The following is a 53974-nucleotide window of genomic DNA, read 5'->3' as shown; positions in this document are numbered from 1 at the left end:
GGAAAGTACTCGACCCGATGATGCGTCCCGCCCTGACGGCCTGCCTGACCCTGATCCTGACGGCGGCCCCCGCCCTCGCCTCGCCCTGCGGCGACCGGATCGAGGGCGTCTCCAAGCGGGTCCAGTCCGAGCTGACCCAGTCGATCTCCGCCTCGACCAGCGGCCAGGGTAACGCCGCCAAGCGCGGCGGCGAGGGTGTCACCGGGACGGAGGGCCAACGGGCGAACGAGTCGCCGCAGGCGCCGCCGGAGAAGTCGGCCCAGGCCGGCCAGGGCGCGGACGCCGCCCAGCAGGCGAAGGTCGCCCTGGAAGAGGCGCGCACGGCGGATCAGAAAGGCGACGCGCAGGCGTGCGAGGCGGCGCTCACCCGCGCCGAGCAGCAGCTGAAGAAGGCACCCTGAGGGCTGATACGCTTCCCGGTTATCCACTTCTGTCCCACCGTCTTTGCGAGCGGAGCGAAGCAACCCAGGGTCACGCCAAGCCTTCCGAGGTCGCGCTGCCCTGGGTCCCTTCGTTCATGATGACGGAGCGCGTCATACCCCAGCCTCCGTCAGGCCCGAGCCGGCCCGTCACGGTTGGCTCAGGGCCGGCCGCGAGGGCGATTCGATCCGCGTGACGTACGTCCGGGGAGAGCCCCGTCACCGGCCCAGCGCGCTGATCTCGATCACGAATTTCCGCCGCAGCGCCCGCGAGAAGTCGCCGTAGCCGGCGGCCGCCAGCAGGAAGGCGCCCGGGCCTCCGATGACGTGGGCGCGGTACCACTGCTCCAGGCTCGTGCGCGCCGGCGGCAGTGGGGTCGGGAGCAGGCCGTAGCCGGGCGCCCGGTAGGCCCCGGCCCCGACCACGTCGTTTTCGCCCGGCACCAGGATCGGCAGGCCGTTGACCGTCGCGCCGGTGTCGAGCAGTGACCGGTGCGCCTCCGCGAGGGTGTCGGCGTCGGTGCAGTTGTCGATCCCGTCGCCGGAGACGTCGACCACCACGCGCTCGGCCGGGACCGGCAGCGCCGGGAGCACGGCGGCGGTCACCGTGCGGAACATCTGGCCGAGGCAGGTGAACTCGCCCGCCTGACGCGGGGTGGCTCGGACCAGCGCGGCGGCGGCGGCCGCGTCGGCCCGGCCGGCGATCCGCCGCCAGCCGACCGCGAGGGTCGCCCGGTCGGCCCAGGTCACCATCGCGAACAGGATCCCGCCCGGGTTGCCGGTGATCGCGCCGAGGACCGACGGGTCCTCCAGGGCCTCGGCGATGCCCTCCATCTGCAGCCGGAAGCGCGCGTCGTCGACGGATTGCGACACGTCCACGGAGACGACCAGCGCGGTGGCGACGCTCTCGGGCGCGGCCTGAACGGGCTCGGGTGTGGCGGACGCGAGCCCGAGGAGCAGGAGGCCGGCGCCCCGCAGCACGCCGCGGCGGATCCGTCGCGAACCCGTCCGCATCATCGGCCTCGGCGCTCCCGGAAGGCGCGGCCCTGCGGCCGCCGCGCATCCGTTAGGCCACGTTTCGGCGTCGCGCGAAACCGGCCTTTCGGGGGGCCCGCCGCGCGGACCCACCCGTCGGACCGACGCGCCGCGGGGCAGGCCCGGATGCGCGTCGGCAGGGTGTGGTTCGGGCGCGAAGCCCGGCCCCGGTGAGGAAGGTTTGCTCCGGCGGCGGTGGCCCGCTCATCTCGGAGGTTGCTCGTCCTCCGGCCCCGTCCCTGGGCCGGCCGCGGGGTCGTCGAGGGCGGCCTCGGCCGCCCCGGAAGCTGCCTCAGGCCGCAGCGGCGGCGAGGGCGTGCGGGTTGCCGTTCAGGCCGGCGCAGAGATCGTCGATCTCGGCGAGGTCCAGCGCCTCGCCGGCCCGGCCGGCGATGGTGTCGATCAGATGATCCTGACGGGGGTCGAACGGATGACCCTGCATCCGGTAGAACTGGTAATAGCGCAGTGCCGCCAGGACGGTGTCACGCTCGCGGTCGGTTACGGTGAAGTGCTGCATGGGTAGTTGCTTCCCCTTGTGGCTTCAACGAACGCTCGGGTAGGCCGCGACGCCGATCCCGAGCTTGACTGTTGTAACCCGTGGGCAACTGCCCGACCAGTTCTTGACAGCTCGCGCCGATGTGATTCGCGTCATTTAAGATTTTGATCCTGGCCCGGTCCGGCGGATCACGGGCCGAGAAACCCCGCTCGCGCAACAGGTTGGCGAGCCCGACGGCGAACGCCGCGTGGTCGACCCCGTCCGCGGCCGGTCCCGAATCCCCGCCGCCGGCCGGTCGCCCCGCTAGAGGCCGAGCTCGTCGAGGTAGCACGGCAGCGCGACGCTCGCCGGCCCGTAGCGGGTCGCGTCGAAGGCGTCGGCGTTGTCGGACGGCTCCAGGTTGACCTCGCAGGTCGGGATACCGAGGGCGCGGGCCTGCCGCACGTAACCGGCCGCCGGGTAGACCGCCCCCGACGTGCCCACGGCCACGAACAGGTCGGCCTCGGAGAGCGCCGCCTCGATCGCGTCGCGGTGCATCGGCATCTCGCCGAACCAGACCACGTCCGGCCGCAGCCGGCCCGGAGTGCCGCAGGTGGGGCAGCTGTCCGCCCGGCTCAGGTCGGCGCGCCACGGGATGACCGCGCCGCAGGCGCAGCAGCGCGCCTTGAGCAACTCGCCGTGCATGTGGGTGACCGCGCGCGAGCCGGCCCGCTCGTGCAGGTCGTCGACGTTCTGGGTGCACAGGAACAGCCGCCCGCCCCGGTCGGCGCTCCGCGCCTCGGCCCGCGCCAGAGCGAAGTGCGCGGCGTTCGGCTGGGCCGCGACCACGCCGCGGCGGCGATGGTCGTAGAAGTCGAGCACCGTGTCGGGATCGGCCGCGTAGGCCTCCGGTGTGGCGAGCTTCATCGGGTCGAACCGCGCCCAGATCCCGCCGCGGTCGCGGAACGTGCCGAGCCCGCTCTCGGCCGAGACGCCGGCCCCGGTCAGCACGAAGATCGTCTTGGGATGGTCGCTCACGCGCGGCTCCTGTTCGCCCGAGAATGGCCGGATATGTCCGCTCGTTGGCGGTACGGTTTCTTTCCCTTCGAGTCTGCCGGTGAATGCTGCGGCTCGCTTCACCGAACGGGAGACTTGAAATGTCCGATGTTGCGCTGCTGGTCATCGATGTCCAGGAATCCTTTCGGCACAGGCCCTTCTGGAACGACGCCGATGTCCCGCCCTTCACCGCGCGCCTGCAGGCGCTCATCGACGGCGCCGCCGCGCGGCGGATCCCGGTCCTGCAGGTGTTCCACGTGGCCGAGAGCGGACCGTTCGCCATCGCCTCCGGCCAAGTCCGCACCCTCGAGCCGATCGTGATCGCGCCGACGGCCACGTTCCACAAGCGTCGGCACAGCGCCCTGGTCGATAGCGGCCTGTCGGGCTGGCTGACGCAGCACGGCATCCGCCGGCTGATCGTGTCGGGCATCCGGACCGAGCAGTGCTGCGAGACCACGGCCCGCCACGCCTCCGACAGCGGCTGGCAGGTCGACTACGTGACCGAGGCCACCCTGACCTTCGCCATGACCCACCCGGACGGCCGTCGCTTCGGCGCGGACGAGATCAAGGCCCGCACCGAGCTGGTGCTGACCGACCGGTTCGCCCGGATCGCCACCGTGGATCAGGCGCTGGCCGGCCCGGACCTGCCGGTCGCCGCGTGAGCGGGGCGGCGCGGCACATCCCGGTCCTGGTGGTCCTGCCGCCGCGCGCGCTGCTGCTCGACCTCGCCGGCCCGCTGGAGGTGCTGCGGATCGCCGGCACCGTCCAGGACCGGGTCGGCTTCGCGGTGGCGTACGCGGCGCCGCGGGCGCTCACCCGCTGCTCGATCGGGCTCGACCTGGGCGGTGCCGGACCGTTGCCGGAGACGGTGGCCGACGGGACGGTCGTGCTCCTGCCGGGCTCCGCCACGCAGGTGCTCGGCGACGGGCCGGCCGGAGCGGCCGACGCCGACGCGGAGGCCGAGATCGTCGCGTGGCTGCGCGGCGCGGTCCGGCCGGGCCACATCGTGGCGACCGTCTGCGAGGGCGCGCTGCTCGCGGCGCGGGCCGGGCTCCTCGACGGCTACGCCTGCACCACCCACCATGCCAGCTGCGACCGGCTGAGGGCGGCGGCCCCCGAGGCCCGAGTCCTGGACAACCGCCTGTTCGTGCAGGACCGCGACCGGTTCAGCAGCGCCGGCGTCACGGCCGGCATCGACCTGATGCTGCACCTCGTAGCGGAGTGGGCAGGCCCGGCGACGGCGGTCGCCGTCGCGCGGACGCTCGTCGTGTACATGCGGCGCGGGCCCGACGATCCCCAGCTCTCGCCCTGGCTCGAGGGGCGCAGCCATCTGCACCCGGCGGTCCACCGGGCCCAGGACGCGATCGCCGCCGACCCGGCCCGGGACTGGTCGCCGGCGCTGCTCGGCCGGGTCGCGGGCGCGAGCCCGCGCAACCTCGCGCGGCTGTTCCGGCTCCACGCCGGCATGACCGTGACGGACGCGGTCAACCGGTCCCGCGTCGCGCTGGCCCGGGATCTGATCGCGCAGAGCGACCTCGGCCTGGAGCGGGTCGCCGAGCGCGCCGGCTTCGGCTCCGCCCGGCACATGCGCCGCGTCTGGCGGCAGTTCCACGCAGCGGCGCCGTCGCGCCTGCGTGCCGGACCCGCGGACGGGGCGTCCGCGCCGGTCCGACCGAGGCACCCCGCTAGACACCTGTCCTTGCGAGCGGAGCGAAGCAATCCAGGGTAGCGCTCCGCTTTCCGGTGTCGCGCGCCCCTGGGTCACTTCGCTGCGCTCGTGATGACGGGAGAGCGACGACGGCCGAAGGCTTCGGCTGGAACCGCGTGCGTCAGGCCGTGCCGCTCGCGGCCCGCTGGACCCGAACAGCAGCCTGTGACGTCCTGCCGTGCCGAACCGGTCAGCCCGAATCGGCGCGGACCGTGCATCGGCCCGGCGCGCCCGCTGGCGCGGAGGAGTGAGCGGCATGCCCGAATTCGACCTTGCCATCCGGGGCGGCACGGTGGTCACGGCGAGCGACACGGTCCGGGCCGATATCGGCGTGCGCGGCGGCCGGATCGTCGCGGTGGCCGAGGGCATCGCCGACGCCGCCCGGGTGATCGACGCCTCCGGCCTGCTGGTCCTGCCCGGCGGCATCGACAGCCACGTCCACATCGCCCAGGATTCCGGCCCCGGCATCGTCATGGCCGACGACTTCGCCAGCGCCACCCGGGCGGCGGCGGCCGGCGGCACCACCTGCGTGATGCCCTTCGCGCTCCAGCCCCGGGGCGCCTCGCTGCGCGGCGCCGTCGACGCCTACCGGGCCAGCGCCGAGGGCCAGTGCCACGTCGACGTGGCGATCCACATGATTATCTCGGACCCGACCGAGGCGGTGCTCGGCCAGGAGCTGCCGGCCCTGGTGGCCGACGGCTACACCTCTTTCAAGGTCTTCATGACCTACGACGACCTCGTGCTGAACGACCGCCAGCTCCTCGACGTGTTCCACGTCGCGCGGCGGCAGGGCGCCCGGGTCATGGTCCACGCCGAGGGCTACGACGCGATCCGCTACCTGAGCGAGCGGCTGGAGCGAGCGGGCGAGACCCGGCCCTACGGCCACGCCCTGTCGCGCCCGGAGATCGTCGAGCGGGAGGCGGCCCACCGGGCGATCAGCCACGCGGAGCTGATCGACCTGCCGATCGTCATCGTCCACGTCTCGGGCCGCGAGGCCACCGAGCAGATCGCCTGGGCGCAGGCGCGGGGCCTGAAGATCCGGGCCGAGACCTGCCCGCAATACCTCACCCTCACGGCCGAGGACATGAAGGGTCTCGGCCAGGAGGATCTCATGGCGGGGGCGAAGTACGTCTGCTCGCCGCCGACGCGGGACGTCGAGAGCCAGGAGGCGGTGTGGTCGGGGATCCGCCGCGGGATATTCGACGTGGTCTCATCCGACCATTGCCCGTTCCGCTACGACGACCCGCAGGGCAAGCGGAACCCGCGGGGGAAGACCTCCTTCCGCTGGATCCCGAACGGCATTCCCGGCATCGAGACGCGGCTGCCGGTATTCTTCTCGGAGGGCGTCTCGAAGGGGCGGATCAGCCTCAACCAGTTCGCCGCGCTCACCGCCACGAACCACGCCAAGCTGTACGGGCTCTACCCGCGCAAGGGCTCGATCGCCCCGGGCTTCGACGCCGACCTGACCCTGTGGGACCCGAACCGGCGCGAGACCATCCGCCAGGCGAACCTGCACCACGGCTCCGACTACACGCCCTGGGAAGGCTTCGACGTAACCGGCTGGCCGGTCATGACCATCGCGGGCGGGCAGGTCATCGCCGAGGACGGCCGGGTCCTGTCCGAGCCGGGGCGCGGGCGGGTGCTCGACCGGGCCGTCGATCCGGCCGAGCGGCGGGGCACCTGAGGGCGACGCTGGCCCGCGGCTTGCCTGCAACCTCCGGGGAGAGCACCGCATGGATGTCGAACTGATCGGCCTGACCAAGCGCTACGGCGCGGCCATTGCGGTTGACGGCATCGACCTGAAGGTGCCGTCCGGCGCCTATTGCTGCCTGCTCGGCCCCTCCGGCTGCGGCAAGACCACGACGCTGCGGATGATCGGCGGCCACGAGCGCGCCAGCGCCGGCGACGTGGTGATCGGCCCGAAGGCGGTCGGCGATGCGGCCCCGGCCGCGCGCGGCACCGCCATGATGTTCCAGAGCTACGCGCTGTTCCCGCATCTCGACGCGCGCGACAACGTCGCCTTCAGCCTCAAGATGCGCGGCATCGGCAGGGCGGAGCGCCGCGCCAAGGCGATGGCGATGCTCGACCTCGTGCAGATGAGCCACCTCGCCGAGCGCCTGCCGGCCCAGCTCTCGGGCGGCCAGCAGCAGCGCGTGGCGCTCGCCCGCGCCCTGGTCACCGGCCCGAAGGTGCTGCTGCTCGACGAGCCGCTCTCGGCCCTCGACCCGTTCCTGCGGGTGCGGATGCGGGTGGAGCTGAAGCGGATCCAGACCGAGCTGGGGCTCACCTTCATCCACGTCACCCACAGCCAGGAGGAGGCGATGGCGCTCTCCGACCTCGTGGTCGTGATGAATGCCGGCCGGATCGAGCAGGCCGCCGACCCGCGCACCGTGTTCGAGCGTCCGGCCACCGCCTTCGTGGCCCGGTTCATCGGCGGCCACAACGTGATCCGGCTGCCGGAGGGTCTCGTCGCCGTGCGGGCCGACCGGATGCGGCTCGGCGCCGCGGCCGGCCCCGGCGCGCTGCCGGCCCGGGTGGTAGCGGTCGAGTACCAGGGCACCAGCGTCCATGTCGGCCTCGACGCCGACGGGCTGGAGCGCGCGCCCGAGAGCCCCGCCGCCCTCACGGCGATCCTCAGCGACGCGGCGTTCGCGGCCCGCCCGCTCCGCCTCGGCGACACGATCCCGGTCGGCTGGGACGTTTCCGCCGCCCACCGCCTCGACGCCTGACAGCCCCGGAGACGACCATGGACCTGCCACAGAAGCCGAGCCGGCGCACGCTCCTGAAGGGGGCCGCCGCGCTCGCCGCGACGCCGGTGACCGGCTTCCCGGCGGTCCACGCCGCCGAGCCCGTCACCCTGCGCTACCTCGGCACCGCGGTGAATCAGTCCGCCGACATCGCCCGGAAGGTGAAGGAGGATCTCGGCCTCACCATCGAGTACATCCCCGTGGTCACCGACGAGGTGACCAAGCGCGCGGTCACCCAGCCGAACTCCTTCGACCTGATCGACACCGAGTATTTCAGCCTCAAGAAGATCCTGCCCGCCGGCAACCTGCAGGGCATGGACGCCAAGCGGATCAAGCTTGCCGACAAGATCTCTTCCGTTTTCACGAAGGGGGAAGTGGCGGGCAAGAAGATCGGCGACCAGGGCACGGCGCCCAAGAAGGTCTTCTACCTGGAGGGCATCGACTCCAAAAAATTTGCCGGCGAACAGACCCAGTGGATCTCGCTGATCCCGACCGTCTACAACGCCGACACGCTGGGCATCCGGCCGGACCTGATCAAGGTGCCCGTCACGAGCTGGAAGGAACTCCTGAACCCGGCCTTCAAGGGCAAGGCCTCGATCCTCAACATCCCGTCGATCGGCATCATGGACGCCGCCATGGTGGTGGAGGCGACCGGCGACTACACCTACGGCGACAAGGGCAACATGACGAAGCCCGAGATCGACCGCACCATCAAGGTGCTGATCGAGGCCAAGCGCGCCGGCCAGTTCCGCGCCTTCTGGCAGGACTTCAACGAATCCGTGAACCTGATGGCCTCGGGCGAGACGGTGATCCAGTCGATGTGGTCGCCCGCCGTCACCAAGGTGCGGGCGCAGGGCGTGCCCTGCACCTACCAGCCGTTGAAGGAGGGCTACCGGGCCTGGGCCTCGGGCTTCGGCATCCCCAAGACCCTGAGCGGCAGGAAGCTCGACGCGGCCTACGACTTCATCAACTGGTTCCTGTCCGGCTGGGCCGGGGCCTACCTCAACCGGCAGGGCTACTACTCGGCCGTGCTGGAGACCGCCCAGGCGAACATGCAGCCCTACGAGTGGGCCTTCTGGATGGAGGGGAAGCCCGCCGAGAAGGACATCCTCGGCCCCGACGGCACCCTGATCGAGAAGGCCGGCGCCACCCGCGATGGCGGCTCCTTCGACGCGCGGATGGGCGCCGTCGCCTGCTGGAACGCCGTGATGGACGAGAACACCTACATGGTGCGCAAGTGGAACGAGTTCATCGCGGCGTGAGGGCGGTGGGCGCCGCCTCCCCACCCTCCTCCCTGTACGGGGCCTCGGAGACGCCCGCCCGGCGCATCGACGCGGTCGCCGGATGGAACGCGGGTCCCCTCTCCCGCCCGGGAGAGGGGGCGCTTCGCGCCTCGCGGGGTCCGCGAAGGGGACCGGCTGCGCCGGCGCGCGGCGGGCAAATCCGATGACCGATCTCGCCCTGCCCGCCGCCGCGACTGCCGAGCGGACCGCGGCGCCCGCCGTCGCGGCGCGCCCGCGCGGCCGCGCCCTCGCCTACCTCCAGGCCGCGCCGCTGGCCCTCGTCTTCCTGGTCTTCCTGGTGGTGCCGCTGGTGCTCACAGGGATCGTCTCCCTCTGGGAGTACAACGAGTACGAGATCATCCCGGCCCTGACCCTGCAGAACTACGCCGACGTGTTCGACGGCTGCCTGTCGGCCGACCTCTGCACGACGTTGCGCACCTACCTCTCCACGGTGAAGTTCGTCGCGCTGACGCTGGCGATCACCCTGCCGCTGGGCTTCGCCATCGCGTATTTCCTGGCCTTACACATCCGCTCCGGCACGGTGCGGATGGGCCTGTTCCTGCTCTGCACGATCCCGTTCTGGACCTCGAACGTGATCCGCATGATCTCGTGGATCCCGCTGCTCGGCCGCAACGGCCTCGTCAACGACACGCTCCGCACCCTCGGGCTGATCCGGCAGCCGATCGACGGCCTGCTCTACTCCGACTTCGCGGTGGTGCTGGCCTTCGTGCACCTCGACACGGTGTTCATGATCGTGCCGATCTTCAACAGCCTCGCGCGCATCGACCGGCGGCTGATCGAGGCGGCGCGCGACGGCGGCGCGTCCGGCGCGCAGATCCTGTGGAACGTGATCCTGCCGCTCGCCAAGCCCGGCATCGCCATCGGGACGATCTTCGTGACGACCCTGGTGATGGGCGACTTCGTCACCGTGGGCGTGATGGGCGGCCAGCAGATCGCCAGCGTCGGCAAGGTGATCCAGGTGCAGATGTCCTACCTGCAGTTCCCGGCCGCCGCCGCCAACGCCGTTGTGCTGCTCGCCGCCGTGCTGCTGATGATCCTCGGGCTCACCCGGATGATCGACCTCCGGCGGGAATTGTAGCGATGGACCAGCCCCGCGGCCGCGCCTTCTACCTGCTGGCGGCGGTCTTCGCCCTCTACGTCCTGTTCCTCTACGGGCCGACTCTGACGATCCTGGCGCTGAGCTTCCAGGGCCCGTCCGGCGGCCTGACCTTCCCGATGAACGGCGTCTCGACCCACTGGTTCGCCAAGCTGTGGGAAGGCGTCGGCGTGATCGACATCTGGGCAGCGCTGCGGCGCTCGCTGGCCCTCGGCCTCGTGGTCATGGCGCTCACCGTGGGAATCGCGTTCTACGCGGGCCTCGCCTTCCGGAAGGGGTTTCGCGGGGCCGGCCTCGTCTTCGCCCTGGCGGTCTCGAGCCTGATCGTGCCCTCGATCGTGGTCTCGCTGGGCATCGGCCTGGAGTTCCGGCTCCTCGACGACGCCGTGAAGGCGCTCGCCGCCGCCACCGGCTGGGGGTTCCTGCAGGACCACGGCACGCTGATGGGCCTCTACAGCTCGGCGCTGGGCGCGCACCTCACCTGGACGCTGCCCTTCGGCCTGCTGATCATGTTCGCGGTGTTCAACCGGTTCGACCCCGCCTACGAGGAGGCCGCCCGCGACCTGGGCGCCAGCGGCCCGCAGACGCTCCGGCACGTGGTGGTGCCGATCCTCGCGCCCGCGCTCGTCGGCGTCGCGCTGTTCGGCTTCACCCTGTCGTTCGACGAGCTCGCCCGCACCAGCCAGGCGATCGGCGGCCGCAACACCCTGCCGCTGGAGTTGCAGGGCCTGACCACCACGGTGACGACGCCGGAGATCTACGCCCTCGGCACGGTCACCACGGCCGTCTCGGCGCTGGTGATCGGGACCGCGCTCGGCCTGACCCTGTGGCTGCAGAAGCGCCGGGCGCGGCGGGCGCTGGCGGGCCTGTGATCGATGCCGGACGGCCGGGCCGCCGCGGGTCGGCGGCGCCGCCGCATTGCCAATCCGCCCCCGCCCGTGTATGCGCACGGCGCGCCCCCGAGACACCCTTGGAGGCAGGGGCGCGCCGGGAAGGATGTGGCCGTCCGCCAGGGGCGGCCTTTTCGTTTTCCGGCTCCAGCAATCGTAAAGGATCACGCCATGAGCGCTGTGAAGACGCTTGAGGCCGTGGCACGCGACCGGGTCGGCAAGGGGGCCGCCCGGGCCGTTCGTCGCCAGGGCCAAGTTCCCGCCGTCATCTACGGGGGTGGCCAGCCGCCGCAATCCATCGCGGTCGACCTCATCCGCACCCGCACCCTGATCTACGCCGGCGGCTTCAAGACCACGCTGTTCGAGATCAACGCCGGCGGCAAGAAGGTCCGCGCGATCCCGCGCGACTTCCAGCTCGACCCGGTGACCGGCGTGCCGCTGCACGTCGACTTCCTGCGCGTCGTCTCGGGCCAGACCGTCACGGTCGAGGTGCCAGTGCACTTCGTCAACGAGGACGCGGCCCCCGGCATCAAGAAGCTCGGCGGCACCCTCAACATCGTGGCCCACACGCTGAGCCTCGACGTCGCCCCCGACCAGATCCCGGACGCGATCGAGGTCGACCTGACCGGCCGCGCGATCGGCGACGTCATCCACGTCTCCGACATCAAGATCCCGGCCGGCACCTACACCGGCGAGCAGACCGACCCGGTGGCCAACATCGTGCCGCCGACCGTGCTGGGTGCCGAGGTGGAGGCCGAGGAGGCCGCCATCGCCGAGGCGCAGTCGGCCGAGGCCGCCGAGGAGAAGGCCGAGGAGTCCGCCGAGGACGAGAAGAAGGACGGCGAGGAGGCCTGAGCCTCAGCGCCACCCGTCACGCGACGCGAGAGCCCCGGCCCTGCCGAGGCTCTCTGCGTTTCGGCTTGATGTCAGGGATAGAGCCGCGCCCGGCTCCAGCCCGCGCCCGTCCGGGTGAAGCGGACCCGGTCGTGCAGGCGGAAATCGCCGTTCTGCCAGAACTCGACGCTCACCGGCGCGATCCGGAATCCGGTCCAGTGCTCCGGCCGGGGGATCGGCCCGTCGCCGTACCGCTCGGACAGCTCCGCCACCGCGTTCATCAGCGTGGCGCGGTCGGCCAGCGGGCGGGATTGCTGGCTGGCGATCGCCCCGAGCCGGCTCTCGCGGCGGCGGCTCTGGAAATACGCGTCGGCCTCCGCGGCCGTGACCGGCGTGATCGGCCCGCGGGCCCGCACCTGCCGGCGCAGGCTCTTCCAGTGCAGCACCAGGGCCGCCTGGGGGTTCTGCGCCAGCTCCTCCCCCTTGGTGGACTGCGTGTTGGTGTAGAAAACGAAGCCTCGGGCGTCGAAGCCCTTCAGCAGGACCATCCGCACATCCGGCAGCCCGTCCGATCCGGCGGTGGCGAGCGCCATCGCGTTCGCGTCCTCGGGCTCGGAGGCCTCGGCCTCCTTCATCCAGGCGGCGAACAGCCCGACGGGATCCTCGCTCAGCGTGAAGTCCGCGCTCTTCGGGTCATCGGTCCTTAACTGATCCACGCCAAGACTCCTGCCTGCCGCGTCCAGGGCCTGAGGGGGCACCGACATCGGCATGTTCGGTCGAGCGAATAGCCCGTCGTGAGTCAGGTGTAATGCGGGGATGCGCGTGTAAAGGGCCAAGCCGGCGTTCGCGCATCTGCGCGTCCGTGTCGGTGGTGTCGATGGCGGTGGCGATGGCCCTGTGCGGCTGCAGCCAGCCCCTGCTGGTCTTCCGGGGCGATCCGCCGGCGGCGCCACCGCGCGTCGTCGAGGAGCCGACCGTCACCGGCAGCATCGAGAAGCGGCCTGTGAGCTTCGGGGACGACCTCGCCGAGGAGGATTGGCGCCGGGCGCGGGCCGCCCTCGGCGTCGCGCTGGATCCGCAGGGCAACGGGCGGCCGGTCAAGTGGGACAACCCGGAGACCGGGCTTCACGGGTCGGTCAATCCGACCGGGCTCCCGTACGTCTCGGACGAGCTGATCTGCCGCAACTTCCTGGCATCGGTGATCGCGCCGACCCGCAGCCGCTTCGTCCGCGGCACCGGCTGCAAGCTCTCGGGCGGACCGTGGACGCTCAAGCGCGTCCGGGCCGCGAGCGGCCTCGGACGCTCCTGAACGACGAGGCCGTCGCGCGACGGCCTCCGCGGATCGCCTCAGGCAGATCGCCTCAGTAAGGGTAGCCGTAGTACGGCCGCACGCGCAGGCGCGGCTGCGCGGCCGGCGGCGCCGCGTAGCGGGCCGCAGCCTCCGGATCGTAGGTCCGGATGTAGGGGTCGAGGGCCGGGTCGCGATAATTGCCGTTGTTGACCCCGGCCGAGCGGTCGTTGCCGCTCAGCGCCGCGTAGGGGGAGAGGCCGCTCCCGCTGTCGCCGCCGCCACCGCCGCCACCGCCCCAGGCGAAGGCCGTTCCCGGAATGGCGGCGAGGAGCATCGCCGCGAGGGGCATCGTCAGCGTCTTGCGCGTCATGTCCTGTCTCCGCACCACGTCCTTGACTGGCGAACGGTCCAGCTGGAGGTGGGGTTCCCCTCGGCGAACCGCCACGGCCTCGCGACACTGTATCACGACCCGGCAACACGCGTTTATTTGATGGACTGCGTTTCGATTTTTTCGGTTCACCGTCCAGAAATCGTCCCGTGCGTTAAGCTTGAACCGGTAGACAACCACTCGGCCGTGCTTGATCGTGGCGCGGCGTAACAGCATTCGAGCCTGGCTCGACCGTATCGAGGGTCGAAGCCGGGCGCATCCCGGGTCTGGCCGCCGTGAGCGTCGATACGAAATCCGGCACGCGGGGCGTGGGGCCGACCGGCTGATGGAGCGGGTGATCGGAGGCACGGACCGGCCGTCGGCGACCGGTGGCCGGGCTCCCGCCCGGGCGGAGCCGTCGCCCTCCGGGACGCGCGCCCGCACCCGGACCATCGTCGTGCGGCTCGACCGCCGGTCCCTGCGCGGCTGGCACATCCGGCTCCTCGACCAGCTCGGGCAGCGGCCCGACCATCGGATCCGCGTCGCCTGGGTCGAGCACGCGGAGGGCCTGCCGCCGAACGCGGAGCTCCTGTTCCGCCTGGAGGCCGCCATCCACGGCCTGCCGCGGCCGGGCCTGGCGACCGCGGCGGAGCCGGTGGCCCTCGCCCCCTACGAGGCGAGCCCCGACGGCGCGGAGCCCGTCTGGAGCGCCGCCGACCTCGTCCTCGACCTCTCGGACAGCCCCGCGGATTCGGGCCCGGCGCCGGCCTGGCGGCTCGATTACGACGGGATGCCGGGCGAGGCCGGCCTCCTCGCCGCCCTGTTCGCCCACGGGGCGCCGGTGGCGGCCCTGCGCGGGCCGGACGGCGCGCCGGTGGCGGTCGGCCGCCTCGGCACGGAATCGCACACGGTGATGCTCACGGCCTTCGAGGGCTACCTCGCGCGGACCATCACGCTGATCCTCGCCGCCCTGGACGGCGCCGCCTCGACGGCGCTCCCTGACGGCGCCGGAGCACCCCTGCGGCCCGCGGCCGCCTACGACCTCGGCGGCCTGGGCGCACGCCGCCGGGCCGCCGGGGGGCTCGCTCGGCAGATCGCCCGCCGGCTCTACGCCCTCTGCTTCCACGGCCCGCACTGGCGGGTGGGCTGGCGGCGGATCGTCGGCCCCGACCTGATCGACCTGCGCCGGCATCCCGAAGGCGGCTGGCAGGTCCTTCCCGACGACGGGCGCCGCTTCTACGCCGACCCCTTCGCGATCGCCCGGGACGGCGCCGTGACCCTGTTCGTGGAGGAATTCGACTACCGCCGCGGCAAGGGCGTGATCGCCGCGGTGGATTTCGGGGCGAACGGCCCCCGCGGCCGCCCGGAGCCGGTGCTCGAGCTGGAGACCCACCTCTCCTACCCGTTCGTGTTCGAGGCGGACGGGCAGGTCTGGATGATCCCGGAATCCCACGCCTCCGGGACGATCGACCTCTACCGGGCCACCGACTTCCCGCGCGGCTGGGTGCACGAGGCGGTGCTCCTCGACGGGGTCGTGGCCGGGGACGCGACCCTGCTGCAGCACGGCGGCCGCTGGTGGATGTTCGCCACGGTCCGGGCCGGCGGCGGCAGCTACTCCGACACGCTCCATCTCTGGCACGCGCCGCATTTCCGCGGGCCCTGGACTCCCCACCGGCACAACCCGGTGCTGATCGACATCGGCTCCGCCCGGGCCGCGGGGCCGATCGTGGCGCGCGACGGCGGCCTGATCCGGCCCGTCCAGGATTGCCGGCAGGGCTACGGCGCGGCGCTCGGCCTCGCCCGGATCCTGCGCCTCGACGAGGACGCCTACGCCCAGCGGGTCGAGACGCGCCTCTGCCCGGGTGCGGCCTGGCCGGGCACGCGCCTGCACATGCTGAGCGCCGCCGGCGGCTTCGAGTTCATCGACGGATCGCACCGGGCGCGCCCCCGCCTGCTGGGCTGAGCGCGGCTCTCGGGCTGAGCGCGCCTCTCGGGCCGAGCCGGGGCCGAACCGCCCCGCGCGGGCCCGTCGGTGCCGAACGGCACCCGCTTACGGCTCGCATCCCGGCCCCGTGCGCGCTAAGCGGGAGCTTCAGCCGCGCCGATCCAGCAGAACCGCCGGGACGATCACCATGGCGAGCCCCGTCGAACATGCGAGCTTCCTGCCGCCGGTCCTGACCTTCCTCACGGCGGCCGTGATCGGCGTGCCGATCTTCCGGCTGATCGGGCAGAGCGCCGTGCTCGGTTACCTCGTGGCCGGCGTGCTGATCGGGCCCTCCGGCCTGTCGCTGATCGCCGAGCCCGACACGGCCGCGAGCGTCGCCGAGATCGGCGTGGTGCTCCTGCTCTTCATCGTCGGGCTAGAGCTGCACCTGTCGCAGCTCGTCTCGATGCGCCGCGACATCTTCGGCCTCGGCGCCGCGCAGCTCGTCGTCTGCGCGCTCGTGCTCGGCGGCGCCGGCCTCGTGGCTGGCCTCAGCTTCGGCGCCGCCGCGGTGATCGGCCTCGCGCTCGCCCTCTCGGCCACCGCGGTGGCCCTGCAGCTCCTGGAGGAGCGGGGCGATCTCGGCAGCGCCTACGGCGCGCGCGCCTTCGCGGTCCTGCTGTTCCAAGACCTGTCGGTGGTCGGCATCCTGGCGCTGATGCCGCTGCTGGCCTCGGCCGGCGAGGCGACCGACGTCTCCTGGCTCGGGGAGGCCGCGGTCTCCACCGGCAAGGCGCTCGCGGCGATCCTCGCGGTGGTGCTGGTCGGCCGCTACGGCCTGAACCCGTTCTTCCGGCTGCTCGCGGCGAGCGGCGCCCGGGAGGTGATGACCGCCGCGGCGCTCCTGGTGGTGCTCGGCACCGCGCTGCTCATGGAGCAGGTCGGCCTGTCGATGGCGATGGGCGCGTTCCTCGCCGGCATCCTGCTCGCCGAGTCGAACTTCCGCCACCAGCTGGAGGCCGACATCGAGCCGTTCCGCGGCATGCTGCTCGGCCTGTTCTTCATGAGCGTCGGCATGTCGATCGACGGCGCGCTCGTGCGCGAGGTCTGGCCGGCCCTGTTCGGCGCGACCCTGGCGGCGATCCTGGTCAAGGTCGCCATCGTGGCCGGCCTGTTCCGGCTGTTCGGCTCGGACACCCTCGGGGCCCTGCGGGGGGCCGCGGTCCTGGCGCCCGCGGGCGAGTTCGCCTTCGTGCTGCTGCCGCAGGCCCAGGATCTCGGCCTCACCGGCGTCACGGCGACGCGCTTCGCGGTGGCGCTCGCCGCGCTGACCATGCTGATCGGCCCCATCGCCGCCAAGGGTCTCGACAAGCTGATCGAGCGGCGCAACGCGCGCAGCACCTTCGCGCTGGAGGAGCCCTCCACCGAGCTGTCCGAGAGCGGCGACGCGCGGGTGCTGGTGATCGGCTTCGGCCGGTTCGGGCAGGTGCTGACGCACGTGCTGATGGCCGAGGGCATCCCGGTCACGGTGATCGACAAGGACGTGGAGCAGTTGCGCGCCGCCTCGCGCTTCGGCTTCCGCATCTACTACGGCGACGGCACGCGCCTCGACGTGCTCCGCGCCGCCGGGATCGGGCGGGTCGAGCTGGTCTGCATCTGCGTCGACGACCGGGAGGGCGCCCTCAAGATCGTCGACATCGTCCACGAGGAATTCTCGAGCGTGCGGACCTTCGTGCGGGCCTACGACCGCCTGCACGCGGTGGAGCTGATGAACCGGGACGTCGACTACCAGATCCGCGAGACCGCCGAATCCGCCCTCGCCTTCGGGCGGGCGGCTCTGGAGGGGCTCGGCCTGTCGCCGGAGGCCGCCACGGCCCGGACCGACGACGTGCGCAAGCGCGACATCGCGCGGCTGGTCCTGCAGCAGGCGGGCGCCCTGCCGGACGGGTCCAGCTGGATGCGCGGCGCCGCGGCCGGGCTGAAGCCCGAGCCGCTGACCGCCCCGGTCCGGCCGGCCCGGGCGCTCAGCACCGAGACCCGCGACCTCGTGGGCAGCGACCGGCGCGAGGCCGCCGAGCGGCTCTTGGAGAAGCCCGCCCTGGCCCCGCAGGAGACGGAAGCCGCCGAGGAGTCCGATCCGGAGGCCGAGCTCGAGGCGGAAGGCAGCGCCCGGGATGCGTGACGGGCGGGATGTCTGACATGTCCGACGGGCCGCCCCCGGCGGAGGCGGGCCGCTTCGTCACCGGCTCGATCCTCCGCCACGTCGTGGTGATGGCGGCCACCGGCTCGGTGGGGCTGATGGCGATCTTCGTCGTCGATCTCCTGTCGCTGCTCTACGTCTCGACGCTGGGCGACCCGAACCTCACGGCGGCGGTCGGCTTCGCCGGCATCGTCCAGTTCTTCGCCACGGCGGTGAATATCGGCCTGATGATCGCCGCCGGCGCCCTGGTCGGGAAGGCCGTCGGCGCGCGCGACCGCGCGGCGGCGCGGCGCCTCGCGACCTCGGCGCTGGTCCTCGGCAGCCTCGTGGCCGCCCTCATCGCGGGGCTGATCGCGCTGCTGGCCGGCCCGCTCCTGGCCCTGATCGGCGCGCAGGGCGAGGCGCTGCGGGTGGCCGTCCTGTTCCTCTACATCACCCTGCCGTCGAACCTTCTGCTCGCCGCCGGCATGCTGTTCACCGGGCTGCTGCGCGCGGTCGGCGAGGCGCGGCAGGCGATGTCGGTCACCCTGGCCGGCGCCGTGATCACCGCGCTCCTCGATCCGCTGCTGATCTTCGGGGCCGGCCTCGGCGTCACGGGCGCGGCGATCACGGTCTGCGCGGCGCGTGCGACCTTCGTGGCGGTGGGCGTCCGCGGCGTCGCCCGGCACGGTCTCCTCGGCCGGCCGCGCCTGCCCGACCTGCCGGCCGACGCGGCCGCCCTGGCGGGTGTCGCGGGCCCGGCCGTGCTCACGAACCTCGCCCCCTCGGTGGCGAGCGCCTTCCTGGCGCGTCTGTTCGCCGGCTATGGAGCGGACGCGGTCGCGGCCGCGTCGGTGATCGACCGGCTGACGCCGGTGGCCTTCGGCGGCCTGTTCGCGCTGTCGGGGGCGATCGGCCCGATCCTGGCGCAGAACTGGGGCGCGGGCCTGTTCGATCGGATGCGCGGCGTGCTCGGCGCGGCGATCCGCGTGACTCTGGCCTACTGCGCCGCGGTCTGGCTCCTCCTGGCGCTGGCCCGGGGATGGCTCGCCGGCCTGTTCGGCCTGCAGGGGGTGGCGGCCGAGCTGTTCGGCTTCTTCTGCCTCGTCGGCGGCGCGATCTGGTTCTTCAACGGGCTCCTGTTCCTCGGCAACGCCGCCTTCAACAATCTCGGCTTCCCGCTGCGCTCGACGCTGCTGAACTGGGGCCGGGCGACGCTCGGAACGATCCCGCCGGCCATGCTCGGCGCGTCGCTCTACGGCCCCCGCGGCGTGGTGGCCGGGATGGGGGTCGGCTCCCTGGTCTTCGGCGCGCTCGGCATCCTGCTCGCCCGACGCACGGTCGACCGGCTGGAGGGGGTCGGCCCGCGCCGGCCGGAGCCGGACGTCGCCGCCGAGGCGCCCCACCGGGCGGCGCCGCTGCCGCCGGGCCACGCTCATCCCGAGCCGTTGAGCTGACACGGCGGCGCGGAGGCACAAGTTCCGCGGGTGGGAACTGGTATTTCCCCGCGCAAAGGGTCACGATGCCCTGTCCCGGGCGGTCCCGGCCGGGACAGGATCGAGGCGTCATGTTCAACCCGCTCGAGATGTTCCAGGCCCAGGGCGAGGCCGGGCTTCAGGCCATGGGCCAGCCGTTCGGCCTGACGACCGAGCAGACGGCCCGCGCCTTCGAGGCGCTGATGCCGGCCCTGACGCTCGGCCTCCAGCGCAGCGTCGGCCTGGACCCGACCGGCTTCGCGCGGATGTTCGGTCTGGAGGCCGCCAAGCCGGCGCCGGCGCAGGGGTTCGAGGCCCTCGGCCAGATGTTCGGCTCGGCGCAGCTGATGCAGGCGGTGCTGCGGCAGGCCTCGGCAACGAGCGGCGTCGGCGCGCAGGTCCTGCGCCAGATGTTGCCGATGATGGCGGGCGCCGTGGTGGCGAGCATCGTCCACGTCATGCTGAACCAGCCGCAGGCCGAGCCGGCGCGACCGAGCGCGCCGCCGCCGCCCGTGCCGTTCCCGTTCGGCCCGGCCTGGGCCGAGATGGCCAGGGCGATGATGCCGGCGGTCGAGCCGCCGGCTCCGCCGAAGCCGGCCGCCAGACCCGCCGCCAAGCCGGCCGCCAATCCGCAGGCGAGCGCGGGCGAGGCCGGCTCCGACATGTTCCAGCAGATGCTGCGCACCGGGGCCGAGGTTCAGGGCAACAACATCCGGGCGATGCAGGAGCTGTTCGAGACCTTCTGGCCCACCTCCGGCACGCCGTCCGCGAGCGCCGTGCCTCCGGCGCCGTCGGGCAGCCCGGCCCGGCCGGATCCGGCGCCGGCCGACCCCGCGGCCGGCAAGGGCCGGCGCGGCCGCCAGCCCGGCGGGACCGGTTGACGCGGGGGCGGGGTCCGGGCGGGCGTTGACCCGACCGATCGGAGCGGCACCCTGCCGGCGAGGAGACCCGTGATGAGCGATTACCTGACCGCCTGGGACGACCGCGCCGAGAGCCTCGGCGGGAACGGCGTCGCCAAGCGCACGATCCCGGGCTCGGGCGCCAGCCTCGTGCGCGTGGTCGTCCCGGCCGGCGTCTCGGCGCTGGCGCACAGCCACGATCACGAGCAGTTCGTGCAGGTGCTCTCGGGCTCGGGGATCCTGGAGACCGAGCGGGGCCGCGAGCCGTTCTCGGCCGGCAGCGTGTTCCACTTCCCGGCCGGGGCGTGGCACGCGGCCGCGTTCGAGACCGAGACGGTCCTGATCGAGACGAACCTCGCCCCGCGGGCCTGACGGCGCCGCCGCAGCGCGACACGCCGTCAGGCCTCAGCCGCCCGCCGAGGCGTCGAACTGCGCCTCCAGACTGACGATGCGCGCCACCGTGTCGCGCGCGTAGCGGATCGCGCCCTCGGCGGTGAGCAGCTGCCCCTCTTGCGGATTGAAGACGATACCGTCCGACTGGGCCGCGCAGGCCGCGACAGCCATCCACGCCCCGACGCAAGCCGGGAGCGTGGCGAAGTAGAAGGCATAGACGCACGTCCACGGCCCGCCGAAGTCGATGTCGGTATAGGTGTCCGTCAGATCCGACAGCGGAATGATCTGGCACTCGAAGCCGGCCTCGCGGCGCCGCCAAGTCGCGGGCAGATGCCCTTGCGTGGCCGGCGGTATGCGCGCGGCGTCGAGTTTCAGATCGAACCCGTTTTCGTGGATGGCCGCCTGCCATTCCGCCACGCCAGGCATCGCGCCCGCGCAGAGCGCGTAGGCTTCCATGCTCATGGCAACCTCTCTCCGAGTAGGATCGCGGATATTGACAGTCCCTTGACCGAGTTTCCTCGTCTCAAGTGAACCTCTATGACGGGAAAACTGTCATCGACGCCGACATCTCTGCGCAGTTCGCGCGCGCGAGCCGGCGTCTACTGCGCCTTGCCGGTCTTGATATCCCAGATCGCTTGAACCGGGGCAGCGCTGGTCCTGCCGTCGCGCGATGAAGGCCAGGCCGAGCCGAAGCTCAGCGATGGAATAATCCAGGACATCCGGCAGATCACAGTACCGCATCGCGTCTCTGACCCTCGAAACGTTCATGATTTATTCCATGACTTTTTTCCTTTTATCGAGCCGTTGGTGGCAGAGAAGGAAAATATGCCGGCATCACTCTCGAGGTCGCCGCGGCAGGCTGCGACAAATTATTCTTGGCGCGCGAGCAAAATGCCTGTGCTTGGCCTGAGCCCTCGGCGCGTGTAGGAATCCCACCTTCAACGCCCGCCCGTGCACGCCGACGAAAGGCCGGGCATCGCCCCTACCAGAACAGAGGCAGACCATGAGCGCCGGTACCGCCGCCGACAAGCACTTCTCCAACAGCTTCTTCGCCGCCCCGCTGACGGAAGCCGACCCCGAGATCGCCGAGGCGGTGGCCAAGGAGCTCGGCCGCCAGCAGCACGAGATCGAGCTGATCGCCTCGGAGAACATCGTCTCCCGCGCCGTGCTGGAGGCTCAGGGCTCGGTGCTCACCAACAAGTACGCCGAGGGCTATCCGGGCCGGCGCTACTACGGCGGCTGCCAGTTCGTGGACATCGCCGAGGATCTCGCCATCGAGCGCGCCAAGCGCCTGTTCGACTGCGGCTTCGCCAACGTGCAGCCGAATTCCGGCTCCCAGGCCAACCAGGGTGTGTTCCTGGCGCTCATGCAGCCCGGCGATACCTTCCTGGGCCTCGACCTCGCCGCCGGCGGCCACCTGACGCACGGCGCCCCGCCGAACGTCTCGGGCAAGTGGTTCAAGCCGGTCTCCTACACGGTGCGCCGCGAGGACCAGCGGATCGACATGGAGCAGGTCGCCCAGCTCGCCCAGGAGCACAAGCCGAAGGTGATCATCGCCGGCGGCTCGGGCTACCCGCGCCACTGGGACTTCGCCAAGTTCCGCGAGATCGCCGACTCGGTCGGCGCCTACTTCATGGTCGACATGGCCCACTTCGCGGGCCTCGTGGCGGCCGGCGTCCACCCGTCGCCGTTCCCGCACGCCCACGTCGCCACCACGACGACCCACAAGACCCTCCGCGGCCCGCGCGGCGGCATGATCCTGACGAACGACGAGGCGCTCGCCAAGAAGTTCAACTCGGCGATCTTCCCCGGTCTCCAGGGCGGCCCGCTCATGCACGTCATCGCCGGCAAGGCGGTGGCCTTCGGCGAGGCGCTGAAGCCCGAGTTCAAGATCTACGCCCGCCAGGTGGTGGAGAACGCCCGGGCGCTCGCCGACACGCTGATCTCGGGCGGCTACGACATCACCTCGGGCGGTACCGACAACCACCTGATGCTGGTCGACCTCCAGCGGAAGGGCCTCACCGGCAAGGCCGCCGAGGCGGCCCTGTCGCGGGCGCACATCACCTGCAACAAGAACGGCGTCCCCTTCGACACGCAGAAGCCGACCATCACCTCGGGCATCCGGCTCGGCACCCCGGCCGGCACCTCGCGCGGCTTCGGCGTCGCCGAGTTCAAGCAGATCGGCGGCTTCATCGTCGAGGTGCTGGACGGGCTCGCCGCCAAGGGTGAGGCCGGCGACAGCGCGGTCGAGGCCGACGTCAAGACCCGCGTCCACGCGCTGACGGACCGGTTCCCGATCTACGGCTGAGGCAAGAGGGCCGCTTGAGGCGGGGCCGGTCTTCCGGGCCGGCCCGCGGTGGATTAGGAAACGGCCGCGGATCCGACCGGTCCGCGGCCGTTTTCATGCCCGAGTAGCGAGATCCATGCGCTGTCCCTACTGCGGCGGCTCCGAGACCCAGGTGAAGGACTCGCGGCCCTCCGAGGACGGCGCCGCGATCCGGCGCCGCCGGGTCTGCCCGGACTGCGCCGGCCGCTTCACCACCTTCGAGCGCGTGCAGCTCCGCGAAGTCGTGGTGCTCAAGCGCTCGGGCAAGCGCGTGCCGTTCGACCGCGACAAGCTCCAGCGCTCCATCGACGTGGCGCTGCGCAAGCGCGCCGTCGATCCGGAGCGGATCGAGCGGCTGGTCAGCGGCATCACCCGGCAGCTCGAGAGCGCCGGCGAGCCCGAGGTGACCTCCGAGGCGATCGGCGAGCTGGTGATGGCGGGGCTGAAGGGCCTCGACGACGTCGCCTACGTGCGCTTCGCCTCCGTCTACAAGAACTTCCGCGAGGCCCGGGACTTCGAGGAGCTGCTCGGCACGCTGAGCGACGGCACGCCGGTACCGGCGGCCGCGCCGGGTCCGGAGGGCGACCCGGAGCCCGAGGCGTCGGGGCGGCGCCGCGCCGGGCGTCTATGAGCGGCGACCCGAACTTCATGCGCCTCGCCCTGGCGCTGGGCCGACGCGGGCTCGGCACCACCTGGCCGAACCCGTCGGTCGGCGCCGTCGTGGTCGAGCCCGAAACCGGCCGCATCCTCGGGACGGCGGCCACGGCGCCGGGCGGGCGCCCGCACGGGGAGCCCGTGGCGCTCGCCGCCGCCGGCGAGGCCGCCCGCGGCGCGACCCTCTACGTCACCCTGGAGCCCTGCTCCCATCACGGCCGCACGCCGCCCTGCACCGACGCCATCCTGGCTGCCGGGATCGCCCGGGTGGTCAGCGCCCTGGAGGATCCCGACCCGCGGGTGGCCGGGCGCGGCCACGACCTCCTGCGGCGGGGCGGCGTCGCGGTCGAGACCGGGCTGATGCGGGAGGAGGCGGCGCGCGACCATGTCGGCCACGTCACCCGGGTGACCCGCGGCCGCCCGGCCCTGCACCTCAAGCTCGCCCGCACCCGCGACGGCTTCTGCGCTTCCGCCGGGCCGGAGCGCCTGCGGATCACCGGGCCGGTGGCGGACGGGGCGGTCCACCTGTGGCGGGCCCACGCCGACGCAATCCTGATCGGCATCGGCACCGCCCGGGCCGACGACCCGTCGCTGACCGTGCGGCTGCCGGGCCTCGGCACGCGCTCGCCCCTGCGGGTCGTGCTCGACACGCATCTGCGGCTCTCCCCGGCGAGCGTCCTCGCCCGCACCGCCCGCGACACGCCGACTTTGGTGCTCACGACCCGCTCGGCCCCGGCCCACGCGCGGCGGGCCCTGGAGGCCCTCGGCGTCGAAGTCGCCACCGTAGCGGCGGACGCGGCCGGCGGGATCGACCTCCCGGCGGCCCTGGCGCGTCTCGGCGAGCGCGGCCTGACCCGCCTGTGCAGCGAGGGCGGCCCCCGCCTTGCGGAGGCGCTGGCCCGGGCCGATCTGATCGATGCCTGCACGCTGGTCACCGGGCCGGCGGAGCTGGGCGCAGCGGGCGGCCTGCCGGCCCTGGGCCCGGCCCTGGCGGAAGCCCTGGCGGGCGACCGGTTCCGGGAGGCCGAGCGGCTGCAGCTCGGGCCCGACACGGCCGTGACCTACGAACGCAACAGGACGTAAGCGATGTTCACGGGCTTGGTCAGCGCCATCGGCACGGTCGTCTCGGTCTCGGTCTCGGGCGACGGTGACCTGCGCCGGATCGCGATCCGCGCCGCCTACGATCCGGCGACGATCGCGCTCGGTGCCTCGATCGCCTGCGCCGGACCGTGCCTCACCGCCGTGTCGGTGGAGCCCGCCGCGGGCGGCTGCGTCTTCGCGGTCGACGCCGCCGCCGAGACGCTGGCGCGCACCACCGTCGGCAGCTGGGTGGCGGGCACGCGGATCAACCTCGAACGCTCCCTGAAGATCGGCGACGAGCTCGGCGGCCATCTCGTCACCGGCCACGTCGACGGCCTCGCCGAGATCGTGGAGCGCGTGAGCGTGACGGCCGATGCCTGGGGCGCCAGCGAGCGCTTCACCCTGCGGGCCCCGGCCGCCGTGAAGAAGTTCATCGCCGAGAAGGGCTCGGTCTGCCTCGACGGCACCTCGCTCACCGTGAATGCGGTCGCGGACGACCTGTTCTCGGTGCTGCTAATCCCGCACACGCTCCAGGTCACCACCTGGGGCGAGCGGCGGCAGGGGGACCGGCTCAACCTCGAGGTCGACCTGATCGCCCGCTACGCCGCCCGGCTCGCCGAGGCGCGTGCCGGCTGAGCCGGCCCCCGTCATTGCGAGCGCGGCGAAGCAACCCAGCGACACGCCCCGTCTGGCAATCACGCGCTGCCCTAGGTTGCTTCGCTGCGCTCGCGAAGACGGCGCGTCAGCGCGGCGGGATCGAGTAGGTGCCGGTGGCGTGGCAGACGAGGTCGGGGTTGCCCGCGGCGGTGATCGACACCTCGCCGACGGCGAGGCGCCGGCCGAGCTTGAGCAGCCGGCATTCGGCCACAAGATCCCCGATGGCGGGCCTGCGCAGGAAGTTGAAGGTGAGGCTCGTCGTCACCGCGAGCGCCACCGGACCGATATTGGCCAGGATCGCCGCGTAGAGGGCGTAGTCGGCGAGCTCCATCATGGCCGGCCCCGACACGGTCGCGCCGGGACGCAGGAAGCGCTCGTGGGCTTCGAGCCGCATCCGCGCCGAGAGCGGTCCCACGGCCTCGAGGTGGTAGGCACGCCCGCCCGCCTGCATCTGCGGGAATTCGCGGTCGAGGAAGTCGCTGGTCTCGGCGAGGGTGAGGATCGTGGCGGTCATCGCCCCATGCAGCACGGCGGTACCGCCGAGGCAATCACGAGGCCTTCGGAATCGCCGTCCCCATCGGAAGGTCCCGGTCGATCGGCCGGTGCCGTCTTGGCGAGCGGCGCGAAGCGATCCAGTCGGCGCTACACACACGGAAGTCGCGCAACCCTGGGTCACTTCGCTGCGCCCGTGATGACGGAGGGCTGCCGCCATCGAGGGTTTCGGCCGGACGCCACATCAGGACGGGGAACCGGGGCGGGAGGCGCCCTCCCGCCGTCCCGCTCAGAAGAAGATCGGCCGCGCGCTGGCGGTGATCTCGCCGAGCACCGCGCCGGTGGCCGGCTCGACCTCCTTGAGCACCACGTCGTAGCCCCAGAGGTCGGCGAGGTGCTGAAGCACGCGCTTGGCGTCGTCCTTCTGCAGGGTGATCTTGTTGATCGCCTTGTGGTGCAGGATCAGGCGCCGGTCGCCCTCCAGATCCACGTCCACCACCTCGATGTCGGGATCGAGCCACGCCACGTCGTACTGCCGCGCGAAGGAGCGGCGCAGCTTGCGATAGCCGCGCTCGTCGTGGATCGCCTCCACCCGCAGCTCCGGCTCGTCGGGATCGTCGACCACGTGGAACAGGCGCAGGTCGCGCATCAGCTTGGGCGACAGGAACTGCTGGATGAAGCTCTCGTCCCGGTAATTCTCCCAGCAGTCGCGCAGGACCGCCATGGCGTCGCCGACCCCCGCGATGTCGGGGAACCACGCCCGATCCTCCTCGGTCGGCTGCTCGGCGATGCGGGCGATGTCCTGCATCATCGCGAAACCGATCGCGTAGGGATTGTGGCCGCCGTAGGAGCGGTCGTCGTAGTTCGGCTGCCGGATGACGTTGGTGTGCGACTGCAGGAACTCGAGATAGGCCGCCTCGGTGATCTGCCCGGATTCCGACAGGGCGTTCATGATCCGGTAGTGGCAGTAGGTGGCGCAGCCCTCGTTCATCACCTTGGTCTGGCGCTGCGGATAGAAGTACTGGGCCACCAGGCGGACGATGCGCAGGATCTCGCGCTGCCAGGGGCGCAGGCGGGGCGCGGCCTTCTCCAGGAAATACAGGATGTTCTCCTGCGGCAGTTCGAGCAGCGCCTTGCGCCGCTCGGCGGCCGCGTCCGGACGCGCCGTGCCGATCTTCTGCGGCAGGGTGCGCCAGAGATCGTTGTAGATCTGCTCGCCGTGCTCGATCCGCTCGCGCTCGCGCCGCTGCTCGGAGGCGAGGTCCGGCCGCTTCTTGCGCGGGTAGCGGTGGACGCCCTGGCTCATCAGCGCGTGGGCGGCGTCGAGCACCTGCTCCACCGCCTGGTGGCCGTAGCGCTCCTCGCAGCGGGCGATGAAGCCCTTGGCGAAGTCGAGGTAGTCGAGGATGCCCTCGGCGTCGGTCCACTGCCGGAACAGATAATTGTTCTTGAAGAAGTGGTTGTGGCCGAAGGCGGCGTGCGCGATGACCAGCGTCTGCATCGTCGCCGTGTTCTCCTCCATGACGTAGGAGATGCACGGGTCCGAGTTGATGACGATCTCGTAGGCGAGCCCCATCAGGCCGCGGCGGTAGCCGGCCTCGTGCTGGGCGAAGTGCTTGCCGAACGACCAGTGCTTGTAGAACAGCGGCATGCCGATCGACGCGTAGGCGTCGAGCATCTGCTCGGCCGTGATGATCTCGATCTGGTTCGGGTACCACGACAGTCCCAGCTGCGGCCCGGCCACCGCCTCGCAGGCGTCGTGGATCCGCCGGATCGTGTCGAAATCCCAGTCGTTGCCGGTGAACAGCGGCTTCTGGTTGCCCGCGATGATCTGGGGCGTGCGTGCCTTGACGAGCGTCATGCGGCCTCCCGATCGGTCGATGCGTGCGACGGCATCACGCCTCCGCCTCGGCGCGGCCTTCCTTGCGCCCGAACAGCTCGCGGAAGACCGGGTAGATCTCCCGGCGGTGGTTGACCTTGCGCATGGCGATCGGGCCGCCGGCCTTGGCGATGGCCTCGTAGGTCCGCCACAGGGTGGTGCGGTGCTCGACGAAGCCGGCGCGGGGACCATTCTCGTCGCCCACCTCCAGATAGGCGAAGTGCTGGCAGGCCGGCAGGATGTGCGACCGCAGCAGCTCCGTGGAGGTCGGCCCGTCGGAGGAGACGTTGTCGCCGTCCGAGGCCTGGGCCGCGTAGATGTTCCAGTCGTTCGGGTCGTAGCGCTCGGCGATGACGCGCTTCATCTCCACGAGCGCCGACGAGACCAGGGTGCCGCCGGTCTCGCGGGAGCCGAAGAAGGTCTCCTCGTCCACCTCGGTCGCCCGGTCGGTGTGGCGGATGAACACGATCTCGACGTGCCGGTAGCGGCGCGTCAGGAAGATGTGCAGCAGGATGTAGAACCGTTTGGCGAGGTCCTTCATGTGCTCGGTCATCGAGCCGGACACGTCCATCAGGCAGAACATCACCGCCTGCGCGATCGGCCGCGGATAGGGCTCGAACCGGCGGAATCGCAGGTCGATCGGGTCGACGTAGGGGATGCGCTTCGCGCGCTCGCGCAGCCGGAACAGCGCCTGCTCCAGGTCCGGCCGCTCCGGATGCCCCTCGGCGAGGGCGTCGAGCCGGGCCTCCAGGGCCGCGACCTCGTCGGGCTTCGGGCGCTTGAGGGCGATCCGCCGCGACATCGAGTTGCGCAGGGTGCGGGTGAGCGCGAGGTTCGCCGGCGAGCCGGTGACCGTGTAGCCCGCCCGGCGCAACCCTTCCGTCTCGACGATGGCGAGGCGACGCTTGGCGAGGTCCGGCAATTCCAGATCCTCGAGGAAGAGCTCCAGGAACTCCTCGCGGGTGAGCACGAAGCGGAACGCGTCCTCGCTGTTCTCGCCGCCCTCCCCGCCCTCGCCGGCCCCGCGACCGCCGCCGCTGCCCGGCGGGCGCTCGATCGTGTCGCCCTCCACGTAGGTCTTGTTGCCGGGCAGGATGTGGTCCTGCAGGCCGGTGCCGGGCTGGCGCGAGAAGCGGGGCTCCCGGACGCCGTCCGCCGGCACGGTGACGCGGCCGTCCTTGCCAAGATCCTTGATGTCCTTCTCGCGGGCGGATTCGCGCACCGCGCGCTGGGCCACGTCCTTCACGCGCCTCAGGAAGCGCTGGCGGTTCGGGAGGCTCTTGCCGCCCGGGTTCAAACGTCGGTCGACGATGTGCATCCGCTGCGAAAACCCTCGTCCGCGTGCTCCGGCCGGGTCCGGACCCTTGTCGTACCATGCCGTCACCGGAGGGAAGGATCCCTCTTTGGCAGCAGGGCCGCGATCTTCGCCGGCCGGTCGTCCGAAACTGTGGCGGCGGAGGGTCGGTACGGGGCCCGGCCGATCCATCGGACGGGCCGGGCCCCGTCGCCCCTCAGCCGGCCTGCTTCACCCGCATGTACCACTCCACCAGGCGGCGGACCTGCCGCTCGGTGTAGCCGCGCGCGACCATGCGCTCGACGAACTCGCCGTGCTTCTTCTCGGTCTCGCCGTCCTTCTTCGAGCCGAAGGAGATCACCGGCAGCAGCTCCTCCACCTGGGAGAACATCCGCCGCTCGATCACCTCGCGCAGCTTCTCGTAGCTGGTCCAGCTCGGGTTGCGGCCGCCGTGCTGCGCCCGGGAGCGCAGGGCGAACTTCACGACCTCGTTGCGGAAGTCCTTCGGGTTGGCGATCCCGGCGGGCTTCTCGATCTTGGTCAGCTCCTGGTTCAGCAGCTCCCGGTTCATCAGCTGGCCGGTCTCGGCGTCCTTGAAGTCCTGGTCCTCGATCCAGGCGTCGGCGTAGTCGATGTACCGGTCGAACAGGTTCTGCCCGTAATCGTGGTACGATTCGAGGTAGGCCTTCTGGATCTCGTGGCCGATGAACTCCGCGTAGCGCGGGGCCAGTTCGGTCTTGATGAATTCCAGGTACTTCTTCTCGGTCTCGGGCGGGAGCTGCTCGCGGCGCAGCGACTGCTCCAGAACGTACATCAGGTGCACCGGGTCGGCCGAGACCTCGGTGGTGTCGTGGTTGAAGGTCGCGGCCAGCACCTTGAAGGCGAAGCGGGTCGAGATCCCGTCCATGCCCTCGTCGACGCCGGCCGTGTCCTTGTACTCCTGCATCGAGCGGGCGCGGGGATCGACCTCGCGCAGGGACTCGCCGTCGTAGACCCGCATCTTGGAGAAGACGTTGGAGTTGGCGTGCTCGCGGAGCCGGGACAGCACCGAGAACCGCGCCAGCATCTCCAGCGTGCCGGGCGCGCAGGCCGCGTCCGACAGCTCCGAGCCGGAGATCAGCTTCTCGTAGATCCGCTGCTCCTCGGTGACGCGCAGGCAGTACGGGACCTTGATCACGTAGATCCGGTCGATGAAGGCCTCGTTGTTCTTGTTGGTCTTGAAGGTCTGCCACTCGGCCTCGTTCGAGTGCGCCAGGATCACGCCGGTGAACGGGATCGCGCCGATATTCTCGGTTCCGACGTAGTTACCCTCCTGCGTCGCGGTGAGCAGCGGGTGCAGCATCTTGATCGGCGCCTTGAACATCTCGACGAACTCGAGGATGCCCTGGTTCGCCCGGTTCAGGCCGCCCGAGTACGAGTAGGCGTCGGGATCGGCCTGCGACAGCGTCTCCAGCCGCCGGATGTCGACCTTGCCAACGAGGGAGGAGATGTCTTGGTTGTTCTCGTCGCCCGGCTCGGTCTTGGCGATGGCGATCTGGCGCAGGCGCGACGGCCGGACCTTGATCACCTTGAAGCGCGAGATGTCGCCGTTGAACTCGTCGAGGCGCTTGAGCGCCCAGGGGCTCATCAGGCCGGTCAGGCGGCGGCGCGGGATGCCGTAGCGGCGCTGGATCTCCTCGCCCATCGTCTCGGGGTCGAACAGGCCCAGCGGGCTCTCGAAGACCGGCGACACCTCGTCCCCAGCCTTGAGTACGTAGACGGGGTGAACCTCCATCAGGAGCTTCAGCCGCTCGGCCAGCGACGACTTACCGCCGCCCACCGGCCCGAGCAGGTAGAGGATCTGCTTGCGCTCCTCCAGCCCCTGCGCGGCGTGGCGGAAGAACGAGACGATCCGCTCGATCGTCTCCTCCATGCCGAAGAACTCGCGGAAGGCCGGGTAGGTCCGGATCGTCCGGTTCATGAAGATCCGGCCGAGGCGCGAATCCCTGGCGGTGTCCACGAATTCCGGCTCGCCGATCGCCGCGAGGATGCGCTCGGCGGCCGAGGCGTACATCAGGGGCTCGTCGCGACAGGCCTCGAGATACTCGGAGAGCGTCATCTCCGTGTCGCGGCGGGCCTCGTACCCTCGGGCGAAGCTCTGGAAAAGGTCGTTCGTCGCATGCATCGGCATTCGATAACCCTCTCAGACCGTGACAGCTTCATCCTGTCTCGGCTCGGATGCAACCGACAGGCCCGCTTTTGTCGCAGTGCGGCGAGCATGGCGCCCGGCATGTCGATTGCATGCAACACTCAGGAGCGCTGAAGGCGTCACGGACGAGACTCCGTGACGCCCCCGGACGGCTGCCCGGGCGGCAGGACTGGGCAGATACCGTTTCGGCCGGAGCCTGCTCACAAATCCGTGCCCTCTTTCTTGCCGTCGTCTCCTGATTTGGTCCCCGCGCCCCCGACCGTGATCTTGACGGTCTGCGTCTGGACTTGGCCGTCGGAGCTCTTGACCTCGAACGTCACTTCGTCGGTGCCGGTGAATCCGTTGTTGGGCTGGTAGAACAGCGCCTGGACGGCCGCTTCCTTGTTGGGGCAGCGGTAGCTCGCCGGCGTCTTCAGCTTGCCGACCTTGGTGATCACCGACCCGTTCTTCGGCGGGCCCGAGACCTTGAACTCCGGCATCGGCCCAGGAGAACAATCCTTCTTGAGGTTGGGCGCGATCTCGATGCGGACCGTCTTGCCGGGCGCCACCGTCTTGGTTCGGCTGGACGGCGTCTGGGCCAGGGCGGGCCCGGCCAGTGCCATGCTCCCTGCGAGCAGCGCGGCGAGCGGACGTAGGGCAATCATGGCAGCGTCTCTCCAGTGCCGACCCGGGACCTCTCCCCGGACACGCGTCCGGATGTCCCGTTCATCGGTGGAGACCATGTGGGGACGCCGCGCACGGGCGTCGAGGGCTCGGGCGGCGGGTTAATTCTGGAGGGCCGCCGCGACGATCCCGGTGATGCGGGCGATCTGCGCCGCGTCGAACTCGCCGGCCAGGGCGGCGGCGAGCCGCCCCTCAACCCGCGCCCGCTCCCCGGCATCGGCCACCGGCACGGGGGGAATCTCGTCCTCGGCCAGCCGGCAGGCCCGGCGAATCGTCTCGGCGGCCGCCAGGAGTTTCTCCCGGTCGGTGGGACCCATCTCCCAGAGCGGGTTGCGCAGGCGGCTGATCACCCGCTTGGCGTCGCGATAGTCCCGGTCGACCCCGGTGGCCGCCTCGATCTGGCTGACGAGGAACATCAGCTCCAGGACTTCGGACGCCGCCTCCGGGCAGGAGCGGACGATCCGCATGATGCGGGCCATCAGTTCCTGGCTGGGCGTCAACTTGGGTTTGGGCGCGGCCATGCGGGCGACAACGCGACGTGTTGCCGGAAAGTTCGCCCGCCGCGCGCGGGGCCGGGGTCGTCGAGCCTGGCAGGCCCGCTCAGGCCTCCATGTCGGGCAGGTCGCGCAGCCCGTCGAGCAGGGCGCGGCAGGCGCGCAGCTCGTCCAGGGCCCCGGCCAGGGCCGCCCGGTCCGACGCGCCGAACGTCGCGCCCCCGGTCCCGCTCCGGGCTCCCGCCTCGGTCTCGACCTCCTGAAGCAGCGGCTCGGCCGCCACGGCCTCGCCGCGGCCGACGGCCTGCACGAAGCGGACGCCGTTCTCCTTGAGCACCCGCTGAGCCCCCGCGATGGTGTAGCGCTGCACGTGCAGGAGGTGGCGGATGCCGGCGACGAGCTCGATGTCCTGGGGCCGGTAGTAGCGGCGCCCCCCCGCCCGCTTCACGGGGCGGATCTGGCCGAAGCGGGTTTCCCAGAACCGCAGGACGTGCTGGGGCACGTCGAGTTCCTCGGCCACCTCGCTGATCGTCCGGAACGCGTGGGCGCTCTTCTCGCCGATCCCGGTCGGCGGTTCGTCAATCGAGGCGGCGAGGGCTGGCGGCATGGGCGTCTTACGGAGCGGGGCGAAGCGGCCCGATCTTGCCGGCTCGCGGGGCCGCACTCAAGCCTGAAGAGCCCGCCCGAAGCGCTCGCCGACGCGGCCGCAATGCGGCGCGCTCAGTCGTCGTCGTGTTCGCCCGCGCCGTTCAGGCCGTTGATCTTGGCCTTGAGCACGTTGGAGGGCTTGAACACCATCACCTGCCGCGGCTCGATCGCGACCTCGACCCCGGTCTTGGGATTGCGGCCGACGCGCTTGCCCTTGCTGCGGACCACGAAGGAGCCGAACGAGGACAGCTTCACCGTCTCGCCGCTCGCGAGGCAGCTGCAGATCTCGGACAGCACGGTCTCGACGAGGGCGGCCGACTCGGTCCGCGACAGGCCCACCTGGTGGTAGACGGCCTCGCTCAAGTCGGCGCGCGTCACCGTCTTGCCTGCCATGCCGTGTCCCCTCGCCCGCGTCGCTCGCCCCATGACGCATGGCGCAGCACCCTTGGCCGCGCCGAACGCTGAAGGCGTATCCCTATGATCCGGCACGCTAATCGGCGCTCCGCCCCCGGTCAACCGCGCCGGGACAGCGAATCGTTTCGGGCGCGCCGCCCGAAACGCTACCAGCGGATCAGCGCGGCGCCCCAGCTGAACCCGCCGCCGATCGCCTCGATCATCACGAGGTCGCCCGCCCGGATGCGGCCGTCCCGCCGCGCCACGTCGAGGGCCAGGGGTATCGAGGCCGCCGAGGTGTTGCCGTGGCGGTCCACCGTCAGGACGATCTTGTCCCGGGCGACACCGAGCTTGTCGGCCGAGGCCTCGATGATCCGGCGGTTGGCCTGATGCGGCACGAACCAATCGAGTTCCTCCGCGGTGATGCCCGCCTGCGCGAAGGCCTCGACGATCACGTCGGTGACCTGCCCGACGGCGAATCGGAACACGTCGCGGCCCTCCATGCGCAGGTGGCCGGTGGTGCCGGTGGAGCCGGGGCCGCCGTCGACGTAGAGCTTCTCCCGGTGGCGGCCGTCCGACCGCAGGCTCGCGCTGAGGACGCCGCGGTCCCCGGCCCCCTCCTGCGCCTCCAGCACGACGGCGCCGGCCCCGTCGCCGAACAGCACGCAGGTGGTGCGGTCCTCCCAGTCGACGATCCGCGAGAAGGTCTCGGCGCCGATCACGAGGGCCCGGCGGGCGGCCCCCGTGGTCAGGAACTTGTCGGCGGTCGAGACCGCGAAGACGAAGCCGGCGCACACCGCCTGCAGGTCGAAGGCCGCGCCCTGATGGATGCCCAGAGCTGACTGGATCTGGGTCGCGGTCGCCGGGAAGGTGTGATCCGGCGTCGAGGTGGCGCAGATCACGAGGTCGATGTCGTCCGCGCTCAGCCCGGCATCGTCGAGGGCCGCCCTGGCGGCGCGCGTGCCGAGGACCGAGGTGGTCTCGTCGGGCCCTGCGAGATGGCGCTGGCGGATCCCGGTCCGCTGGACGATCCACTCGTCGGACGTGTCCACCCGCTCGGCGAGGTCGGCGTTCGTCACCACCCGCGCGGGCAGGCTCGAGCCGGTCCCGACCACCACCGAGCGCAGAGGGGGGACGCGCCGGTGCTGCTCGGGGTCAGTGCGGAGGGTTGCCATCATTGTCCTTCCCGGACGACCCAGCTTCACAATCGCCGGTTGTGAAGCCGCGGGCGTCCGATTTCCATCCCGTCCGTCGACGGAGGCCCGGGGCCGGCGTCAGGCCGGCGCCAGCGCCGCCGTCTGGTCGAGCATCTCGCGGATCGTGCGGATCATGTCGTGGCGCGCCATGTCGTGCGCCAGATCGATCGCCGCGGCGAAGCCCTGCGCGTTCTCCGAGCCGTGGCTCTTGATGACGATGCCCTCGAGGCCGAGGAACACCCCGCCGTTGGCCCGGCTGGGGTTCATCTTGTCCTTGAGGGCCTTGAAGGCCTGCCGCGCGAACAGGGCGCCGATCTTGGCGGCCAGCGTCCGGGTCATGGCGGCGCGGAGATACGTGCCGATCTGCTTGGCGGTGCCCTCGGCGGTCTTGAGGGCGATGTTGCCGGTGAATCCCTCCGTCACCACCACGTCGACCGTGCCGCGCCCGAGATCCGTGCCCTCGACGAAGCCGTGATAGGTCAGGCCGGGGCTCTCCATCTCGCGCAGGATCCGGGCAGCCTCCTTGACCGCCTCGTTGCCCTTCATCTCCTCGGTGCCGACGTTGAGCAGGCCGACGGTCGGACGCTCGAGGTCGAACACGATGCGCGCCATGGCCGAGCCCATCACGGCCATCTCGACGAGGTGCTCGGCATCCGTGCCGATCGTGGCGCCGACGTCGAGCACGACGCTCTCGCCGCGCACGGTCGGCCACAGGCAGGCGATGGCCGGGCGCTCGATGCCCGACATGGTCTTCAGGCAGATCTTGGACATCGCCATCAGGGCGCCGGTGTTGCCGGCCGACACGCAGGCATCGGCCTGCCCGTCGCGGACCGCCTGGATCGCCTGCCACATGGACGACTTGCCCCGGCCCTGGCGCACCGCCTGGCTCGGCTTGTCGTCCATGGCCACGGCCACGCTGGTGTGGCGGATCTCCACGCAGTCCTTGAGCCGGGGCTCCTTGGCGACCAGCGGCGCGATCACCGCCTCGTCGCCGAACATGAGGAAGGTGGTGCCGGGATGGCGCTCCCGGGCCAGCGCCGCGCCGGGCACGACCGTGGTGGGCCCGTGGTCGCCACCCATGGCGTCGAGCGAGATGCACACGCGTTGGGACATGTCGGTAGCGGGTCGCGGGTCTCGGCGGGAAAGGGGTCGGACGGCGGCGGGACGGGGCTCGCCGGGCGCGGCGGACCATAGCGATACCGGCCCGGCGGGCAAATGAAATCGGGCGGCCGGCGGTTCCGGCCGGACGCGGCGGCCTCAGCCGTCGCGGTCGCGGAGCTTGCGCAGGCCGTCGAGGGGTCCGGCCTCGTCGCCCGCCACGACCGGCTCGAAGGCGATGCCGGGCTTGCGCGGGTACGGGTCGAGGCCCAGCGCCAGGAACTCGGCGGTGAGCGCGCCGAAATCGATGCGGCCGCCGACCAGGGGGTCGGGGATGTCGGCGTCCTCGGCATCGGTGCCGGCGAGCCGGTCGGTGTCGGTGAACACCACCTCGACCGGCTCCCGGACCGGCGCCTCGAAGGGTTCGAGGCTGACGGTGCAGACCTGGGTCACCAGGGCCTCCACGGTGCCGGTCACGGTGAGGCGGCTGGTCGCCCCCTCGATGGCGAAGCGCCCGACGAGGTCGCGGATCCCCGGGATGCCGAAATCGGCGGCCAGCGCCGCGCACTCGGCCGGGCTCGCCTCCACGGTGACGGCGCCGCGCCCCTGGGGCAGGCGCTCGACATTGACCCAGCGCGCGAGCGGGAAAGCGTCCTGGCCGGCATCGCGGCTGCTGGCATCGCGGCTCATGCGCGTCCTCCGTGGTCAGGGCCGGCCGGTACCGGCGCGAAGCCGTCGGGCTCCGGGAAGGGCGGCCCGGCCGCGAGCAGCCCGTCGAGATCGGCCCCGGCGAGGGCGGCGTCGGCCGCCCGCACGTAGGCGGCGAGACCGCGCCCGTCCCCCTCGCCGCCGAGCACGTTGCGGACGAGGGTGGCCGCCAGGGCCGCGGCGTCGCCGGCCTCCAGGGCCGCGTCGTAGCCCTCGGCCCGGCCGTAGAAGGCGGCGCCGAGCTTCTTCATCCGCTTGGACACGCCCATGTCGCCGACGCCGAGTTCGCGCAGGGAGGCGTCGAGCTGGGTGAAGACCGAGTTCACCAGATCCTGCGCCACCTCGGCGGCCGGCGGCGGCAGCCGGTTCAGCCGGCGCAGGACCAGGATCGCGTGCAGGCACAGGGATTCGAACCGGCCCTCCACGGTGTCGGGCACGCCGAGATCCGTGTAGAGGCCCGGCCGGCGCGCGGCCTCGCTCAGGGCGACGTGCAGCCCCTCGACGGCGCGGCGGCGCGCGCCCGCGCGGCGGAACAGCCCGGCGATCATCGGTGTCGAACCCCGGCCCTCTGTGGCCAAGCTTGCCTTGTCAAAGCCATAACCCCGCGGTACGGCAACCCACGCCCAGGGCGCAAGCGCCGTCGGAGCCCCGTGCCGGCGGCGACGGTCGCGCCCCGTCCGTCAACACGCTCTCTGGGGGCCCGATGCGGCGCCGTTTCGTCCAGTCCTTCGCGCGCCTCGCCCTGCTCGGCCTCGCGGCAACCGGTCTGTCGGGCTGCATCGGCGAGGAGCTGCGCCACGGCTACCAGGTCGATCAGGCGGCGCTCGCCACGATCAAGCCCGGCATGGGCCCCGAGCAGGTGCTGCAGATCCTGGGCACGCCCTCGACCGTGTCCACGGTCGGCAACAAGTCCTGGTACTACATCTCGCAGAACACCCGCCGGACGATCATGTTCCTGGGCGAGCAGGTCGAGGACCAGAAGGTCACGGCCGTGTACTTCACCCCCGCCTTCAAGGTCGAGCGCGTGGCGCTCTACGGCCTGCAGGACGGCCGGATCTTCGACTTCATCGAGCGCACCACGCCGACGAGCGGCGCCGACCGCGCCTTCCTCAGCCAGCTGTTCCGCGGCCTGACCCGCTACGAGCCGTTCGGCAGCGGCAGCGGCACCAGCGTCGTGCCGGGCGCGAATCGCGGCATGTGACCGGCCTCGCCCGCCACGAGGCGGGCGATCGCCCCGGGCTCCGGGAACAGGTGCTCGGGGCCGTGGGACGCGAGGGCCCGCGGGTCGGTGTAGCCCCAGGCCACGGCGCCGAACGGGCAGCCCAGCGCCCGCGCCGCCTCGAGGTCCCGGATCTCGTCGCCGACGCAGAGGGCCCGGTGCGGCGGCACCCCGGCCCGCGCGAGCAGCGCCCGGAGCCGGCGCGCCTTCCCGAAGATCGACGCCCCGCAGGCGTAGCTGCCGATGCGGGCGGCATTGTCCGGTCCGAGCACCCGCCGCACCGTGTCGGCGCGATTCGACGACAGGATCGCCAGCGGCACGCCCGCCGCCGCGATCGCGGCCAGCATCGCCGGGACGCCGGGAAACAGGGGGATCTGCGCGGCGTCGCGGGCGGCCAGCGCGTGCATGTGGCGGGCGATGAGCGGCAGCTTCCAGCGCGGGATGCCGAGATGGGCGACGATCGCCCGGGCGCCCTGGAGCCGGAGCTCCTCCACCTCGTGGGCCTCGACCCGGCGGAAGCGGTAGCGGTCGGCGACGCCGTTCAGCACCGAGCAGAACCACCCGAAACTGTCGGCCAGCGTGCCGTCGAAGTCGAGGACGACGAGACCCGGCCCGGGCGCGGCCGGCATCCGGGCCGGCATCCGAGCCACGTCAGGTCCGCAGGTTCTCGAGCGGGACGCTGAGCCGCATCAGGAGACCGCCCGGCGCCCAGTCGTGCTCCAGCGCCCCGTCGAGCTGGCCGGCGACGCTGCGCTCGGCCAGCACCGTGCCGAATCCCTTCCGGGACGGCGCGCCGGCGATCTGCGGGCCGCCCTCCTCGCGCCAGGTCAGCGTGTAGCGGCCCGCCTCGCGGGTCCCGCTCAGCGAGACGCCGCCCTCCCGCGTCGACAGGCCGCCGTACTTGACCGCGTTCGTCGCCTGCTCGTGCATGATCAGCGCGAGGGCCGTGGCGGTGCGCTCACCGATCTCGGCATCGTCCCCCGAGATCACCACGCGGGCGCGTCCGTTCTCCTCGTAGGCGGCCATGATCAGGCGCATCAGCCCGAGCACCGTCTGACCGGCGACCGGCGGGGCGCTGTCGGGGGAGTGCGGGCGGACGTATTCGTGGGCCCGGGCCAGGGCGCCGAGCCGCTCGCGGAACGCGGCCACGAAGGGCTTGGCCGCGGGGTCGGTCCGCGCGGTCAGGGCGGCGAGGCCGCCCACCACCGCGAAGATGTTCTTGATCCGGTGCGACAGCTCGCGGATCAGCAGGTCGCGGGCCTCCTCGGCGCGCTTGGCCTCGCGCAGGTCGCGGGTGACCGTGGCGTAGCCGAGCTCGGTCCCGGTCGGGTCGCGCACCGGGAAGATGTTGTAGAGCACCGCCAGGGGCTCGCCGGTGACGAAGTGCCGGAAGGCGAGTTCGCCCTCCCAGAACCCGTCCCGGCGCACCGCCGGCATCACGGTCTCGGCCAGGATCCGGCGGCTGTCGTCGGTGAAGAAGTCGGGCACCTTCTTGGCGCGGGCGGCGGCGAGATCGGGCAGGCCGACCAGGGCCATGGCCGCCTCGTTGAGGTGGGTGATCGCGCCCTCGAGGGTGCTGAGCCCGATGAAGTCCTTGGAGGTCTCGACGATCGCCGCGAGCTTGCGGGCCTCGGCCTCGGCGCGCTTCAAATCGTCGATGTCGGTGCAGGTCCCGAACCACCGCTCGATCCGCCCCTCGGCGTCCCGGATCGGCATGGCCCGCCCCAGGGTCCAGCGGTAGTCGCCGCTGTGGTGGCGCAGGCGATACTCGATCTCGTAGGGCTCGCCGGTCGCGAGGCAGTGGCGCCAGCGCGCCCAGGCCCTGTCCTGGTCCTCGGCATGGAACACACCGTTCCAGCCCTCGCCGTCGGTGGAGCCGTAGGGGACGCCGGTGAACTCGTACCAGCGGTCGTTGTAGTAGTCGTGGAACCCGTCCGGCCGCGTGGTCCAAACCATCTGGGGCATCGCCGAGGTCATCACGCGGAAGCGGCGCTCGCTCGCGGCGATCTCCGCCTCGCGGGCGGCGACCTGCGCCAGCGTCCTGCGGTGCTCCAGCAGGCTGGAGATCTGGCGCGCCAGCGCCAGCAGGGTCGCGGTCTGCTCCGAATCGAGCCCCTCCGGCCGCGGGACGCGGTCCAGCACGCACAGCGCGCCGAGCGGGATGCCGTGGCTGCCGCGGATCACCGCACCCGCGTAGAACCGGAAGGCCGGCGCCCCGGTGACCAGGGGATTCTCTGTGGTCCGGGGGTCCGCGGTCAGGTCCGGGATGACGAGAAGGTCGCCGGCCTCGATCGTGTGGGCACAGACCGAGCAATTGATCGGCAGCTCGCGCTTGCCGAGGCCCACCTCCGACTTGAACCACTGCCGCTCGGCATCGACGAGGCTGACGAGTGCGACCGGCGCCCGGCAGACATAGGCGGCGACCCGCACGAGGTCGTCGTAGAGCGGCTCGGGCTCGGAATCGAGGATCGCGAGATCGCGCAGTTCGGCGATCCGGTCGGCGGCGCGCCAGCGCCCGTCGGTCGGTCCGGCTTCCGCGAGCGCGTGAGGTGCAGGCACATCCATGGTCCTGCCCTCACATAGGCGCGCGACGGCCCGCTGCCAAGGAACCGCCGCGGTTTCCTGCCGCAGCCCTCCGGGCCGCGGCAGGGCGCGCGACCGCGGCGCGTCAGGCGGCGCGGGACTCGGTCAGGGTCGGGTAGTCGACGTAGCCCTCGGGGCCCTGGCTGTACCACGTCGCAGCGTCGTCCTTGGCGAGCGGCGCCTTCCTGGCGATCCGCTCGGCGAGGTCCGGGTTGGCGATGAAGGTCCGGCCGAACGCGATGGCGTCGGCCTCGCCGGCATCCAGCGCCTTCTGGCCGCTGACCCCGTCGTAGTCGGCGTTCAGGATCATCGGGTTGCGGAACACGCGCCGCATCGCCGGGGCGATCGGCGGGTGGTCGGCCTTGCCGAAGGTGCCATTCGGCCCCGGCTCGCGCATCTCCAGGAAGGCGATCCCGGCATCGGCGAGCGCCTGGGCGGCGGCGACGAACAGCGGCTCCGGGTTCGAGTCGTTGCAGCCCTGGATCGCGCCGTTCGGCGAGAGGCGGACGCCCGTGCGCTCGGGTCCGGCGACCTTCGCCACCGCCTCGGTCACCTCGCGCAGGAGCCGCACCCGGTTCTCGATGGAGCCGCCGTACTGGTCGGTGCGATGGTTGGTGCCGTCGCGGAGGAACTCGTCGATCAGGTAGCCGTTCGCGGCGTGGATCTGCACCCCGTCGAACCCGGCCGCCAGGGCGTTGGCGGTGGCCCGCTCGTAATCGGCGAGCAGGCGCGGGATCTCGGACACCTCCAGGGCGCGGGCCTCGCTGTAGGGCTTCTTGCCGGAATAGGTGTGGGCCTGGTCGGGGGCCGTGGTGGGCGAGGACGAGACCGGCTTGGCGCCGCCGAGGAAGTCCGAATGGACCATCCGGCCCATGTGCCAGATCTGGCAGACGATCTTGCCGCCCTTGTCGTGAACGGCCTTCACGATCGGCCGCCACGCGTCGACCTGGGCGTCGGACCAGATGCCCGGCGCGTAGGGCCAACCGAGGCCCTCCTGGCTGATGCCGGTGGCCTCGGTGAGGATCAGGCCGGCGCCGGCGCGCTGGGCGTAGTACTCGGCCATGATCGGGGTCGGGACGTGCTCGCGGGTGCCGCGGCCGCGGGTCAGCGGCGCCATGAAGATCCGGTTCTTCGCCTCGATGGCGCCGATGCGGATCGGGTCGAGCAGGGACGGCATGGGTTACCTCGTGCTGGTGCGGCGGGGGCCGCGTCCGGGTTTTAATCCGGCGCCGAGGTGGCGCTGCGGCGCCGCGATGCCAAGGTGCTGCGCCGCGGGACTGACCGTCGCGTGCGGGGGCGCACACGGCGAAACGGGAAGGGCCGGTCTCGCGGAGAGCCCGGCCCCGTCGGCCGATCCTGTCTTCGCGGAACTCAGCTGTGCGCCAGCACGGCGAGCAGCAGCAGGGCGATGATGTTGGTGATCTTGATCGCCGGGTTCACGGCCGGACCGGCGGTGTCCTTGTAGGGGTCGCCGACCGTGTCACCGGTCACCGCCGCCTTGTGGGCGTCGGAGCCCTTGCCGCCGTGGTGGCCATCCTCGATGTACTTCTTGGCGTTGTCCCAGGCACCGCCGCCCGAGGTCATCGAGATCGCCACGTAGAGGCCGGTGAGGATCACGCCGAGCAGGCTCGCGCCCACGGTGGCGAAGGCCTGGCTCTTCCCGGCGATGAACTGGATCACGAAGAACAGCACTATCGGCGACAGGACCGGCAGCAGCGAGGGGATGATCATCTCCTTGATCGCCGCGCGGGTGAGCATGTCCACCGCCCGCCCGTAATCCGGCCGGTCCGTGCCCTGCATGATGCCGGGCTTGGCCCGGAACTGGCGCCGGACCTCCTCGACCACCGCGCCCGCCGCGCGCCCGACCGCCGTCATGGCGATGCCGGCGAACAGGAACGGGATCAGGCCGCCGAGCAGCAGCCCGACCACGACGTAGGGGTTGGAGAGCGAGAAATCGACGCTGACGCCCTGGAAGAAGCGGTACTGCGTCGGGCTCGCATGGGCGATGAAGTAGTTCAGGTCCGACGTGTAGGCGGCAAACAGCACCAGCGCGCCGAGACCCGCCGAGCCGATCGCGTAGCCCTTCGTCACCGCCTTGGTGGTGTTGCCGACCGCGTCGAGGGCGTCGGTGGACTTGCGCACCTCCGAGGGCAGGCCCGCCATCTCGGCGATGCCGCCGGCATTGTCGGTGACCGGCCCGAAGGCGTCCAGCGCCACGATGAAGCCCGCGAGCGCCAGCATGGCGGTGACCGCGATGGCGATGCCGAACAGGCCGGCGAGCGCGTAGGTGCTGATGATGCCTGCCACGATCACGATGGCCGGCAGCGCGGTCGATTCGAGCGAGATCGCCAGCCCCTGGATCACGTTGGTGCCGTGGCCGGTCACCGACGCGTCGGCGATCGACTTCACCGGGCGGAAGTTGGTGCCCGTGTAGTACTCGGTGATCACGACGATCAGCGCCGTGATGGCGAGCCCGATCACCGCGCAGCCGAACAGCGCGGCCGACGTGAAGGTCAGGCCGGTCGAGGTGGTGAAGCTCGTCGAGAAGCCGCCGAGCAGGGTCATGTTGACCGCCGCGATCGCCGCGATGGAGAGTACGCCGGCGGCGATCAGCCCCTTGTAGAGCGCCCCCATGATCGACTGGTTCGCGCCGAGCCGCACCGCGTAGGTGCCGGCGATGGAGGTGAGGATGCAGGCCGACCCGATGGCGAGCGGGTACAGCATCATCGGCTCGAGGACGTCGCGGTTGCTGCCGCCGGCGCCGGAGAAGAAGATCGCGGCCAGCACCATCGTGGCGACGACCGTCACCGCGTAGGTCTCGAACAGGTCGGCCGCCATGCCGGCGCAGTCGCCGACATTGTCGCCGACGTTGTCGGCGATGGTGGCGGGGTTGCGCGGATCGTCCTCCGGGATGCCGGCCTCAACCTTGCCGACGAGGTCGCCGCCGACATCGGCGCCCTTGGTGAAGATGCCGCCGCCGAGGCGGGCGAAGATCGAGATCAGCGAGGCGCCGAAGCCGAGCGCCACGAGGGCGTCGATCACCTCGCGGCTCGACGGCTCGAGATGGGCGGCGCGGGTGAGGAACAGGTAGTAGAGGGCCACGCCCAGCAGCGCGAGGCCCGCCACCAGCATGCCGGTCACCGCCCCCGACTTGAAGGCGACGTCGAGGCCGCCGCCCAGCGAGGTCGAGGCGGCCTGGGCCGTGCGGACGTTGGCCCGCACCGAGACGTTCATGCCGATGAAGCCGGCCGCGCCCGACAGCACGGCGCCGATCAGGAAGCCGACCGCGACCTTGATCCCGAGGAAGACGGCGAGGAGGACGAACAGGACGACGCCGACGAGGCCGATCGTCGTGTATTGCCGCCGGAGATAGGCCTGCGCGCCCTCGGCGATGGCGGCGGCGATCTCCTGCATGCGCTGCGTGCCGGCGTCGCGCCGCATCACGTCGAGGATCGTGACGATGCCGTAGGCGACGGCGCAGAGCCCGCCCGCGATGATCAGGACCAAGGGAATCATTCGACCGTCCTTGTTATTATCGTGCCTGGCGTTGGCTTGTGATTGTCGAGCTTGGCCGCCGGACGACGGCCATGGGACGCGGCGCTCGGATTCGGGGCTTTCCTTCCCAGAACAATGCCTTGATTGCCAAACTTCGCCGGGGAGCGCAAACGCCGCGTCGGCGGGCGACGCCGGGAATCGGGTCTCACGACCCGCGGGCCAAAAAGCCCTCGAACCCGCAATGCTGCATTATGTTGCAGATCTGGTTTCTCGCCGGCCGCTGCACCCGGTTCCATGGGCGCGAGCCCCCTCTTCCGTGCGGGAGAGGGGGCCGAGCGCGGCTCCCGCGAGCGGAGATGCCCGTCCCCCGAACTGGAACATCACGAACGCGAGCGGCTCGAGCGGCCGTTAACGTCGCCTTAACCAACCGATATTCTATTTTTGGTTGTATTCGGACGAGGGACTCGCCATGAGCAGCGACCAGGCCGCCAGGTTGGCGGCGACCATCGAGGTGTTGAGCGGCGCGGTCGGCTTCCTGATCGCAGAGCGGGTCGCGGCGCAGCCGGTCACGATCCAGGACGACCTGCTCTGCGTGCTGCAGCGCGCCCTGTCCCGGGCGCCGGGCGCGGGCGGGGACCCGGCCGGCCGCTGGATCCCGGTGGTCGCCGCCGCGATGATCGGCGAGGTCCGGCGCCAGATCGGCCACCCGGCCGGGGATTCCGCCGGCCCGATGATCTCGGGACCGGACGCGATCTGGGCGTCAGAAGTGGCTGAAGGCTCCGGCCGCGAACACGCGCTCGGCGCCATCGCGCATTTCGAAGCGCGGCGGGCCGTCGCCTGAGGTAACGGTGCCGATGGCGGCGACGGCGATCCCGGCCGCCGCGGCCTCGGCCCGGAAATCCGCCAGGCGCTCCGGCGCGACGGTGCAGAGGATCTCGTAATCGTCGCCGCCGGTCAGGACCGCCTCGATCAGGGCGGGATCCGCCGCGCAGGCGCACCGGGCCGCCTCCGAGAGCGGCACGTCCGCCGTCGCCACCCGGGCGGTGCGGCCCGCGCCCAGCATCTTGGCGAGATCGCCCGCGAGGCCGTCCGACACGTCCATGGCCGCCGAGGCGTGGCGGCGGATGGCCGGCGCGGCGGCGAGCCGCGGGCGCGGGTGCAGGTAGCGGTCGGCGAGTTCGGCCCGCAGCGCCGGATCGAGGCCGGCCGCCCAGGGGGCGTCGCCCTCCAGGCGCATCCGCAGGCCTAGGGCGGCGTCGCCGATCGTGCCGGTGACGCAGATCCGGTCGCCGACCCGCGCGGTGGTGCGCCGCACGATGGTGCCGGTCGGCAGCTCGCCGAACACGCTCACCGAGATCAGCGCGGGGCCGCCGGAGCGCACCGTGTCGCCGCCCAGCAGCGGGCAGCCGGCCGCCTCGGCCGCCGCGCCGAGCCCCTGCGCGAATCCGCCGAGCCAGGCCTCCGTCCAGTCGTCGGGCAGCGCGAGGGTCAGCAGGAAGCCGCGCGGGACCGCGCCCTTGGCGGCGATGTCGGAGAGGTTCACGCCGAGCGCCTTGCGGGCGACCGAGGCCGGCGGATCCTCCGCGAAGTAGTGGATCCCCGCCACCACGGCGTCGGCGGTGACGACGAGGTCGTGGCCCGGCGCGGGCGTCAGCGTGGCGGCGTCGTCCCGGAGCCCGTCGGCGCCCGGCCCCGCGAGCGGGGCGAAGTAGCGGGCGATCAGCCCCTCCTCGGAGGCGCGGGCCGGCCCGGCCAAGACTCAGGCCTTCCCGGCCGACGGTTTCCCAGCCGCAGCTTTGCCGGGGAGCGGCTTGGACGAGCCCGGCTTGCCCGAGGCCTTCGGGGCCCCGACCTCGCCCGGCCGGACCTCCCGGGCGACCCGGTCGAGGACGGCGTTGACGAGGCCCGGCTCGTCGGCGGTGTAGAAGCTGTGGGCGACGTCGACGTATTCCGAGATCGCCGCGGCCGCCGGCACGTCGCGGCGGAACATCAGCTCGTAGGCGCCCGCCCGCAGGATCGCCCGGAGCACGATCTCGATGCGGCGCAGCGGCCAGCCCTGCGCGAGGGCCTGGTCGAGCTTGGGGTCGATGGCGCGCTGCTCCTCGACCGTGCCGCGCAGCAGGTCGCGGAAGAACGCGGTCTCGGCCGGGGGATGGGCGATCCCGTCGACCTCCTGGCCGATCCAGAAGGCCTCGAACTCGGCGAGGGCGTCGAGCACGCCCTTGCCGGAGACGTCCATCTCGTAGAGCGCCTGCACCACCGCGAGGCGGGCGCCGCTGCGCAGGCTGATCTTTGCGGCGGCGCCGGCGGTGCCGGTGCCATTCTCCGCGCCGGTCTCCGGCTGGGTCTCGGGGGTCCCGGTCATGGGTGTATCCGTCATCGCGGGCGCGCGCCTTCGGCCGCACGCTTCAGGGCGAGCACGCCGAGCGCCGCCTCGGCGGCGCCGCCGCCCTTGTTCATCTCGGCGACCCGGGCGCGGGCGAGCGCCTGCGCCTCGGTCTCGACCGTGAGGATGCCGTTGCCCAGCGGCACGCGGCGCTGCACCGACAGGTCCATGAGCGCCCGGGCGCTCTCGCCGGCGACGATGTCGTAGTGGCCGGTCTCGCCGCGGATCACGCAGCCGAGCGCCACCACGGCGTCGTAGGCGCCCGTGTCGAGCAGGATCGCCACGGCGGCGGGGATCTCCAGGGCCCCCGGCACGGTGACCACGGTGGCCTGCGCGTCGGCGGCCGCGATCGCCGCCAGGGCGCCAGCCAGGAGTTCGTCGGCGATCGCGTCGTAGTAGCGCGCCTCGACCACGAGGATCCGGGCGCCGGCGAGCGCCGGGTCGGTGGGCTTGGGCGCCGAATCGGCGCGGGTATGGGCGACCATGGCTCTCGTCCGGCCGGGTTTTCGGGAACGGGCGGGCGGCACATCGGGCACCCGCACGGGGGAGGACGGTTAGACCGAAGCGGCCGGCGCCACAAGCCGCGCGGGATCGCCCCCGGCCCGCGCCGCGGCCGCGGCGGCGCGCCCTACCCGACCAGCGGCGGCAGCGGCGGGGCCGCGGGGCCGCCCTCCGGCAGGGCCGTGCGGGCGACGTTCATCGTCATGGCGAGCAGCGCGTAGTAGCCGTTGATGCCGGTCAGATCGATCGCCCCCTGCTCGCCGAAGCGCGCGACCAGGGCCGCGTAGGTCGCGTCGCTCACCGCGCGGTTGCGCATCAGCTCGGTCGAGAAAGCGTAGGCGAGGGCCTCGTCGGCGCTCATCGTGTCGGGGCGGCGCCCCTCGGCCAGCGCCCGCGCGGTCTCGGGGGCGACCCCGGCCTCGAGGGCGATCGGGTGGTGGATCGCCCACTCGACCGGCTGGCTCCACTCCCGCGCGACCACCAGGATCGCGAACTCGCTGATCCGCAGCGGCAGGACGCTGCCGTAGCGCAGGTACTGGCCCATCCGGCTCGCGCACAGCATCAGCTCGGGGCTGCGCAGGAGTGGCACGAACGGCCCGAAGACCGGGACGCCGCGCTCGGCCCGGAACGCGGCCGCCGCCTCTTCCTGCGCCGGGGACAGGCCGCCGGCCCGGATCTCCGGCATGCGCTCCGCGCTGGTCTGCCCGCTGGCCATGCGTTTCCCCTCCGTGCTCCGGCGCCGACGCGCGGCCCGCTCTGGATTTCCGGTGCCCGTGCGCCTAGACCATTGGGGCTCACCGGCACGCACCGCGCCCGACCGGGCGGCGATCCCTGAACGCCAGCGAGGCTTACGGCTTTGGCCCTCCCCGTCAACGAACGCCGGCGCATCATGCTGCTCACGGGCGCGAGCCGGGGCATCGGCCACGCCACCGTCAAGCGCTTCTCGGCCGCGGGCTGGCGCGTGATCACCTGCTCGCGCCACGCCTTCCCGGAGAACTGCCCCTGGGAGATGGGGCCCGAGGACCACCTGCAGGTCGACCTCGCCGACGCGCAGGACACGGTCCGCGCCGTCGAGGAGGTGCGGGGCCGGCTCGCCGCCGAGGGCGGGGTGCTGCACGCGCTGGTCAACAATGCCGGGATCTCGCCGAAGGGGCCGGAGGGCGAGCGCCTCGGCGCGCTGGCCACCGAGTTCGACACCTGGCAGCGGGTCTTCCAGGTCAACCTCTTCGCCACGATCCTGCTGGCCCGGGGCCTGCGCGAGGAACTGGCCCGGGCCAAGGGCTCGGTCGTCAACGTGACGTCGATCGCCGGCTCGCGCGTCCACCCCTTCGCGGGGGCGGCGTACGGCACCTCCAAGGCGGCGCTGGCTGGCCTGACCCGCGAGATGGCCGCCGATTTCGGGCCGCTCGGCGTGCGGGTGAACGCGATCTCGCCGGGCGAGATTGACACGTCGATCCTGTCGCCCGGCACCGAGAAGCTCGTCGAGCAGATCCCGCAGCGCCGGCTCGGCACGCCGGACGAGGTCGCCAAGGCGATCTACTTCCTGTGCACCGAGGCCTCCTCCTACGTGAACGGCGCCGAGCTCCACATCAACGGCGGCCAGCACGTTTGACCAGATCGGTCGCTTCCTGGGGCGCTTCCGCGCGCCGGCACCCGGCGGCTTGCCGCGGGCGGGTCGCGCTCGTCCTGGGCCTCCTCGCGTGCGCCGCGCCCGTCGCGGGTGCGCGGGCCGAGCCCGGGATCCGGATCCTCGACCTGCCCTTCAAGGTGCGGGCGCTGCGCGGCTCGCGCAGCGAGGCCGCGGTCTCGGTGGCGACCTCCGGGCTCCTGCCGATCACCGGCGGCACGGCAGGGGCAAAGGCCGGCGCGCAGGGCGGCGGACAGCAGGCCGGCGACGAGGAGAGCGCGCCGATCGCCGTGGTCTGGGGCGACGACGGCGGCGCCGTGCTCGCCCTCGCAGAGGGCGGCGTCACCGTGCGGCCGATCGGCCGGGACGCGGTCGAGGGGCTGACCGCCGCCGAGACGCCGCGCGGGGCCCTGCCGGGCTCGCGCCGCGCCCTCTCGGGCCCCCTGAGCGCCTATCTCACCGGGCGCACGCGCTCCCCCGACGGCGGCGCGGCCGCCGCGGTGCTGACGATCCGCGAGCGCCAGCCGATGGCGGTGAGCACCGATCCGAAGCCCGTCCCCGTGGCCACCGTGACGGTGCCGGCGGGGGGCGAGGCCGTGTTCGCGCCGCTGCGGCCGCGCCTGTTGCGCCTCGGGGACCGCCCGGCGCTGCTGGCGGCGACGCTGTCCGGCGCGGATGCCGGCGGCCTCGTGCTGATCGACCGGCCCGCCGGCGATCCGGGCGCGGCCTGGGCCGTCGCCGCCCGCACGCCCGCCCAGCCGGGCCCGCCCCTCAAGATCGCCGGCATCGCGGATTTCTCCGGATCGGGCGCCACCCAGGCCGCGACGGTCAGCGCCAAGGGCCGGCTCCAGCTCTGGACGCTGCGTCCCGACGCGATCGAGCCCGCCGGCGAGGCCGCGGGCTACGCGGCCGGCGACGGCGATTCGGATCTCGCCGTGACCGTTCCGACCGGCGGCAGCCCCGAGCTCGTCCTGCCGGTGGCGGGCCGGCCGGAGATCGCCTTCGTGGCGGCCAAGGGCGGCCTGCGCGAGCGGGCGCGCGTGCCGCTACCGGCCCCCGCGGAGACCGGCATCGTCGTCCTCGGCGAGGGCGCGGCGGCGCGGCTGCTCGTCGGCCTCGCCGACGGCCGGGTGGCCGTCGTGGCACCGGACGGGGGCAAGCCGTGACCGCGGGCGCACCGGATCCCGACAGCCGGCTGTTCCCGGCCCGGCCCTTCGTGGGCGCGTCGATCGCGGTGATCCGCGGCGAGCGGGCCCTGCTGGCGGCGCGGGCCAACGAGCCGATGCGCGGCGTCTGGACCCTGCCGGGCGGCCTCGTGGAGGCGGGCGAGTCCCTGGCAGAGGCGGCCCTGCGCGAACTGTCCGAGGAGGTCGGCCTGCCCGCCGAGGTGGTCGGCGTGCTCTCGCCCACCGAGATCATCGTCCGGGACGAGGCCGGACGGGCCCGCCACCACTACGTCGTCCACCCGCACGCCGCCCTGTGGTGCGGCGGCGAGCCCGTGGCCGGGCCCGAGGCCCTGGGCACCCGGTGGGCGACGCTCGCGGAGGTCGCGACCCTTCCGACCACCCCCGGCCTGGTCGACACCCTGCGCGAGGCCTTCGCGCGGGTGGCGGCCCGGGGCACGGATGGAACCACGGACGGGAGCGCGGATCGGCACGCGAACCGCGCGGGAATGCCAGGCGGGGAGCCGACGGCGTGAGGCGCCCCGCGACCCTCCTGTGCCTGCTGGCGCTCCTGGCAGGCCCGGTCTCCGCGCCGGCGCTGGCGCAGCAGCGCTCCGGCCGGAGCGGCGCGCCCGCCAAGGAAGCCGCGAAGGAGCCGTCCAAGGAGCCAACCGCCCCCGCGGACGTGCCCGCGCCCTACGACCGCGACCTGCTGCGCATGTCCGAGATCATCGGGGCCCTGGCGTTCCTGCGGAACCTCTGCGCGGCCCCGGACGCGGCCGACTGGCCGGCCCGCATGAAGGCGCTGATCGACTCCGAGGGCGTGACCCCGGCCCGCCGCGACCGGCTGGCCGGCGCCTACAACCGCGGCTACCGCGGCTACGCGCTGACCTACCGGGTCTGCACGCCCGCGGCCCACGAGGCGGCCGCCCGGTACGTCGCGGAGGGCGACCGGCTGTCGCACGCTCTGGCCGGGCGTTTCGGGGGGTGATGCAGGTACAGCACACATACCGGCGATGCCGGCGAAACATCGGATTTGAGCGCTCGCGTTAACCGATCCGAAATTCTCGGCTGGCCGAGCCGCCGGGACCTGCTTATCATCCATTGCGTCCGCCGGGCCCCGTGTCCGGCGCAATGGAAGTATCCGGCCATGCAGCACAGCTCTCACACCGCCCCCATCGAGGTCGATGTCGAGGAGAAACGCGTCGCGCTGAGTTACGTCTCGGAAGCGTTCGCGGAAGGCTGCCTCGATGGTCTCGACGGTGACTGCATGGCCCAGGCCGCCCTGTTCGCGGCCTTTCAGGAACTCGTGACGACGTACGGCGAAGAAGCCACGGCCCGCTACGCGGAGGGATTCCCGGAGCGCATCCGCGGGGGCGCGTTCACCACGACGCTCCAGCATTGAGCGCGTGAGCGCGGACGGTTGAGGCGCGGGCGGTCAGCGACTACGTCCCGGGTCCGCGGTCCGGCCAGCCGGACCGTCCGCGCCCCGAGGAATCGCCGCCCATGCCCGTCGCCCTGCTGCCGGACCGCGCCCTGGTCACCGTCACCGGACCGGACGCCACGACGCTGCTCCAGGGCGTCCTGACCTGCAACGTCGAGACGCTCCAGCCCGGTGAGGCGCGCCTCGGCGCCCTGCTCACGCCGCAGGGCAAGATCCTCTTCGATTTCCTGGTCTCGCGGATCCCCGACGGCTTCCGGTTCGACGTGCTGGCCGACAGGGCCGCGGACCTCGCCAAGCGCCTGACGCTCTATCGCCTGCGCGCGCAAGCGACCATCGCGGCCGACCCAACCGTCGCGGTCGCGGCGGCCTGGGCCGGCGCGGCCCCGCCCGCCGCGGAGGCGCTGGCCGATTCCCGCGCGGCCGATCTCGGCGCCCGTCTCTACGCCGAAGCGGGCGCCTTCTCGGCGGACGCCGCCGAGGCCGAGTACCACGCGCACCGGATCGCCCTCGGCGTGCCCGAGGGCGGACGCGACTTCGCCTTCGGCGACGCTTTCCCGCACGAGGCGCTGATGGATCAGCTCGGCGGTGTCGACTTCCGCAAGGGCTGCTACGTCGGCCAGGAGGTGGTCTCGCGGATGCAGCACCGGGGCACGGCCCGGACCCGCATCCTGGCGGCCGCCTACGCGGACGCCGCGCCCGCGCCCGGCACCGAGATCACAGCGGGCGGCAAGGTGCTCGGCACCACGGGCAGCGCCGCGGGGAACCGCGGCCTCGCCACGGTCCGCCTCGACCGACTGGGCGACGCACTCGCCTCCGGCGAGACCCCGCGCGCGGGCGACCAGCCCGTGACGCTGGCGCGCCCCGCCTGCGCGACCTTCGCCATGCCGGACGCGGCGGCGAGCGCGGCCGGGTAGGATCGCGACGCGCGGGATCGGGCCGCGTGACCGCGGCGCGTCTTGCACCGGCGGAAGGGACCGTCGAGGTGGCCGTGCGGCCGCCGCCGCGACGGTGGCGTTCCGCTCCTGTTCTCGTTACCATCGCCGTATGTCCGAGACCGGCCTCATCGCCCATCCCGACGGCTGCCCACGCTGCTGGTGGGCCGGGCTCGACCCGCTCTACGTCGCCTATCACGACACCGAGTGGGGCGTGCCCGAGCATGACGGCCGCGCTCTCTACGAGAAGCTGATCCTCGACGGCTTCCAGGCCGGCCTGTCGTGGATCACCATCCTGCGCCGCCGGGACGGGTTCCGCGACGCCTTCGCGGATTTCGATCCCGAGCGGATCGCCCGCTTCACCGAGGCGGACGTCGCGCGGCTGATGGCCGACACCCGCATCATCCGCAACCGCGCCAAGATCCAGGGCACCGTCGCGGGCGCCCGGGCGTGGCTGCGGATCGAGGAGCGCGGCCCCGGCTTCGCGCACTTCCTGTGGGACTTCGTCGACGGCCGGCCGGTCCAGGGCACGGCCCGGACCCGCGCGGAGATCGCCACCGAGACGCCGGTCTCCCGGGCGATCGGCAAGGCCCTGAAGGCCGAGGGCTTCTCCTTCTGCGGGCCGACCATCGTGCACGCGTTCATGCAGGCGGTGGGCATGGTCAACGATCACCTCGTCGGCTGCCACCGGCACGGGCCCTGCGCTGCGCTCGGCGGGTCCCGGTGAGCGCGCCGCCGCGCGCGTGGCAGCGCATGCTCTCTGGCCGCCGCCTCGACCTCCTCGACCCGGCGCCCGGGGACATCGAGATCGCCGACATCGCCCACGGCCTTGCCCGGGTCGCGCGCTGGAACGGCCAGACCCGCGGGCCGCACGTCTTCTCGGTGGCGCAGCACAGCCTGCTGGTCGAGGCGGTGGGCCGCCACCTCGCGCCCGGCTGCACCGACCGGGACGGGCTCGAGCTGCTCCTGCACGACGCGCCGGAATACGTGGTCGGGGACATCATCTCGCCGCTCAAGGCCGCCATCGGCGACGCCTATCGCGGCGTCGAGCTGCGCCTGCTCGCGGCGGTGCGCCGCCGCTTCGGGCTGGCCGCTCCCTCGCCCGCGCTCGCCCGGCTCGTGAAGCGAGCCGACCGGATCGCCGCCCACGTCGAGGCGGTGCGCCTCGCCGGCTTCGCGCCGGAGGAGGCCGAGCGCTATTTCGGCCCCTCGGTCGACCTGCCCGAGCCGGTGCCGGCCCTGGCCGAGCCGTGGCCGACCGCCGAGGCCGAGGCGCGATTTCTCGCGCGCTTCACCGCCCTGTCCCCGCCCTGACGGATCTTCGCCCTCGATCCGTCACGATCGCAGGTCACTGGCGCCCCACCATGCCGACCCTCCACGTCTGTCCGCTCTCGCGCCTGCCCGAGACCGTCGCCGCCACGGGCGCGAGCCACGTGCTCACGCTGATCAATGTCGGCACGCCGCTGGAGCGGCCGGCCGTGATCGACGCCGCGAACCACGCCATCATCTGGGTCAGCGACATCGCGGCGGCCCGGGACGGACACGTTTTGCCGGCTGAAGAACACGTGGCCCGGCTTCTCGACTTCGTCCGGACCTGGCCGCGGGAGAAGCCGCTGGTGATCCACTGCTACGCCGGGATCAGCCGCTCGACGGCCGCCGCCTACATCGCGGCCTGCGCGCTGGCGCCCGAGCGCGACGAGGCGGCGATCGCCGACGCCCTGCGGTCCGCCTCGCCCTCGGCGACGCCCAACGCCCTGTTCGTGGCGATCGCCGACCGGATGCTGGATCGCGACGGCCGCATGGTCGCGGCGATCGCCCGCATCGGGCGCGGCGCCGACGCCTTCGAGGGCACGCCGTTCACCCTCGCGCTGGCGTGAACCGAACGCAGGTGCGAAGTGTGGCGCAAACGCCGCCGCGGCCGTCCAAAACGGTGCGGACCCGGCCGGCGGACTGGCCCCCAGGGTTGTGGCGACCGGGGATCGCGCCGTACAAACACCCCCAAAGGAAGTATCTGGGATGAGTGCGAGCAGACCCGAGGTGGCCCCCGCCGCCGGCGACCTGCCCTTCGAGAAGGCGCTGGAACAGCTCGAAGAAATCGTCCGCCGGCTCGAGCGCGGCGACGTGCCGCTCGACGAGTCGGTGGCGATCTACGAGCGCGGCGAGGTGCTGAAGAAGCATTGCGAGGCGCTGCTGAAGCGGGCCGAGGCGCGGATCCAGCGGATCACGCTGGGCGCCGACGGGCGGCCCGAGGGCGTCGCCCCACTCGACATGTCCTGAGGCTCGGCGGTCGAACCGATCCCATCCGTTAGAGGTTGATGCCGTGGCGATTACCCCCGAGCAGAGTGCACTTCTCGACCGCGTTCCGTCTCCTTCGGCGCTGCGGCGTCTTCCGGAGTCGGAGCTTCCGGCGGTGGCGGACGCGGTGCGCGCCGAGATGATCGACGCGGTCTCGATCACCGGCGGCCATCTCGGCTCGGGGCTCGGCGTCGTCGAGCTGACCGTGGCGCTGCACCACGTGTTCGACACCCCCGACGACCGCATCGTCTGGGACGTCGGACACCAGTGCTACCCCCACAAGATCCTCACCGAGCGCCGCGACCGCATCCGGACGCTCCGCCAGGGCGGCGGCCTGTCCGGCTTCACCAAGCGGAGCGAGAGCGTCTACGACCCCTTCGGCGCCGCCCACTCCTCGACCTCGATCTCGGCTGCGCTGGGCATGGCGGTCGCCCGCGACCTCGACAACGCCGCCGCCAAGCAGAAGA

The 53974-nt window shown here is 72.3% G+C and carries 58 protein-coding genes; 32 read left to right on the top strand and 26 right to left on the bottom strand.

Annotated features, from left to right (window positions below):
• The first annotated feature begins 17 nt into the window (after positions 1-17).
• Positions 18-401, top strand: a complete 384-nt coding sequence (locus tag ACLBX8_RS19300) for a hypothetical protein (protein ID WP_020093846.1) — start codon at positions 18-20, stop codon at positions 399-401.
• 237 nt (positions 402-638) lie between these two features.
• Here the strand turns inward: ACLBX8_RS19300 and ACLBX8_RS19295 are convergent, their stop codons facing one another.
• The 3 genes from ACLBX8_RS19295 to ACLBX8_RS19285 all read right to left on the bottom strand — a co-directional run bounded on the left by ACLBX8_RS19295 (position 639) and on the right by ACLBX8_RS19285 (position 2967).
• Positions 639-1433 carry a DUF1194 domain-containing protein gene (locus ACLBX8_RS19295; protein ID WP_447700069.1) on the bottom strand — a complete coding sequence of 265 codons (795 nt, stop codon included), beginning with the start codon at positions 1431-1433 and terminating at the stop codon, positions 639-641.
• Between the two features lie 313 nt (positions 1434-1746).
• On the bottom strand, positions 1747-1971 hold the full coding sequence (locus ACLBX8_RS19290) for a hypothetical protein (protein ID WP_012320868.1): 225 nt from the start codon (positions 1969-1971) through the stop codon (positions 1747-1749).
• A 282-nt stretch (positions 1972-2253) separates the two neighbouring features.
• The gene (locus ACLBX8_RS19285) at positions 2254-2967 is read right to left on the bottom strand and encodes an SIR2 family NAD-dependent protein deacylase (RefSeq protein ID WP_447700036.1); all 714 of its coding nucleotides are present in this window, start codon (positions 2965-2967) and stop codon (positions 2254-2256) included.
• A gap of 119 nt (positions 2968-3086) precedes the next feature.
• Here ACLBX8_RS19285 and ACLBX8_RS19280 point away from each other — a divergent pair, with 119 nt between their 5' ends.
• From ACLBX8_RS19280 to ACLBX8_RS19245, 8 genes are all read left to right on the top strand, one after another.
• A complete protein-coding gene (locus tag ACLBX8_RS19280) occupies positions 3087-3647 on the top strand; it encodes an isochorismatase family protein (RefSeq protein WP_447700037.1) in 561 nt (186 codons plus the stop codon).
• Positions 3644-4714 (top strand): GlxA family transcriptional regulator, encoded by a 1071-nt coding sequence (locus tag ACLBX8_RS19275; protein ID WP_447700038.1) that lies wholly within the window; start codon positions 3644-3646, stop codon positions 4712-4714. The genes ACLBX8_RS19280 and ACLBX8_RS19275 overlap by 4 nt, the downstream gene beginning before the upstream one ends.
• Positions 4715-4949: 235 nt before the next feature.
• Positions 4950-6377, top strand: a complete 1428-nt coding sequence (gene hydA / locus ACLBX8_RS19270) for a dihydropyrimidinase (RefSeq protein ID WP_447700039.1) — start codon at positions 4950-4952, stop codon at positions 6375-6377.
• A 49-nt stretch (positions 6378-6426) separates the two neighbouring features.
• The gene (locus tag ACLBX8_RS19265; RefSeq protein ID WP_447700040.1) at positions 6427-7422 is read left to right on the top strand and encodes an ABC transporter ATP-binding protein; all 996 of its coding nucleotides are present in this window, start codon (positions 6427-6429) and stop codon (positions 7420-7422) included.
• A 17-nt stretch (positions 7423-7439) separates the two neighbouring features.
• Positions 7440-8702 carry an ABC transporter substrate-binding protein gene (locus ACLBX8_RS19260; protein ID WP_447700041.1) on the top strand — a complete coding sequence of 421 codons (1263 nt, stop codon included), beginning with the start codon at positions 7440-7442 and terminating at the stop codon, positions 8700-8702.
• Positions 8703-8886: 184 nt separating this feature from the next.
• The gene (locus ACLBX8_RS19255) at positions 8887-9822 is read left to right on the top strand and encodes an ABC transporter permease (protein WP_447700042.1); all 936 of its coding nucleotides are present in this window, start codon (positions 8887-8889) and stop codon (positions 9820-9822) included.
• A 2-nt stretch (positions 9823-9824) separates the two neighbouring features.
• A complete protein-coding gene (locus ACLBX8_RS19250; protein WP_056523607.1) occupies positions 9825-10712 on the top strand; it encodes an ABC transporter permease in 888 nt (295 codons plus the stop codon).
• 189 nt (positions 10713-10901) lie between these two features.
• Entirely contained in the window at positions 10902-11585 is a 684-nt protein-coding gene (locus tag ACLBX8_RS19245; protein ID WP_020093856.1) for a 50S ribosomal protein L25/general stress protein Ctc, read from the top strand.
• 71 nt (positions 11586-11656) lie between these two features.
• Here ACLBX8_RS19245 and pdxH read toward each other — a convergent pair whose 3' ends face one another.
• Positions 11657-12280 carry a pyridoxamine 5'-phosphate oxidase gene (gene pdxH / locus ACLBX8_RS19240; protein ID WP_447700043.1) on the bottom strand — a complete coding sequence of 208 codons (624 nt, stop codon included), beginning with the start codon at positions 12278-12280 and terminating at the stop codon, positions 11657-11659.
• Positions 12281-12372: 92 nt separating this feature from the next.
• Here pdxH and ACLBX8_RS19235 point away from each other — a divergent pair, with 92 nt between their 5' ends.
• Positions 12373-12873, top strand: coding sequence for an RT0821/Lpp0805 family surface protein (locus ACLBX8_RS19235; RefSeq protein WP_447700044.1), 501 nt, complete (start codon positions 12373-12375; stop codon positions 12871-12873).
• Between the two features lie 52 nt (positions 12874-12925).
• Here ACLBX8_RS19235 and ACLBX8_RS19230 read toward each other — a convergent pair whose 3' ends face one another.
• Positions 12926-13225, bottom strand: coding sequence for a hypothetical protein (locus ACLBX8_RS19230; RefSeq protein WP_020093859.1), 300 nt, complete (start codon positions 13223-13225; stop codon positions 12926-12928).
• A gap of 343 nt (positions 13226-13568) precedes the next feature.
• On the opposite strand from ACLBX8_RS19230, the gene ACLBX8_RS19225 reads away from it, so the two are divergent.
• The 5 genes from ACLBX8_RS19225 (at position 13569) to ACLBX8_RS19205 (ending at position 20071) form a co-directional block, all read left to right on the top strand.
• Positions 13569-15185 (top strand): glucosamine inositolphosphorylceramide transferase family protein, encoded by a 1617-nt coding sequence (locus tag ACLBX8_RS19225; RefSeq protein ID WP_447700045.1) that lies wholly within the window; start codon positions 13569-13571, stop codon positions 15183-15185.
• A 169-nt stretch (positions 15186-15354) separates the two neighbouring features.
• Positions 15355-17328, top strand: a complete 1974-nt coding sequence (locus ACLBX8_RS19220; RefSeq protein ID WP_091681850.1) for a monovalent cation:proton antiporter-2 (CPA2) family protein — start codon at positions 15355-15357, stop codon at positions 17326-17328.
• Between the two features lie 17 nt (positions 17329-17345).
• On the top strand, positions 17346-18782 hold the full coding sequence (locus ACLBX8_RS19215) for an MATE family efflux transporter (protein ID WP_447700046.1): 1437 nt from the start codon (positions 17346-17348) through the stop codon (positions 18780-18782).
• A 110-nt stretch (positions 18783-18892) separates the two neighbouring features.
• Complete coding sequence (locus ACLBX8_RS19210; protein WP_447700047.1) at positions 18893-19681, top strand: DUF937 domain-containing protein; 789 nt, start codon at positions 18893-18895, stop codon at positions 19679-19681.
• Between the two features lie 72 nt (positions 19682-19753).
• A complete protein-coding gene (locus tag ACLBX8_RS19205; RefSeq protein ID WP_447700048.1) occupies positions 19754-20071 on the top strand; it encodes a cupin domain-containing protein in 318 nt (105 codons plus the stop codon).
• 33 nt (positions 20072-20104) lie between these two features.
• Here ACLBX8_RS19205 and ACLBX8_RS19200 read toward each other — a convergent pair whose 3' ends face one another.
• Positions 20105-20554: a hypothetical protein gene (locus tag ACLBX8_RS19200; RefSeq protein WP_447700049.1), complete on the bottom strand. Its 450-nt coding sequence runs from the start codon at positions 20552-20554 to the stop codon at positions 20105-20107.
• 541 nt (positions 20555-21095) lie between these two features.
• On the opposite strand from ACLBX8_RS19200, the gene glyA reads away from it, so the two are divergent.
• The 4 genes from glyA (at position 21096) to ACLBX8_RS19180 (ending at position 24788) form a co-directional block, all read left to right on the top strand.
• On the top strand, positions 21096-22400 hold the full coding sequence (gene glyA, locus ACLBX8_RS19195) for a serine hydroxymethyltransferase (protein WP_012320887.1): 1305 nt from the start codon (positions 21096-21098) through the stop codon (positions 22398-22400).
• A 115-nt stretch (positions 22401-22515) separates the two neighbouring features.
• Complete coding sequence (gene nrdR / locus ACLBX8_RS19190; protein WP_447700050.1) at positions 22516-23049, top strand: transcriptional regulator NrdR; 534 nt, start codon at positions 22516-22518, stop codon at positions 23047-23049.
• The gene (gene ribD, locus ACLBX8_RS19185) at positions 23046-24155 is read left to right on the top strand and encodes a bifunctional diaminohydroxyphosphoribosylaminopyrimidine deaminase/5-amino-6-(5-phosphoribosylamino)uracil reductase RibD (protein ID WP_447700051.1); all 1110 of its coding nucleotides are present in this window, start codon (positions 23046-23048) and stop codon (positions 24153-24155) included. Before nrdR ends, ribD begins: the two co-directional genes overlap by 4 nt.
• Before the next feature lie 3 nt (positions 24156-24158).
• Complete coding sequence (locus tag ACLBX8_RS19180) at positions 24159-24788, top strand: riboflavin synthase (RefSeq protein WP_447700052.1); 630 nt, start codon at positions 24159-24161, stop codon at positions 24786-24788.
• Between the two features lie 106 nt (positions 24789-24894).
• Here the strand turns inward: ACLBX8_RS19180 and ACLBX8_RS19175 are convergent, their stop codons facing one another.
• The 12 genes from ACLBX8_RS19175 to ACLBX8_RS19120 form a co-directional block, all read right to left on the bottom strand.
• A complete protein-coding gene (locus tag ACLBX8_RS19175; protein WP_447715624.1) occupies positions 24895-25323 on the bottom strand; it encodes a PaaI family thioesterase in 429 nt (142 codons plus the stop codon).
• A gap of 267 nt (positions 25324-25590) precedes the next feature.
• Positions 25591-27162: a SpoVR family protein gene (locus ACLBX8_RS19170; protein WP_091681862.1), complete on the bottom strand. Its 1572-nt coding sequence runs from the start codon at positions 27160-27162 to the stop codon at positions 25591-25593.
• A 34-nt stretch (positions 27163-27196) separates the two neighbouring features.
• Entirely contained in the window at positions 27197-28498 is a 1302-nt protein-coding gene (locus tag ACLBX8_RS19165; RefSeq protein WP_447693683.1) for a YeaH/YhbH family protein, read from the bottom strand.
• A 193-nt stretch (positions 28499-28691) separates the two neighbouring features.
• Positions 28692-30644 (bottom strand): PrkA family serine protein kinase, encoded by a 1953-nt coding sequence (locus ACLBX8_RS19160; protein ID WP_091979915.1) that lies wholly within the window; start codon positions 30642-30644, stop codon positions 28692-28694.
• A gap of 218 nt (positions 30645-30862) precedes the next feature.
• Positions 30863-31306 (bottom strand): Ig-like domain-containing protein, encoded by a 444-nt coding sequence (locus ACLBX8_RS19155; protein WP_026605036.1) that lies wholly within the window; start codon positions 31304-31306, stop codon positions 30863-30865.
• Between the two features lie 120 nt (positions 31307-31426).
• A complete protein-coding gene (locus ACLBX8_RS19150; protein ID WP_447700054.1) occupies positions 31427-31846 on the bottom strand; it encodes a hypothetical protein in 420 nt (139 codons plus the stop codon).
• Positions 31847-31925: 79 nt separating this feature from the next.
• A complete protein-coding gene (locus tag ACLBX8_RS19145) occupies positions 31926-32426 on the bottom strand; it encodes a MerR family transcriptional regulator (RefSeq protein ID WP_447700055.1) in 501 nt (166 codons plus the stop codon).
• A gap of 113 nt (positions 32427-32539) precedes the next feature.
• Positions 32540-32860 carry an integration host factor subunit alpha gene (locus ACLBX8_RS19140; RefSeq protein WP_012320898.1) on the bottom strand — a complete coding sequence of 107 codons (321 nt, stop codon included), beginning with the start codon at positions 32858-32860 and terminating at the stop codon, positions 32540-32542.
• Positions 32861-33027: 167 nt separating this feature from the next.
• Positions 33028-34035 (bottom strand): beta-ketoacyl-ACP synthase III, encoded by a 1008-nt coding sequence (locus tag ACLBX8_RS19135; protein ID WP_056531284.1) that lies wholly within the window; start codon positions 34033-34035, stop codon positions 33028-33030.
• Positions 34036-34134: 99 nt separating this feature from the next.
• Entirely contained in the window at positions 34135-35169 is a 1035-nt protein-coding gene (plsX, locus tag ACLBX8_RS19130; protein WP_091927318.1) for a phosphate acyltransferase PlsX, read from the bottom strand.
• A 144-nt stretch (positions 35170-35313) separates the two neighbouring features.
• Positions 35314-35844, bottom strand: a complete 531-nt coding sequence (locus ACLBX8_RS19125) for a YceD family protein (RefSeq protein ID WP_020093879.1) — start codon at positions 35842-35844, stop codon at positions 35314-35316.
• Positions 35841-36410, bottom strand: a complete 570-nt coding sequence (locus tag ACLBX8_RS19120; protein ID WP_447700056.1) for a ubiquinol-cytochrome C chaperone family protein — start codon at positions 36408-36410, stop codon at positions 35841-35843. Before ACLBX8_RS19120 ends, ACLBX8_RS19125 begins: the two co-directional genes overlap by 4 nt.
• Before the next feature lie 155 nt (positions 36411-36565).
• Here ACLBX8_RS19120 and ACLBX8_RS19115 point away from each other — a divergent pair, with 155 nt between their 5' ends.
• Positions 36566-37063: an outer membrane protein assembly factor BamE gene (locus ACLBX8_RS19115; RefSeq protein WP_020093881.1), complete on the top strand. Its 498-nt coding sequence runs from the start codon at positions 36566-36568 to the stop codon at positions 37061-37063.
• On the opposite strand, the gene ACLBX8_RS19110 is transcribed toward ACLBX8_RS19115, so the two are convergent.
• The 4 genes from ACLBX8_RS19110 to ACLBX8_RS19095 all read right to left on the bottom strand — a co-directional run bounded on the left by ACLBX8_RS19110 (position 37000) and on the right by ACLBX8_RS19095 (position 43180).
• On the bottom strand, positions 37000-37710 hold the full coding sequence (locus tag ACLBX8_RS19110; RefSeq protein ID WP_447700057.1) for an HAD hydrolase-like protein: 711 nt from the start codon (positions 37708-37710) through the stop codon (positions 37000-37002). The two genes, ACLBX8_RS19115 and ACLBX8_RS19110, sit on opposite strands and share 64 nt — an antisense overlap.
• Positions 37711-37732: 22 nt before the next feature.
• Positions 37733-39646 carry a PAS domain S-box protein gene (locus ACLBX8_RS19105; protein WP_091681868.1) on the bottom strand — a complete coding sequence of 638 codons (1914 nt, stop codon included), beginning with the start codon at positions 39644-39646 and terminating at the stop codon, positions 37733-37735.
• A gap of 103 nt (positions 39647-39749) precedes the next feature.
• Positions 39750-40841, bottom strand: a complete 1092-nt coding sequence (locus ACLBX8_RS19100) for an alkene reductase (RefSeq protein WP_447715623.1) — start codon at positions 40839-40841, stop codon at positions 39750-39752.
• 194 nt (positions 40842-41035) lie between these two features.
• A complete protein-coding gene (locus ACLBX8_RS19095) occupies positions 41036-43180 on the bottom strand; it encodes a sodium-translocating pyrophosphatase (protein WP_091927315.1) in 2145 nt (714 codons plus the stop codon).
• Positions 43181-43628: 448 nt separating this feature from the next.
• On the opposite strand from ACLBX8_RS19095, the gene ACLBX8_RS19090 reads away from it, so the two are divergent.
• On the top strand, positions 43629-44000 hold the full coding sequence (locus ACLBX8_RS19090; protein ID WP_026605043.1) for a hypothetical protein: 372 nt from the start codon (positions 43629-43631) through the stop codon (positions 43998-44000).
• Here ACLBX8_RS19090 and thiL read toward each other — a convergent pair.
• The 4 genes from thiL to ACLBX8_RS19070 all read right to left on the bottom strand — a co-directional run bounded on the left by thiL (position 43920) and on the right by ACLBX8_RS19070 (position 46761).
• The gene (thiL, locus tag ACLBX8_RS19085) at positions 43920-44915 is read right to left on the bottom strand and encodes a thiamine-phosphate kinase (RefSeq protein WP_447715622.1); all 996 of its coding nucleotides are present in this window, start codon (positions 44913-44915) and stop codon (positions 43920-43922) included. The two genes, ACLBX8_RS19090 and thiL, sit on opposite strands and share 81 nt — an antisense overlap.
• Positions 44916-44918: 3 nt before the next feature.
• Entirely contained in the window at positions 44919-45524 is a 606-nt protein-coding gene (gene nusB, locus ACLBX8_RS19080) for a transcription antitermination factor NusB (RefSeq protein WP_447700061.1), read from the bottom strand.
• Positions 45525-45535: 11 nt separating this feature from the next.
• A complete protein-coding gene (gene ribH / locus ACLBX8_RS19075) occupies positions 45536-46030 on the bottom strand; it encodes a 6,7-dimethyl-8-ribityllumazine synthase (protein ID WP_020093929.1) in 495 nt (164 codons plus the stop codon).
• Between the two features lie 143 nt (positions 46031-46173).
• Entirely contained in the window at positions 46174-46761 is a 588-nt protein-coding gene (locus tag ACLBX8_RS19070) for a carboxymuconolactone decarboxylase family protein (RefSeq protein WP_447700062.1), read from the bottom strand.
• Between the two features lie 174 nt (positions 46762-46935).
• Between ACLBX8_RS19070 and ACLBX8_RS19065 the strand changes: the two genes are divergently transcribed.
• The 11 genes from ACLBX8_RS19065 to ACLBX8_RS19015 all read left to right on the top strand — a co-directional run.
• The gene (locus ACLBX8_RS19065; RefSeq protein ID WP_041372745.1) at positions 46936-47658 is read left to right on the top strand and encodes an SDR family NAD(P)-dependent oxidoreductase; all 723 of its coding nucleotides are present in this window, start codon (positions 46936-46938) and stop codon (positions 47656-47658) included.
• Positions 47655-48839: a hypothetical protein gene (locus ACLBX8_RS19060; RefSeq protein ID WP_447700063.1), complete on the top strand. Its 1185-nt coding sequence runs from the start codon at positions 47655-47657 to the stop codon at positions 48837-48839. Before ACLBX8_RS19065 ends, ACLBX8_RS19060 begins: the two co-directional genes overlap by 4 nt.
• Positions 48836-49372, top strand: coding sequence for an NUDIX hydrolase (locus tag ACLBX8_RS19055; protein WP_447700064.1), 537 nt, complete (start codon positions 48836-48838; stop codon positions 49370-49372). Before ACLBX8_RS19060 ends, ACLBX8_RS19055 begins: the two co-directional genes overlap by 4 nt.
• Positions 49369-49827: a TIGR02301 family protein gene (locus tag ACLBX8_RS19050; RefSeq protein WP_447700065.1), complete on the top strand. Its 459-nt coding sequence runs from the start codon at positions 49369-49371 to the stop codon at positions 49825-49827. Before ACLBX8_RS19055 ends, ACLBX8_RS19050 begins: the two co-directional genes overlap by 4 nt.
• Before the next feature lie 159 nt (positions 49828-49986).
• Positions 49987-50241, top strand: a complete 255-nt coding sequence (locus ACLBX8_RS19045; protein ID WP_012320917.1) for a hypothetical protein — start codon at positions 49987-49989, stop codon at positions 50239-50241.
• Positions 50242-50342: 101 nt separating this feature from the next.
• Positions 50343-51194 carry a CAF17-like 4Fe-4S cluster assembly/insertion protein YgfZ gene (gene ygfZ, locus ACLBX8_RS19040; protein WP_091927310.1) on the top strand — a complete coding sequence of 284 codons (852 nt, stop codon included), beginning with the start codon at positions 50343-50345 and terminating at the stop codon, positions 51192-51194.
• 130 nt (positions 51195-51324) lie between these two features.
• Positions 51325-51939: a DNA-3-methyladenine glycosylase I gene (locus ACLBX8_RS19035; protein ID WP_091927309.1), complete on the top strand. Its 615-nt coding sequence runs from the start codon at positions 51325-51327 to the stop codon at positions 51937-51939.
• 26 nt (positions 51940-51965) lie between these two features.
• Positions 51966-52526: a hydrolase gene (locus ACLBX8_RS19030; RefSeq protein WP_447700066.1), complete on the top strand. Its 561-nt coding sequence runs from the start codon at positions 51966-51968 to the stop codon at positions 52524-52526.
• A 50-nt stretch (positions 52527-52576) separates the two neighbouring features.
• Complete coding sequence (locus ACLBX8_RS19025) at positions 52577-53089, top strand: tyrosine phosphatase family protein (protein ID WP_020093937.1); 513 nt, start codon at positions 52577-52579, stop codon at positions 53087-53089.
• Between the two features lie 139 nt (positions 53090-53228).
• A complete protein-coding gene (locus tag ACLBX8_RS19020; RefSeq protein ID WP_192711363.1) occupies positions 53229-53489 on the top strand; it encodes an exodeoxyribonuclease VII small subunit in 261 nt (86 codons plus the stop codon).
• Positions 53490-53532: 43 nt separating this feature from the next.
• The coding region (locus ACLBX8_RS19015; protein ID WP_447715621.1) for a 1-deoxy-D-xylulose-5-phosphate synthase N-terminal domain-containing protein at positions 53533-53974 on the top strand (442 nt) is incomplete at its 3' end.

The sequence above is a fragment of the Methylobacterium sp. D48H genome (genome assembly GCF_053345715.1).
Note: the sequence above shows the minus strand (reverse complement) of the source record. Positions and strands in the feature narration are given on the sequence as shown.

Coding starts and splice junctions, on each gene's coding strand:
- ACLBX8_RS19205 (WP_447700048.1), top strand. CDS start 19,754: ATGAGCGATTACCTGACCGCCTGGGACGACCGCGCCGAGAGCCTCGGC.
- ACLBX8_RS19125 (WP_020093879.1), bottom strand. CDS start 35,844: ATGAGCCGCGATGCCAGCAGCCGCGATGCCGGCCAGGACGCTTTCCCG.
- ACLBX8_RS19145 (WP_447700055.1), bottom strand. CDS start 32,426: ATGCCGCCAGCCCTCGCCGCCTCGATTGACGAACCGCCGACCGGGATC.
- ACLBX8_RS19140 (WP_012320898.1), bottom strand. CDS start 32,860: ATGGCAGGCAAGACGGTGACGCGCGCCGACTTGAGCGAGGCCGTCTAC.
- ACLBX8_RS19165 (WP_447693683.1), bottom strand. CDS start 28,498: ATGCACATCGTCGACCGACGTTTGAACCCGGGCGGCAAGAGCCTCCCG.
- ACLBX8_RS19155 (WP_026605036.1), bottom strand. CDS start 31,306: ATGATTGCCCTACGTCCGCTCGCCGCGCTGCTCGCAGGGAGCATGGCA.
- ACLBX8_RS19120 (WP_447700056.1), bottom strand. CDS start 36,410: ATGATCGCCGGGCTGTTCCGCCGCGCGGGCGCGCGCCGCCGCGCCGTC.
- nrdR (WP_447700050.1), top strand. CDS start 22,516: ATGCGCTGTCCCTACTGCGGCGGCTCCGAGACCCAGGTGAAGGACTCG.
- ACLBX8_RS19250 (WP_056523607.1), top strand. CDS start 9,825: ATGGACCAGCCCCGCGGCCGCGCCTTCTACCTGCTGGCGGCGGTCTTC.
- nusB (WP_447700061.1), bottom strand. CDS start 45,524: ATGACCGGGACCCCCGAGACCCAGCCGGAGACCGGCGCGGAGAATGGC.
- ACLBX8_RS19200 (WP_447700049.1), bottom strand. CDS start 20,554: ATGAGCATGGAAGCCTACGCGCTCTGCGCGGGCGCGATGCCTGGCGTG.
- glyA (WP_012320887.1), top strand. CDS start 21,096: ATGAGCGCCGGTACCGCCGCCGACAAGCACTTCTCCAACAGCTTCTTC.
- ACLBX8_RS19295 (WP_447700069.1), bottom strand. CDS start 1,433: ATGCGGACGGGTTCGCGACGGATCCGCCGCGGCGTGCTGCGGGGCGCC.
- ACLBX8_RS19020 (WP_192711363.1), top strand. CDS start 53,229: ATGAGTGCGAGCAGACCCGAGGTGGCCCCCGCCGCCGGCGACCTGCCC.
- ACLBX8_RS19070 (WP_447700062.1), bottom strand. CDS start 46,761: ATGGCCAGCGGGCAGACCAGCGCGGAGCGCATGCCGGAGATCCGGGCC.
- ACLBX8_RS19110 (WP_447700057.1), bottom strand. CDS start 37,710: ATGCCGGCCGCGCCCGGGCCGGGTCTCGTCGTCCTCGACTTCGACGGC.
- ACLBX8_RS19300 (WP_020093846.1), top strand. CDS start 18: ATGATGCGTCCCGCCCTGACGGCCTGCCTGACCCTGATCCTGACGGCG.
- ACLBX8_RS19025 (WP_020093937.1), top strand. CDS start 52,577: ATGCCGACCCTCCACGTCTGTCCGCTCTCGCGCCTGCCCGAGACCGTC.
- plsX (WP_091927318.1), bottom strand. CDS start 35,169: ATGTCCCAACGCGTGTGCATCTCGCTCGACGCCATGGGTGGCGACCAC.
- ACLBX8_RS19115 (WP_020093881.1), top strand. CDS start 36,566: ATGCGGCGCCGTTTCGTCCAGTCCTTCGCGCGCCTCGCCCTGCTCGGC.
- ACLBX8_RS19035 (WP_091927309.1), top strand. CDS start 51,325: ATGTCCGAGACCGGCCTCATCGCCCATCCCGACGGCTGCCCACGCTGC.
- ACLBX8_RS19215 (WP_447700046.1), top strand. CDS start 17,346: ATGTCCGACGGGCCGCCCCCGGCGGAGGCGGGCCGCTTCGTCACCGGC.
- ACLBX8_RS19255 (WP_447700042.1), top strand. CDS start 8,887: ATGACCGATCTCGCCCTGCCCGCCGCCGCGACTGCCGAGCGGACCGCG.
- ACLBX8_RS19100 (WP_447715623.1), bottom strand. CDS start 40,841: ATGCCGTCCCTGCTCGACCCGATCCGCATCGGCGCCATCGAGGCGAAG.
- ACLBX8_RS19065 (WP_041372745.1), top strand. CDS start 46,936: ATGCTGCTCACGGGCGCGAGCCGGGGCATCGGCCACGCCACCGTCAAG.
- ACLBX8_RS19090 (WP_026605043.1), top strand. CDS start 43,629: ATGAGCAGCGACCAGGCCGCCAGGTTGGCGGCGACCATCGAGGTGTTG.
- ACLBX8_RS19210 (WP_447700047.1), top strand. CDS start 18,893: ATGTTCAACCCGCTCGAGATGTTCCAGGCCCAGGGCGAGGCCGGGCTT.
- ACLBX8_RS19265 (WP_447700040.1), top strand. CDS start 6,427: ATGGATGTCGAACTGATCGGCCTGACCAAGCGCTACGGCGCGGCCATT.
- ACLBX8_RS19245 (WP_020093856.1), top strand. CDS start 10,902: ATGAGCGCTGTGAAGACGCTTGAGGCCGTGGCACGCGACCGGGTCGGC.
- ACLBX8_RS19230 (WP_020093859.1), bottom strand. CDS start 13,225: ATGACGCGCAAGACGCTGACGATGCCCCTCGCGGCGATGCTCCTCGCC.
- ribH (WP_020093929.1), bottom strand. CDS start 46,030: ATGGTCGCCCATACCCGCGCCGATTCGGCGCCCAAGCCCACCGACCCG.
- ACLBX8_RS19225 (WP_447700045.1), top strand. CDS start 13,569: ATGGAGCGGGTGATCGGAGGCACGGACCGGCCGTCGGCGACCGGTGGC.
- ACLBX8_RS19150 (WP_447700054.1), bottom strand. CDS start 31,846: ATGGCCGCGCCCAAACCCAAGTTGACGCCCAGCCAGGAACTGATGGCC.
- ACLBX8_RS19180 (WP_447700052.1), top strand. CDS start 24,159: ATGTTCACGGGCTTGGTCAGCGCCATCGGCACGGTCGTCTCGGTCTCG.
- ACLBX8_RS19290 (WP_012320868.1), bottom strand. CDS start 1,971: ATGCAGCACTTCACCGTAACCGACCGCGAGCGTGACACCGTCCTGGCG.
- ACLBX8_RS19175 (WP_447715624.1), bottom strand. CDS start 25,323: ATGACCGCCACGATCCTCACCCTCGCCGAGACCAGCGACTTCCTCGAC.
- ACLBX8_RS19260 (WP_447700041.1), top strand. CDS start 7,440: ATGGACCTGCCACAGAAGCCGAGCCGGCGCACGCTCCTGAAGGGGGCC.
- ACLBX8_RS19235 (WP_447700044.1), top strand. CDS start 12,373: ATGCGGGGATGCGCGTGTAAAGGGCCAAGCCGGCGTTCGCGCATCTGC.
- ACLBX8_RS19160 (WP_091979915.1), bottom strand. CDS start 30,644: ATGCCGATGCATGCGACGAACGACCTTTTCCAGAGCTTCGCCCGAGGG.
- ACLBX8_RS19105 (WP_091681868.1), bottom strand. CDS start 39,646: ATGGATGTGCCTGCACCTCACGCGCTCGCGGAAGCCGGACCGACCGAC.
- ACLBX8_RS19220 (WP_091681850.1), top strand. CDS start 15,355: ATGGCGAGCCCCGTCGAACATGCGAGCTTCCTGCCGCCGGTCCTGACC.
- ACLBX8_RS19280 (WP_447700037.1), top strand. CDS start 3,087: ATGTCCGATGTTGCGCTGCTGGTCATCGATGTCCAGGAATCCTTTCGG.
- hydA (WP_447700039.1), top strand. CDS start 4,950: ATGCCCGAATTCGACCTTGCCATCCGGGGCGGCACGGTGGTCACGGCG.
- ACLBX8_RS19170 (WP_091681862.1), bottom strand. CDS start 27,162: ATGACGCTCGTCAAGGCACGCACGCCCCAGATCATCGCGGGCAACCAG.
- ribD (WP_447700051.1), top strand. CDS start 23,046: ATGAGCGGCGACCCGAACTTCATGCGCCTCGCCCTGGCGCTGGGCCGA.
- ygfZ (WP_091927310.1), top strand. CDS start 50,343: ATGCCCGTCGCCCTGCTGCCGGACCGCGCCCTGGTCACCGTCACCGGA.
- ACLBX8_RS19045 (WP_012320917.1), top strand. CDS start 49,987: ATGCAGCACAGCTCTCACACCGCCCCCATCGAGGTCGATGTCGAGGAG.
- ACLBX8_RS19095 (WP_091927315.1), bottom strand. CDS start 43,180: ATGATTCCCTTGGTCCTGATCATCGCGGGCGGGCTCTGCGCCGTCGCC.
- ACLBX8_RS19030 (WP_447700066.1), top strand. CDS start 51,966: ATGCTCTCTGGCCGCCGCCTCGACCTCCTCGACCCGGCGCCCGGGGAC.
- ACLBX8_RS19135 (WP_056531284.1), bottom strand. CDS start 34,035: ATGGCAACCCTCCGCACTGACCCCGAGCAGCACCGGCGCGTCCCCCCT.